This is a genomic window from Bariatricus sp. HCP28S3_A4 (assembly GCF_052066395.1).
Classification (GTDB): domain Bacteria; phylum Bacillota; class Clostridia; order Lachnospirales; family Lachnospiraceae; genus Allocoprococcus.
Map to the genome: position 1 here is coordinate 1 of NZ_JBQHSE010000022.1, position 57,600 is coordinate 57,600.

The window sequence follows — 57,600 nt, forward strand, 5'->3', positions numbered from 1 at the left end:
AAAAGAAATAAACATTCGTGTTTGTAGAATTAAAATTAACACCGAACACTGCGTCTTTTTTAATAACAACAAATGAGAATAACTAACCGAGCCCCCATGTCTCTCGGTTTTTTTGACTATTTTCTTCTCTGGGTTCGTAACACCCCCAGACACATAAACAATAATTTATCTGCCATGCCGGACAGAACAAAAAGCAACCACTTCCGGCTGATTCTCCAGATGTTCCCCGATATGCTTCTCCATCCACACCATGTCATACCAACGGTGAAACTTATATCCACACTTATGAAACCTTCCCACCATCTGATATCCCATTCTTTCATGAAATCTCACACTGTCGTCGGTCAGATAGCGGTCTTCGGATGCCGGGTACGCGATGCAGGCATTCACATTTACGATGTTCATCTTCTTCAGTTCGCTCTCTAGTGCCTGATACAACTTCCGTCCGATTCCAAGCTTCCGTTTATCCCGTTTCACATAAACAGATACTTCGACCGCCCAGTCATATGCTTTCCTTTCATGAAACGGTGAAGCATAGGTATAACCGACAATATCCTCTCCCTGCATCGCCACCAGATAGGGATAGCGGCACAGAGTTTTCCGGATTCTTGCGGTAAATTCTTCTACTTCAGGCACTTTATATTCAAAAGTGACTGCCGTTTCTCTGACGTAAGGTTCGTAGATCTTCAACAATTCCTCTGCATCCTCTTCCCGCGCTGTGCGGATCGTAATACTATTTTCCATAATACTGTTCCTTTTTCTTCCTTACTGGATTCCAAAATATCGGTCCATTCCATTCGCGACACCGGTCACGATCTGGTTCTGATATTCATCCGTTGCCATCCGTTTATCTTCCTCCGAATTCGTCATATACCCCATCTCGAAGATTGTGGTCGGCACTTCAGCCCAGTTGATCCCGCTCATCGTGTCCGTCTCCCAGACCCGTTCGATTCTTGCACCTGTCGCCTCGACGGCACAGTTCAGAATACACTCCGCCAGATTCCTGCTCTGTGAATAAAGTGCGCCGTTATACGGGTTTTCCGGAGTCTGGCAGATCGTCATCATCCCCTGTGCACTACCGGAATCAGAACCGTTTGCATGAATATGAATAAAGGCATCCGCCCCGTCCTCATTTGCCATCTTTGCGCGCTCAGCATTGGAAATGTTTACGTCGTTCGTCTCGCGGATCATCAGCACCCGATACCCACGGTTTAAAAGCTCATCCCTGAGTTTCAGAGAAACCTGCAACGTCAGTTCGTACTCAGGAATTCCTGTTACAATGCCGCTTGTTCCGCCTGCAACCTTTGCCTTGGTCTGGGAGGCTCCCGGCCCGACCGGCTCCTGTTCGCTGTTTCCCTGCCTCTGATGCCCGGCATCGATGGCAATCAAATACCCATTCCTCGGATTGGTTTTGGGAGGTTCTGTATCTGCCTGCCCACCGTCTTTTCCGTGCTCTGGCGCGGCTTCCGTTTCAGTGTCCTTCCCGGATTCTTCCCCTTCTCCTGCCTGCGGATCCTCTGCGCTTTCTTTTTCTTCCTCTTCTATTGCCTCTTCTGTAATTTCCCGCTCTGTTTTGTTGCGTTTAGGTTCGCTCCCTGCGCCTGCCTTCTGACAGCCGGCACCAAGCACAGTAAGTGCCAGCGCCAGAATCAATAATCTCTTTCCTTTCATTCTTATCTGCATCCTTTTACATATGATATACCATCCGTCATTTCACATTTTGATATTCTTTGATTATCTTCATAATCTCCTTCCATCATAAATTGCTTTTCTTCTTCTGTCAATTCCATATCTTCGGTTGACGGAAGGGGCTGAAATAGTATATATTTTTATTAATGGAGTTATTGAAAATGCTGAGGAGACATGAACATGGCAAAATCAGAAACTACGAAATACCGACTGGCCGAATCCATCAAACAATGTATGAAGACCACCTCTGTCGATGACATTACCATCCGCCAGATCGTGGAGAACTGCGGGCTGACGCGTCAGACCTTTTACCGCAATTTTCTTGATAAATATGACCTGATCAACTGGTATTTTGATAAGCTTCTTCTGAAATCCTTTGAACATATGGGAAGCGGAGAGACGATATATGAAGGTCTGAAACGAAAATTTGATTACATACAGGAAGAACACGTATTTTTTGCTGCTGCCTTCCGGTCCGATGCACAGAATTCTCTAAAAGAACATGATTTCGAACTGATTTTAGAATTCTATTCCAATCTGATTCGAAGAAAGACCGGTCATGCTCCGGACAGCGAGATCCGTTTTCTTCTGGAAATGTACTGTCAGAGCTCCATTTACATGACGGTCAAATGGGTGCTGAGCGGCATGAAATCAAGCTCCGAAGAACTGGCACGCATGCTGGTAAAAGCCATGCCCGCCAGACTTGAGAAACTGTTTACAGAGCTGGATGTTTTATCATAACATACTGTTTTCAGAGACTTTCTGAAAAATAAATTCCAGAAAGTCTGCCTACTGATTGGAGGAGTAAAACTCTATCCACGCATCGTACATTTGTTCTGCATTTTCACATTGCCCCAGCTCCTCGGCAGCTGTATTTCCTGAAATATCCCAGACTAAATACATAGCAAGATAATCAATCAGACCACTGTACTGTCCATTATGATGTCCTTCAAGCAGCACAGGGATTGCATCTTCTCCCAGAGACTTTATATTTTCATAGTATTCATTATCCATATAGTCAAAAGGATTACTGCTGGTGGCATCACCCGTACTTACGCAGCCCTGCAAATTTTCCATAATCAATCCTTCTAATTCATTTTCACAGATGTCCTCACCGGCTGTTTCTGTATTTTCTATCGAACTCTTGGCATTTCCGCATCCTGATAAAAACGTAACTGCACTAACCAATATGATTATAAAAAACTTTTTCATTATTTCTCATGCACCTTTCTCCTGACGATGAAAAAGCACACTACCTGCATGGCAATCGTCAGAATCCACGATACAGGATAAGAGATAAACAGCACCGAAAGGGACCTGTAACGTGGGAAAATGCCAAATATCCACACAATTCGGGTTCCTACAGTTCCAACGATAGAAAGCATCATCGGCGCTGCGGAAAATCCCATGCCGCGCATGGCTCCCGGAAACAGATCCATAAATCCGCACAGAAAATACGTAAGTGTTGTATACGAAAGGATCTCCATTCCACAGCGGATCACTTCTTCATTCTCCGTATAAATTCTTAGAATCTGACTGCCAAATATGTAAGATCCTCCTCCAAGTACCAGCGCAACAATCATACTCAGAATCATACAGTCCACCAGAATCTTATCCATTCGCTTCCATTTTCTGACTCCGTAATTCTGGCTTGTGAAACTCATGCATGCCTGCGTCACCGAATTGACCGACACAAAAAGGAATCCCAGAATATTATTTGCCGCCGTATAACCTGCCATTGCGATCGAACCGAACGAATTCACCGAGGACTGCAGAAGCACATTGGAGAAATTGATGACCGTACTCTGTATCCCGGCCGGCACACCTACCTGGAATATCTGTTTCAAATAGCAGCCCTTCAGCATGAGTTTGGAGAAGCGGAACTGATAGCTTCCTTCTGACCGATATAGACAGCGCAACACCAAAATACAGGAAATCATCTGGGAAAACACGGTCGCAATCGCAACCCCCGCAACGGCCAGATGGAACACGATAACCAGAATCATATTCAAAACCGCATTGATCACGCCGGATATGATCAAGAAGATCAGAGGACGTTTTGTATCGCCGACCGCCCGCAAAATGGCTGCCCCGTAATTATATAACATAAAAAAAGGCATCCCCAGAAAATAGATACGCATATAAAGTGTGGACTGCTCGATAACGTCTGCCGGTGTCGCCATCAGCTCAAGTGCAAATTTTGAAAAAAATATTCCCACAAAGACCATCACGATTCCGCTGATTGCGGCAAATGCGATCGAAGTATGAACCGTTTCCGACATCTGCCGGTCTTTTCCCGCGGCAAAAAACCTGGCAGCCAGTACATTTGTCCCAAGTGAAATCCCCATAAACAGATTCACGAACATATTGATCAGCGCTGTGGTCGAGCCGACCGCCGCCAGTGCCTGACTTCCCGCGAATCTCCCCACCACAATGACATCTACCGCATTAAACATCAGCTGCAGAATCCCGGAAAGCATAAGCGGCAATGAAAAAGAAACCAATTTATCCATAATGGTGCCATTACACATATCAATCTCATATTTATTCTTATTCAAATCCTCATCCCCCTTTACCACTAATCACTATAAGTCAATTCTTCGGAAATGTCAATTTTCCCGGAAGCCCTTTCGGCTTCATTTCAGAATTTTTCAAGATAATTATTTGTCAAAAGTTACAGATTCTTCATTCTGTAACTTTCTTTCGGAGCCAAATATTGTTAAAATAATATCAGAAATAAAAAGTAAAGGAGAAATTAAAAATGGCAAACAGAATTATGTTGAATGAAACTTCTTATCATGGTGCAGGTGCTATCGCTGAAATCGCAACAGAAGCAAAGGCACACGGATTCAAAAAAGCATTCGTATGCTCAGATCCGGACCTGATCAAATTCAACGTTACTTCCAAAGTAACAGATATTCTTGACAAAGAAGGACTTGCTTATGAGATCTATTCTGACATCAAGGCAAACCCGACCATCGAGAATGTTCAGCATGGTGTTGCAGCTTTCAAGGCATCCGAGGCAGACTACATCGTTGCAATCGGCGGCGGTTCTTCTATGGATACTGCAAAAGCAATCGGCATCATCATCGCTAACCCGGAATTTGAAGATGTAAGAAGTCTGGAAGGCGTTGCTCCTACCACAAAACCATGTGTACCGATCATCGCAGTTCCTACAACAGCAGGTACCGCTGCAGAAGTAACCATCAACTACGTTATCACAGATGTTGAGAGAAAGCGTAAATTCGTTTGCGTAGACCCACACGATATGCCAATCATCGCAATCGTTGACCCGGATATGATGTCTTCTATGCCGAAGGGACTGACCGCATCAACCGGTATGGACGCTCTGACACATGCAATCGAAGGTTATACCACCAAAGGCGCATGGGAAATGACTGATATGTTCCATCTCAAAGCAATCGAGATCATTTCCAAATCGCTCCGCGGCGCTGTTGCCAACACCAAAGAAGGCCGCGAAGGAATGGCACTCGGCCAGTACATCGCAGGTATGGGATTCTCAAATGTTGGTCTTGGAATCGCTCATTCTATGGCTCACACTCTGGGCGCTGTTTATGACACTCCGCATGGTGTTGCCTGCGCAATGATGCTCCCGATCGTTATGGAATACAACCAGGAATGCACCGGCGAGAAATATCGTGAAATTGCTCGCGCTATGGGCGTAAAAGGTGTAGACGAAATGTCCGAAGCAGAATACAGAAAAGCTGCGATCGATGCAGTACGTCAGCTCTCTGAAGATGTTGGAATCCCAGCTAAACTGGAAGCCATCAAAGAAGAAGATCTTGACTTCCTGGCCAAGTCCGCTCATGCAGATGCATGCGCACCTGGGAATCCGAAGGATGCTTCTGTAGAAGATCTGAAAGGATTGTTCCGGAAGGTTATGTAGGGGTTTTAGTCCGCCGCAGGGAGGGTGTGAAAGGAGTCGCTCCGAGGCTCTACTCCCTGCGACTTGTGAAATCGAAGATGTAAACAGAATCCCGGTGTAGTCGGCAAATGTGCCTCCTGCACCGGGATTCTGACATCTTCGGTTCCCAATTCTCCGGTCGTGCCGCTTAACCTCCGCTCCTTCCTTTCACACCCTCCCTACGGCTCACTCAAACTTCCTATACATCGAATAGGGGCGATGGGGGACGCCTTTGCTGCGCTCGGCTGGGATTGGGAGTTTTATGGGGAGAAGCTTCAGGTGCTTAGGAAGAAGAGGAATCTGACTCAGGAGCAGTTGTTTGTATCGCGGGCGGCGATTTCGAAATGGGAAAATGGACGGGGCTTTGCTGTTCTGGGATTATGCCAGCTGATTCGCAGGAAAAGTCTGTTCAAAGTGGATCAAGACATCCTGGCCGGTCTCCTCCTCTCCGCAACCCTGGTCAGCCTCTATCACGATCTCTTAGAACTATCATCTCAAACCAAACATTAACCCTCCCCCCATACAATTCCCAGTGACAGGCAGCCCTCCTAGGCTGCCTGAATGCGTCCCTTCCACACCCACCAAGTTCTCCCGTCTTGAACCTACCAGGAATCAGGCATACTCTGAATGCAGAGGTTAAGCAGAGGAGGCGGAAAACGCAAATCCTACAGCATGTAAAAAAAACTGAGATGCGAGCCACACTTGGCGAACATCTCAGTTTTTACTACATGCTGTTGATTTGCGGTTGCAGCCTCCGGCGCGTCGGCGCATTCAGAGTATGCCTGATTCCGTCCCTCAAGACAAAGAACAAACCTCCTCTGCCAGCTCCCATATCTCTTCCCGTCCCTGCTTCGTCTCCGCAGAAAACGGAATCACAACCGTCCCCGGCTGAAGCTTAAGTCCTTCCTTGATTGCTTTCACCTGCTTCTGGATCTGACTTCTCTTGATCTTATCCAGCTTTGTCGCAATAATGATCGGGTTGTATCCCTGCGCCACGATCCAATCGTACATCATCTTATCATTCGCTGAAGGATCATGCCGGATATCGATCAGAAGAAAGACTGCTTTCAGCTGTTTTGATCCATGCAGGTATCGCTCGATCAGCTGTCCCCACTGGATTTTTTCCTGTTCCGATACTTTCGCATAGCCATATCCCGGCAGATCCACCAGATAGACCGCTTCATTGATATTATAAAAATTAATGGTCTGCGTCTTTCCCGGTTTTGCCGAAATGCGCGCATACGCTTTCCGGTTCATCAGTGCATTGATGAGGGAGGACTTTCCTACATTTGACTTCCCTGCAAATGCGATCTCAGGCAGCTCATTGTCCGGCAGTTTACTGGTGATTCCGCATACTGTCTCCAGATTTACATTCTTAATAACCACTCTCCATTCACCTCCCTATTCCGCACAGATTTCCGACCCTGCGCAAACATCCTTCTCATAACAGTCTTCTACTCCTTCGCAGGCATCCTTTTCCACACAAATCGCGTGTTCCAGCACTTCCCTCATATGGGCCACCGGTATGATTTCCAGTCCTTTTGTAATCTCTGAGGAAATCTCTTCCACATCTTTCGTATTTTCCTTCGGCACGAGAACCGTATGGATTCCTGCGTTCTTGGCCGCCAGAAGTTTCTCCTTGAGCCCGCCGATCGGTAATACACGACCACGCAGTGTAATTTCACCGGTCATCGCAAGATCTGCGCACACTTTCTTCCCGGTGATGGCGGAGAACATCGCCGTGGCCATGGTAATTCCGGCTGACGGTCCGTCCTTCGGAACAGCGCCCTCTGGTATATGAATGTGAATATCATGTTTTTCAAAGAAATCCGCCGGTACATTCTGAGCCTCGCTGATGGAACGAATATAACTGATTCCGGTCCGGGCAGATTCTTTCATAACATCGCCGAGCTGTCCGGTCAGCATGATCTCGCCTTTCCCCGGCATTACATTGACTTCGATCTGAAGGGTGTCACCGCCCACACTGGTCCAGGCAAGTCCACGAACGATACCGACTTCATCCTCTGCATTTGCCATCTGATAGGTATATTTCTCCTTGCCTAGGTATTTCACCAGATTCCTCTCCGTCACCTGGATTCGTTTCTTATCGTGTTCAAATATCTCTTTTGCTGCCTTTCTGCAAATATTTCCGATCTCACGTTCCAACTGACGCACGCCCGCTTCTTTCGTATAATTTCTTGCCATTTTCCAGACAACACCCTTGCTGATCGTAAGCTGGTCTTTGGTGAGTCCGTGTCTCTCCAACTGCTTCGGAATCAGATGTTCTTCTGCGATATGAAGCTTCTCGTTCTCTGTATAACTGCTGATCTCGATCACTTCCATACGGTCCAGAAGCGGCCTTGGAATCGTCTGCAGTGTGTTCGCGGTCGTCACGAATGTCACTTCGGAAAGATCCAGCGGAACTTCAAGGTAATGATCCCGGAACTTATTGTTCTGCTCACTGTCCAGCACTTCCAGCAGTGCAGAAAACGTATCACCTTTATAGTCTGTGCTGACTTTATCAATTTCATCCAGAAGCAGCAGCGGATTTTTCACACCGGCCGCCTTGATTCCGTTTGCGATTCTTCCCGGCATCGCGCCCACATAAGTCTTCCTGTGCCCGCGGATCTCCGCTTCATCTCGCACACCACCCAGCGAAATGCGGACATACGGCTTTTTCAGCGCTTTTGCAAGAGATCTTGCGATCGATGTTTTTCCGGTTCCCGGAGGGCCGACCAGGCAGAGAATCGGACTGTCTCCTTTTTTCGTAAGTGCACGCACCGCAAGAAATTCCAGCACACGCTCTTTTACTTCTTCCAGTCCGTAATGTTCTTCTTCCAGAAGATTCTTCGCATAGGTTAAATCCGTAAAGTCCTCCGCTCTTTTATCCCATGGCATTTCCAGCATCGTTTCAATATAAGTACGGACAACACCGGCTTCCGCTGGACTTTGCAGTGAGTTCTTAAATCTCCTCACTTCCTTGCGAAGTTTCTCTTTTACCTCTTCCGGTGCCTCCAGTGCCTCCACAGCATTTGCAAATTCCTCCGCATCCGAGAGTGTCGTATCATCGCCCAGTTCTTCACGGATCAGCTTCAGTTCTTCCCGAAGTATATACTCTCTCTGATGCTTGTCAACACGCTCTTTGACTTTATTCTGTATCTCGTCGCGGATATTCATGATCTGAACCTCGTTGACCAGTTTAAATGCCAGAAGCTCGTACTGTTTCATAAAATCGGTTTCTTCCAGAATTTCCTGAAGATCCGTGTAAGCAATCGGCAAATTCGCCGCCACCTGATTTACCATTTTACGGAGATCTGTGATCTGCTGAATCTGGTTCACCATATCCTTAGTGATCTTCGGATTGCGCATCGCATATTCCACATACATTTCCCGAAGTCCCCGAACCATCGCTTCTTTATTCAGTTCACCGGTCAGAAGCGGGGTCTCTTCATCCAGAATCTTGATGTAGCCGCGCATATATGGATCACTGACCTCCAGATGTTCCAGAACCGCCCGCTCTTCTCCGGATACGAGAACCCTGATGATCTGCTTCGGCAGTTTAAGGATCTGCTTCACAGTCGCAACCGTTCCGACGCGATACAGATCCTTCATCTCCGGATTATCCACCTCAATATCTCTTTGAGCGATCAGGAAAATCTTCTGGTCTCCTGCCATGGCTTCCTGCACTGCCTCGATGGAACGTTTCCTGCTGATATCGAAATGTACCACCATTTCCGGCATGATCGTCATTCCACGAAGAGCAACCATGGGCATACTTGCCATTCTATTCATGTATTTCTTCTCTCCCTTTTATATCCATTCAAACTGTTTGTAAAAAGGGTGCTTCAGGTTTCCCCTTCAGCACCCATATGTTCCGTATTTTTTGCATACGTACTGCTATGCACTTTCTGATTTTCTTTCTTCCTGCTGAAGCAGTGGTGTGTTCTTTCCAAGCACCGCTTCTTTCGTAATTCTGCAGTATTTCAGACTTTCATCGGATGGTGCATGATACATGGTATCCATCATCACATTCTCCATGATCGCACGCAGTCCTCTCGCTCCGGTATTACGCTTCAGTGAAGTATCTGCGATTGCCTCCAGCGCATCCTGGTCAAATTCCAGATCCACACCATCCAGTTCCAGCAGTTTCTGATACTGTTTTACAATCGCATTTTTCGGCTCTGTTAGTATCCGGATCAGCGCCTCGCGATCCAGCGACTCAAGCGCAACCGTAACCGGAACACGTCCTACCAGCTCCGGTATCAGACCGAATTTCACAAGATCCTGCGGAAGGATCTGTCCGAGAAGACGATCGATATTATATTCATGCTTTCCTGCGATTTCCGCACCGAAACCAATCGATTTCTTATCCAGTCTCTTTTCAATGATCTTATCAATTCCTTCAAACGCACCACCACAGATGAACAGGATATTGGTCGTATCGATCTGGATCAGTTCCTGATGTGGATGCTTTCTTCCGCCCTGCGGCGGAACATTGGCGATCGTGCCTTCCAGAATCTTAAGGAGCGCCTGCTGAACGCCTTCACCGGAAACATCCCTTGTGATGGAAGGATTCTCCGATTTTCTCGTAATCTTATCAATCTCATCAATATAAATGATTCCATGCTCCGCACGTTCGATATCACCGTCCGCAGCCTGGATAATTTTCAAAAGAATATTTTCTACGTCTTCGCCGACGTATCCAGCTTCAGTAAGAGCCGTTGCGTCAGCTATGGCAAATGGTACATTCAGGATCTTTGCCAGTGACTGTGCAAGAAATGTCTTTCCGCATCCTGTCGGACCTACCATAAGAATGTTACTCTTCTGCAGTTCCACGCCCAGGTCCTTCTCTGCCATAATTCTTTTATAATGATTATAAACAGACACAGACAGAACCTTTTTAGCTTCCTCCTGTCCGATCACATAGTCGTCAAGAAATTCTTTGATTTCTTCCGGCTTCAATAAATTGATATCTTCGTATTTTTCGCCTTCGTCATACTCCAGCTCTTCCTCAATGATCTCGGCACAGACATCCACACACCTGTCACAAATATACACTCCGTTCGGTCCGGCAATCATTTTGCGCACCTGAGCCTGTGTTTTATTACAGAAGGAACATCTTACGACATCATCATATCTGCCTGCCATATTTTCACCTCACACAATTCATACAAATCTCATATCCTGCCCCTAATCGGGCAAACTCTCCCGGTTTTTAAATTTAGAAATGGGAATGCCCGGTTCTGCGAACATTCCCACTTTCACTACCGGCTTGTCACAACCTTATCAATCAGTCCGTAAGCCACAGCTTCTTCTGCAGTTTTCCAGTTATCTCTCTCTGTATCTGCTGCAATCGTCTCATAGCTCTGGCCTGTATTCGCTGCCATCAGCCTGTTCATTCTTTCTCTGATCTGCAAAATATGCTTTGCATTAATCTCAATCTCAGTTGCCTGCCCCTGTGCTCCGCCTGACGGCTGATGAATCATAATCTCGGCGTTCGGAAGAGCAAAACGTTTGCCTTTGGTTCCTCCTGCAAGAAGAAATGCTCCCATACTTGCCGCCATTCCCATGCACATTGTGGACACATCACATTTCACATAATTCATTGTATCATAGATGGCCATTCCGGCTGAAATAGAGCCGCCCGGGCTGTTAATATAGAACTGAATATCTTTGTCCGGGTCCTCCGCTTCCAGGAAAAGCATCTGTGCAACGATCACGCTTGCGGATGCATCATTTACTTCAGTGTCAAGGAAAATAATTCTTTCCTTTAAAAGTCTTGAATAAATGTCGTAAGAACGTTCTCCACGGCTTGTCTGTTCAATGACATAAGGTACTAAACTCATGTACACGCCTCCTGATTCTTCATTACCACTGCCGGTCGCAAGATGCAGCCAGCATTATAATACTCATTTATTTTACTACGGCATTCTCTACAACGAATGTAATCGCATCCTGAACTGCCATATCCAGTTTCATCTGTTCTTTTTCTCTGTCGCCCATGTATTCTTTCAGCTTATCAACTTCCATTCCGTAAGCGTCTGCCATCTTGGCAACTTCCTCATCCAGTCTCTCATCGGAAACTTCGATGTTCTCAGCACTTACGATTGCTTCGAGAACCAGTCTTGTCTTGATTCTCTTCTCAGCCTGCGGACGCATCTCTTCTGTCATCTTATCAACAGTCATTCCTGTGAACTGCATATACTGTTCAAAGGTAAGTCCCTGCTGCTGCAGTCTCTGAGCGAAATTATCAAGCATCTGTCTTGCTTCAGTCTCGATCATTGCTTCCGGAAGGTCCATCTCAGCATTTGCGATAATCGCATTCACTGCCTGGTCTTCCTGAGCTCTCTTGCCTGTGCTTTCTTTTTCTTCTCTCAACTTCTTCTCAACGTCAGCCTTGTATTCTTCCAGTGTATCAAATTCAGAAACTTCAGATGCAAATTCATCATCCAGTTCCGGAAGTTCTTTTGCTTTGATCTCATGAACGGTACATTTGAATACTGCATCTTTGCCCTTCAGATCTTCTGCATGGTAATCTTCCGGGAAGGTTACCTTAACTTCTACTTCCTGTTCCGGTTCAACGCCGATCAGCTGCTCTTCAAATCCCGGAATGAAAGAACCGGAACCGATGGTCAGAGGATAGTTCTCTCCTTTTCCGCCTTCAAATGCAACACCGTCAACAAATCCTTCAAAATCAAGAACTACTTCATCCTTATCCTGAACCGGACGTCCTTCTACTGTAATGGTTCTTGCATTCTTGTTCTGTTCTTCTGCCAGCTTCGCTTCTACTTCTTCAGCTGACACTTCTGTTGAGAAGCTGTCTACTTCGATTCCCTTGTACTGTCCAAGCGTTACTTCCGGCTTAACAGCTACTTCTGCGGTGAAGATAAATGCTTTGCCTTTCTCGATCTGTGTTACATCGATCTTCGGCTGAGAAACAATATCCAGTCCGCTTTCATCATATGCTTTTGCATATGCTTCCGGAATCAGTGCATTGGCTGCATCATCATAGAAGATCTCCGGTCCGTACATTTTCTCAACCAGCTGACGCGGAACTTTGCCTTTACGGAATCCAGGAATGCTGATCTTTCCTTTCTGCTTCTGATAAGCTTTCTGAAGTGCTCCTTCCAGTTCTTCTGCGGAAACTTCAATCGTAAGCTTTGCCATATTGTGTTCTAATCTTTCAACTTGTAAACTCATTACCATTTCCTCCTAATATATATATGTAAAAAGTCGGACAGACTTATCTACATTACACTCATTTTGATAGTATAGCATGTATTCTACAGTTTATCAAGTGCTAAAATCCTTACGATAAAGGTATTTATCTCATCTTCATCCATGGAAAGAGAGTCTCTCCCTTCTTTCGTGACGGTAAATGTATAAGTCTCCTTTTCCAGATAATCCATTTCGATATAAGATTCCTTCAGCAGCTCATATGAATTTATCAGATATTCACTCATCATCGCCTGCTGAATCTCCTCATCGGTTCCCTCATACTTTCCATTTTTTGCAGCCTGTTCGATCCGATCTGTCTCCTGCTGCAGTTTCGGAATAAATGTCGTAAATACATCGACCGGTTCATACTGTACTTCGACCTCAAATATGCTTCCGTTTTTTTTCTTTCCCTCGCCAACCTGATAACGCATCGCACGAAAAATCTCTTTTACAAGATAAGCATACGATTCCGTAAGTGTCTGCTGCGAGTCATCTGTCCCGGTCAAATAGTTCTCCACAAATGCCGTGATACCGTTTTCATACATTTCTTCAAGCTCCTTGTCGGAAGCTTCAATGAACTGTTTTGCGCCTTCCTTCTCTCCCTGAAAAATGAGATCCAGATCAGCCTGCACATAAGCCGACGCATCCTCTGCATTTTGGGAGCATCCTGTCATTCCCGAAGCCAGTACACAGATCAGCATAATCACAGCCAGACATCTGCGTTTGTAGCCTTTCATCTATTTCCTTCCTTCATATACGATCTGCTTCGCAATTTCATCCGCCTTCTCACGCCCACGAAGTACCTCCACAAGTGCAAATGCGAAATCCAAAGAAGCGCCCATTCCACGTCCCGTAATCACATTTCCATCGATCACTGCGCCCTCGGCAACCGTCTCTGCCCCCACAAGCCCATCTTCCATAGATGGATAGCATGTAGCTTTCTTTCCCTTCAGCAATCCCATTCCTCCGAGAATCGTCGGGGCAGCACAGATCGCGGCAAGATACTTTCCTTCCCGGGCAAATTGCACGATCAGTTTTGCCAGTTCCTTATGCGCTCCAAGATTTCTGGTGCCCGTAAGACCACCGGGAAGTACCAACATTTTTGTCTCAGAAAAATCTGCTTTTTCAAATTTCTTGTCTGCCTTCACAAGAATTTTATGAGAACCTGTTATCTTCTTTTTTTCCATAACAGAAACTGTCTCTACACTGATTCCGGCTCTGCGCAGGACATCCACAACAGTCAGACCTTCAATTTCTTCAAATCCATCTGCGAGAAATACACAAACTTCACTCATCTTTTAAACCATCCTTTCCGGAAATAACACTCATAATTCATACTCAACACTTAGATTCTAACAGACGCCTTCAAAAAAAGCAATTCCTGCTCTTGTAAAGTTCCTCATATTTCTTTATACTATTATTAAGCATCATGTGACGGGATCTGATCCGCCGCACGATCAGCAAAGGAGTTTGATCTGTTATGGAAATCGAAAGAAAATATCTGGTCAGAGAACTTCCCGATGATTATGAGCGCTACCCACATCGCTCACTGGAACAGGGATATCTCTGTACAGATCCGGTTGTTCGTGCCCGCAGGGACGGGGATGATTACATCTTGACCTACAAGTCCAAAGGCTTCATGGTCCGCGAGGAATACAACCTCCCACTTACCAGGGAGTCCTACTTACACCTTATTTCGAAGGCTGACGGCCGCCTCATTTCAAAAGAGCGCTATCGTATTCCTTTTGACGAGTCACTTACGATTGAGCTGGATGTCTTTAAAGGTGATCTTGCGCCTCTTATTCTTGCAGAAGTAGAATTTCCGGATGAAGCTTCCGCGAATTCTTTTGTACCACCTGCATGGTTTGGCGAAGATGTGACATTCCGGAAAGAGTATCATAACAGCTTTTTAAGCAGTCAAGATAAAGCGCAAATTATGTAATATAAATGTTACATATCAATTTTCGTTACATTTTGTTGCTTACCACCATTTTCAGTATAAAAACTGATATACTTTTGAGTATGAGCGGGGATTTCAGGGGAACGGAGGTAAATCTGGCAATGCCTAACATTCAACTTTCTAAGAATTTGCGGACGCTTCGCAAAGCACATCATTTGACACAGACACATCTAAGCGAAATACTGAATATTTCGAGACAGGCCTACTCTAATTACGAAAACAATAAACGTACTCCCGATTTGGATTCTTTGATACATCTGTCTCAACTTTATCAGGTGAGTCTGGATCAGCTTGTGAATTTTAATATTGGCAGCAAAATAAAAAAAGGCACAATACCTGTTGTTTCTGCCATGGATATAGCAGCCAAAAATACATTGTATCTGACTGATTCAGAAACAAATCTGGTTATGAAATTTCGTGACCTTCCTTTTAACAGTCAGAAAGTGGTGCTCGGTTTTCTCGATTCGCAAGTGGCACATAAGTAGAAGAGGCTCTGAGCCAAAAAGCTCAGAGCCTCTTATTCTTTTCTTTATACGATTCAATCTTATATTCAGTGATACCCCGGAATAAATTAGTCTTCCAGACCAAATCCGTCATGAACGGCGATCAGCGCTTTATCCGCATCTTTTTCATCAATCAAAACGGTAATCCGGATCTCTGATGTAGAGATCATGTTGATATTGATATTGGAATTACAGAGTGCTTCAAACATGGTCGCTGCCACACCCGGATTGCTGAGCATACCTGCACCGACAATTGAAATCTTTGCTACCTTCTCATTATGTGTAATCTCCTGAATCGTCAAGGCTTCTTTTCTCGCTTCCAGAACTTGCAGCGTCTCCTTCAGATCATCCTGTGAAACCGTAAAGGAAATATCCTTCGTTCCTTCCCGTCCTACAGACTGCAGAATAATATCGACATTGATATTATGTCTAGCCAGTAAATTAAAAATTTTAAATGCAGTTCCAGGTTTGTCTTCAATTCCGATCACTGAAACGCGTGCTGTATTTTTATCCGCCGCAACGCCGGTAATTAACATTTTTTCCACTTTCACTACCTCCTTGACCACGGTTCCCTCTTCTGTATTCAGGCTGGACCGTACTACCAGTTCTACACCGTATTTTTTCGCCATCTCCACCGAACGGTTATGCAGGACCTTAGCTCCTGAAGTAGCAAGCTCCAGCATCTCATCGTATGTAATCTCTTCAATCTTTCTGGCATTTGGAACCACTCTCGGATCCGCTGTATAGACACCGTCAACATCTGTATAAATCTCACATTTATCCGCATGCATCGCTGCCGCCAGGGCAACGGCCGTTGTGTCGGATCCTCCTCTTCCGAGCGTGGTATAGTCATCGTATTTATTCACACCCTGGAATCCGGTCACGATCACGACCTTCCGGTTCTCCAGTTCGTGGCGGATGCGATCCGTGTCGATTCGTTTAAATCTTGCATTACCGTTTCTTGAAGTGGTATGCATCTGCACCTGAAATGCATTCAGTGAAATAGCCGGAACCTGCAGGAACTGCAGCGCCATTGCCATCAATGATACCGATACCTGCTCCCCTGTAGTGAGAAGCATATCCAGCTCTCGTTTTGACGGGTACGGGTTGATCTCGGCTGCCTTCTCCAAAAGTTCATCCGTCGTATCTCCCATTGCAGACAGTACCACAATGACATCATTACCCATCTGATACTCTTCTGCGCAGCGTCTGGCAACATTAAAAATACGCTCTTTATCAGCGACTGAGCTGCCACCAAATTTCTTTACTACCAGCATAATTTCCTCCTACTCTCCCAGCAAGTGATCGATCAGCCGGAAACCTTCTTCCCATACGATTCCACTTACCCTGGCATTCTTCTCATTATATGTATCCAATCCGTTTACTTCTTTCGTGCTGTCATATAGCAAATACGGAACCGGATCTCCTGTGTGTGTCCGAACTCGGATCGGTGTCGGATGATCCGGGAGAATCAACAGACGGAAATCTTCTCCGGCTTTTTCAAGCCCTCTTACGATTACATCAATGACGTTCTGATCCAGATTTTCAATGGACTGGATCTTTTTCTCCATGCTGCCCTGGTGTCCCATTTCATCCGGGGCTTCCACATGAACATAAGCGAAATCATATCCATCTTCTGTAAGTGCCTTCACCGCTGCCTGCGCTTTACCCACATAATTCGTGTTCAGACCGCCGTTCGCACCTTCTACAATGACACGGTCCATACCGGCACCCACGGCAATTCCTTTCAACAGATCCACCGCAGAGATCATCACGCCTTTTTTACCGGTCTTTCCTTCGAAAGAAGTCAGCGCCGGACGTGTTCCTGCTCCCCAGAACCAGGCAGAGTTGGCCGGGTTCAGCCCTCTCTTTCTGCGTTCCACATTCAACGGATGGTTTTCCAGAATGTCATAACTTTTCTTCATCATTTCACGGAGGATCTCTTCTTTCGGAAGATACTCGCCGATCTTTCTGGTCAACACATCATGTGGCGGAGTGAGTTCCACAACTCTGCCCTGCTTCCAGATCAGCAGATGACGATAGCTGGTTCCGACATAGAATTCAAACCCTTCTTTTTTCAGCCCTTCCTTTACAGCCTCCAGAAGGATGGCCGCATCGGCCGTACTGATCTCATCGGAGCTGTGATCCAGAATGGTACGATTCTCGTATTCGGTATCCTCCTCGGAAAGTGTTACAAGATTACAGCGGAACGCCACATCATCCGGCTCCATGTCCACGCCAATGCTGAGTGCTTCCAGCGGCGATCTGCCTGTGTAATATTTCCTCGGGTCATATCCCGCCACTGCAAGATTCGCCGTATCGCTTCCGGGTGCCATTCCAACCGGAACCATTCTCGCAATCCCCTGCTCGGACTTCGGCGCAAGCGCGTCCATTCTCGGCGTTCTCGCAGCTTCCAGCGTCGTTTTCTGCTGCAGTTCTTCCAGCGGTTCACCCGCCATACCATCACCTAATACAATCACGTATTTCATATCTAGCCCACCTCTCCAAAGTTGTCTTATTCTCCTACTCGTATCATATGCAGAATTTCTTCATAAGAATCTGCTTTCCTCTCATAGCATCCTTCTGTCATAACCGGTGTCACAACTCCAAACTCACCTGTCAGGCCTTCCGGCTGTACAAAAGTTACATCACCGAAATCTGCCAGGATTCGATTCTGAAGCTCCTCTTTATTTCCTGCCATTCTTACAAGAAATCTTCTGGATGTATCCCTGCGGTCTTCAAGCTCAAGCTTCTCTCCGGTCCAGAAGTTCATCACATCCTTATCCTGGTTCAAAGCAGCCGCAATCACATCCGCAACTACTGCACTTGCTGTTGGGAGCTTTCCTGCGCCGCTACCGTAGAACATCGCATCTCCAAGCATATTACCTTTTACAAATACAGCATTAAACACATCATTCACACTGTAAAGCGGATGCTCTGCCGGAAGCATCACCGGTGCCACACATGCCGACAAACGGTCTCCTTCTCTCTTGCATTCCGCAATCAGCTTGATCGTCATTTTCATTGCCTTTGCATACAGCATATCTTCCACTGTAATCTTGCTGATTCCTTCTGTGTAAATCTCTTCAAAATCAACCTGTTTCCCGGAAATAATGGAAGACAGGATCGCAATCTTACGGCATGCATCGTACCCTTCTACATCAGCGGTTGGATCTGCCTCTGCATATCCATTTGCCTGAGCTTCTTTAAGAACAGTTTCATAATCGGCTCCCTCGTAGAACATCTTAGTCATCATATAGTTAGTCGTACCATTTAAGATTCCTGCAATTTCTTCAATCTCATCAGCTGTAAGTGAGGATCCGAGCGCTCTTAGGATCGGAATACCGCCTCCTACACTTGCCTCAAAAAGGAAATTAACATGATTCTTACGCGCTGTGGCGAGAAGCTCCGCTCCATGCTTTGCCACTAAAGCTTTGTTTGAAGTAACGACACTCTTTTGGGCCTGAAGAGCCTTGCTTACAAATGTATTGGCAGGTTCCACTCCTCCCATCACTTCCACAACAATCTCAATTTCCGGATCATTCAGGATTACATTGTAATCATGTATGATTTTTTCCTGAATCTTCTGTCCCGGGAAATCCCTGAGATCCAGGACATATTTCACATCAATCTCTCTGCCTGCTCTCCTGGTGATCAGATCCCGGTTCACTTCCAGGACTTCCACAACGCCTGAGCCGACAGTACCATAACCTAATACTGCTATTTTCATATCCACTCTACTCCCTGCCAACAATTTTCAAATAATGCACGCCTTCGTGCTGTTCCAGCTCATCCACCATGTCCGACATATTACCGGTACCGGCCAGCACCTCCACGCTGAGCGTAATTGTCGCCACCCCGTTGATCGGAATACTCTGATGAATCGTCAGGATATTCGCTTTATACTCTGCCACCTTCTGAAGCAGTTCCGCCATTACCCCCGGTGTATCATCAAGCTGGATGACCATCGTGACCGTCTGGCCCTTTTCATTCTCATGAAAGGGAAAAATATCATCTTTGTACTTATAAAATGAGCTCCTGCTGATTCCGATCTCATCGGTGGCCTCCTGAATGGTCATTCCCCGATTCGTGGCGAGAAGTCGTTTGGTCTCCACCACTTTCAGAAGGACTTCCGGAATTGCTTTTTTCTTCACCACAAAGTATTTTGTCTTATCCATGATTGCTCCTTTGCTTCAGATATGCATTGATAAACGGATCAAGTTCTCCGTCAAGGACTGCATTTACATTTCCGTTTTCTTCTCCGGTCCTGTGATCTTTCACAAGTGTGTACGGCTGCATAATATATGACCGTATCTGACTTCCGAAATTAATGTCTCTTACTTCTCCCCGGATGTCAGACATTTTCTCTTCCTGCTCCTGCTTTTTCAACAGATACAGTTTTGCCTTTAACATCTGCATGGCTTTGTCCTTATTGAAAAGCTGTGATCTCTCATTCTGACACTGAACCACGATTCCTGTCGGAAGATGTGTGATTCTCACAGCCGATGATGTCTTATTGATATGCTGTCCACCCGCACCGCTCGAACGGTAGGTATCGATCTTTAAATCATCATCATTGATCTCAATATCTATATCATCTTCAATATCCGGTATCACATCGCAGGATGCAAAAGAAGTCTGTCTTTTGCCCGCAGAATTGAAAGGAGAAATTCTCACCAGACGGTGTACCCCTTTCTCCGATTGAAAATACCCATAAGCATTTTCGCCATTCACCTCAAACGTAATACCCTTTAATCCGGTAATATCACCGTCCTGATAATCCAATACCGTGATGCTGAACCCCTTGTCCTGAGCATATCGGGTATACATTCTGTACATCATATTTGCCCAGTCACAGCTGTCTGTTCCGCCGGCTCCCGCATGCAGTGTCACGATCGCATTGCAGCGGTCATATTCTCCGGACAGCAGCGTCCGGATCCGAAATGCTTCAAATCCTTTTTCAAACGCTTCCAGATCTTTCCGGATCACAGGAATCATCTCGGCATCCTCCTCTTCGTCTGCCATTTCCATCAGCATGACAATGTCATCATAAGATGCCGACATCGCTTCTGCTTCTTTGACAAATTCCTGGAGTGATTTCAATTCTTTCATAACCTTCTGAGACTCTTCTGCATGATCCCAGAACCCCGGTTCTTCTATCTTTCGTTCCAGTTCTTCGACCCTCTGCTTCTTTCCAGGCAGGTCAAAGTGAATCCCTCATTTCCTTCAGCGGTTCCTCATACGCATTTAATACGGTTTTAAATCCGTCTAATTCAACCACAATTTCACCTCTATTCTATATGTTCATGCCACGTCTTCTATTTTCTTCCACAGCACTGTTTATATTTCTTACCGCTTCCACACGGGCACGGATCATTCGGATAAATCTTCTTCTCTGTCCGAACCTTCGGCCCTTTTGCAACAGAATCATCCTTATTCGTTCCGGTCACTTTCGCAACCTGTTCTCTCTCGACTTTCTGTTCTACCTTAACATGGCAGAGCAGACGTACCGTATCTGTTGTGATCGCTCTTGTCATCTCGCCAAACATATCATATCCAAGCATCTTATATTCAACCAGTGGATCTCTCTGTCCATAAGCCTGAAGACCGATTCCCTGACGAAGCTGATCCATATCATCAATATGATCCATCCATTTTGCATCAATGACTCTGAGCAGGAATACCCTCTCCACTTCACGAAGATGTTCTGCTTCCGGGAATTCCGCTTCTTTCGCTTCGTATGCCTTGGCTGCACGTTCTTTCAGAAGATGCTTAAGCTGCTTCATTTCTTTGCCCTTCACGTCTTCTTCTGTAACTGTCTGGATCATCGGGATCACATCCTGAAGTTCTCTGTTCAGTGTGCCGATATCCCAGTCCTCATAATCCTGATCCGGGGAAATATTCGCATCTACTGTATTTTCAACAAAATCGGTGATCATATTGAAAATAGAATCGCGCATATTCTCTCCATCCAGAACGCGTCGTCTTTCTTCGTAAATGATCTCCCTCTGTTCATTCATAACCTGGTCATATTCAAGCAGGTTCTTACGAATACCGAAGTTGTTATTTTCAATCTTCTTCTGTGCTTTTTCAATCGCACTGGAAAGCATCTTATGTTCAATCTGCTCACCCTCTTCTACACCAAGCGTGGTGAAGACGCCCATCAGCTTTTCAGAACCGAACAGACGCATCAGATCATCTTCAAGCGAAATGTAGAATCTGGATTCACCCGGATCTCCCTGACGTCCGGCACGCCCACGCAACTGATTATCAATACGGCGTGACTCGTGACGCTCTGTACCGATGATCTTAAGCCCGCCCGCCTTTCTTGCTTCATCGTCCAACTTGATATCGGTACCACGACCGGCCATATTGGTTGCGATCGTTACTGCTCCGTGTTGTCCGGCCTGCGCAACGATTTCTGCTTCCATTTCATGGAATTTTGCGTTCAATACATTATGCTTTACACCTCGTTTAGAAAGCATCTTGCTGAGGAGTTCGGATGTCTCAATGGTAATCGTACCCACCAGAACCGGCTGGCCTTTGGCATGTGCCTCACAGATCGCATCAATAACTGCATTGAATTTTTCTCTCTTTGTCTTGTATACCACATCCTCCATATCAATTCTCTGAACCGGGAGGTTGGTCGGGATTTCAATGACATCCAGTCCGTAGATGTCACGGAATTCCTTTTCCTCTGTAAGAGCGGTACCGGTCATACCACTTTTCTTCTCATATTTATTAAACAGATTCTGGAATGTGATCGTAGCCAGTGTCTTGCTCTCTCTTCTGACTTTCACATGTTCTTTTGCTTCGATCGCCTGATGAAGTCCGTCTGAGTAACGGCGTCCCGGCATAATACGTCCGGTAAACTCATCTACGATCAACACTTCATTATCTTTTACCACATAATCCTGATCCCGGAACATCATGTAATGTGCACGAAGTGCCAGAATAATGTTGTGCTGGATCTCCAGATTTTCCGGATCCGCAAGGTTCTCAATATGGAAGAACTTCTCAACCTTCTTCACACCTTCTTCGGTCAGGTTGACGTTCCGTTCTTTCTCATTCACAATGAAATCACCGGTCTCTTCAATGTCCTCACCAAGGATGGCATTCATCTTGGAAAATTCACCGCTCGCTTCACCTTTCTGAAGCTGACGGGCAAGTGTATCACACGCCTCGTATAACCGGGTTGACTTTCCGCTTTGACCGGAAATGATCAGAGGTGTTCTTGCCTCATCGATCAGAACCGAGTCCACCTCATCAATAATGGCAAATTTCATGCCACGCTGTACGAGCTGTTCTTTATAGATCACCATATTATCTCTCAGATAATCAAAGCCCAGTTCGTTGTTCGTCACATAAGTAATATCACAGTTATAAGCTGCACGTCTTTCATTATTGTCCATGGAATTCAGCACCACGCCGACAGTAAGTCCCAGGAATTCATGTACTTTTCCCATCCACTCGGCATCACGCTTCGCCAGATAATCGTTGACCGTGACAATATGAACCCCTTCTCCGGTCAGCGCATTCAGGTATGCCGGAAGTGTAGACACGAGGGTCTTACCTTCACCGGTTCTCATCTCGGCAATTCGTCCCTGATGCAGGATAATACCACCAATCAGCTGCACCCGGTAATGACGCATTCCCAATGTTCTCACAGATGCTTCACGTACAACGGCAAATGCCTCCGGCAGGATATCATCCAGCGTCTCCCCTTTTCCCAGTCTCTCCCGGAATTCGCGGGTCTTCGCCTTCAGCTCTGCATCGGACAGCTTCTGCATCTCCGGTTCCAGTGCTTCGATATGATCTACAATCGGATAAATATGCTTTAATTCATTTTCACTGTGTGTACCAAATATCTTTTCAAATATACCCATTCTAATAACTCCTTATGCTAAATTCACTTCTGATTCAAGGACAAAAAAAGCTCTGTTTTTCATTTTATCACTATTTTCCTTATACTTCAATCTATTTATAAACTGTTCACAAACTCTTTTCTCAAAGTTCACACCTTATCATATCCGCATAAGGGATACTTCCACCGAATAGATCCAACGCACTTCCGATCGTGAAATCCAGTTTTCCGCCGCTAAAAGATCGGAATTCCTCCAGATCCTCTCTGCTTCCGATTCCTCCCGCATAAGTCACAGGACATCCGTCCCACTCTGCCAGAAGACGGACCAGCTCTTTCGCCACACCGGAAGCCTTTCCTTCCACATCCACACCGTGAACAAGAAATTCTGCACAAGAATCTGAAAGCTCATCCAGCACTTCCCAGGACAACTTCACATTTGTAAAATTCTGCCAGCGGTTCGTCACAATATAATATCCATCCTCTTTCTTCCGGCAGCTCAAATCCAGAACCACCTGCTCTTTTCCGACTGTATCCACAAGTTTTTTCAGATTATCCCTTCGGATTTCTCCATCACGGAACACATAGGACGTTACGATTACATGGCTCGCACCGGCCTCCAGATATTCCCGGGCATTCTCGGCAGTGATGCCTCCTCCTATCTGAAGGCCGCCCGGATATGCCTCGAGTGCTTTCATCGCCTGCTGTCGGGTCCTCTCATAATATTCCGACGACGGCGGATTCAGAAGAATAATATGTCCTCCCTCTAATCCGTCTCGCCGGTACATTCTTGCATAATGATCCGCCTCATAATGTGAGACAAAATTCGTTTTCGCCTGATCTCCTTCGTCCCTCAGACTACCTCCCACGATCTGTTTCACTTCTCCGTTATGTATATCAATGCATGGCCGAAACTTCATCGTTTCTATGCTCCTTTCCCATCTGTCATATGTACACTTGTACGCTGTACCCGCACATTGTTCTTATGCGAATATACCATTTCCCTTCTGAACTTGCAAGCATCCATCTGTTATTTATCCTGCTTTTTCAAAATTTTCCCACTCCCAAACGGAAAAAAGACTGCACTTTCGCACAATCTTTTCTCCTGACATCTCTTATTATTTTCCTGAATTGTCCGACTGGCTGCGGCTGGTATTATTGGTATTGTTCGTTGTGTTATTCGTTGTATTGTTATTTCCATCGTTTCCCAACACATCATTTACACCATTCGCTACGCCGTCTGTCACATCGTCCACCGCATCCGCCGCATCGTTCACAAGATTATTTCCGTCACGATTATCTGCGTTTCCACTGGTCGCGTCGTTCACATTCGTCCCGTTTCCCGTTCCAGTTCCGTCAGTACTGCCGTTTGTGGTTCCATTTCCATTCGTATCGCCAAATTCATTGTTGGTTCCATCGGTCGCATTGTTGTTTCCACAGGCCGTGACAGATCCCATAGCAAATATGCAGATTCCAATCAGTAGTATTTTCTTAAAAAGCTTCATATTCAATTCTTCCTTTCTGTAAATGTAAAATTCAGGTTACTACTACTATTTACAGAAGCGAAAAAAATATGTATGAAAAATAATTTTAAATTTTTTCGATGATCTTACCGCTGCGGTATGCCTTAAGCAGTTCCTCCAGATCGGCGATCCGCTCACGGATACTATTTCCCACATCCGTATCTCCGACCGTCTTTCTGGAAACAACACGATTGATGATCACACTGTCCGAATGAATATCACGCTCCTTCTCAATAGCTGCCTCGGTTGATTCAAACGGCTCATGTGCCGCAAGGATCAGTCCATAAGAATTGTAGATAAGCGTATATCCTGCAATTCCGGTCTCTTTCTGGTAAGCCTTGGAAAATCCTCCGTCGATAACCATCACCTTACCTCCGCATTTCACCGGATTTTCTCCATTCTTTGTCTTCACAGGTACGTGACCGTTGATGATTCTCGATTTCTTTGTATCCATACCGAATTCCATGAGAACACGATCCATCACTTCTTCATTTTCCAGGAATGTATAATACGGATTTTTATGTTCCTTGTGCAGTTCTACTTCATTCAGAAAATACCGTTCAAATGTAGCCATCTTATCTTTTGCAAACAAAGGTGAATTCTCACCCTGCCAGATATACCACATCAGATCCCGCCCTTTTGCACGTTCCTTCGGATCAATTGCAAAAAATCCTTTTCTCACATAGGAATCCATAAAATCATACAACGCTTTTCCTTTATAGGTCTTGCCATAAATCGTTACTTCTTTCAGATTTCCGTCTTCTGTAAGCGGCACACATCCATGATACAGAAGATTTGAATTGTAGATCTTGTACAGCGATCCTTTGCTAAGAAGAAATCGCATATGCCGCTGGAGTTTCTCACAGTTCTGGAAAGCTGAAACAAGACGTTCCATGATTTCCTCCTCTTCCGGCGACAACGCATACGGGTCAGCCGGATCGATCGTCGGGAAATAATCATCCAGCATGGTGTATTCCTTATCTTCAATTACAATCGTTCCCTTTTCATAATTGATCTTATGCAGGAAATTCCGTTTTTCAAATCCAAATTCCGGATATACTTTAGACATCTGTCCTTCAATCTTGAACTGAATAATTGAAATCGCTTTATGAAGCTTCATATTCAATTCCATTTCCTGAGCGCCGTCGGCACCGCTTCCTTTCAATTTAAAACACTCACACGGATCTTTCGCATATTTTTTCCACGCAAAAGTCGCAAGCGGAAGTAAATTGATTCCATATCCATCTTCCAGGATATCCAGATTACCGTATCTTGCACAGATTCGGATTACATTTGCAATACAGCATTTCTGCCCAGCTGCCGCTCCCATCCAGAGGACGTCATGATTCCCCCACTGGATATCTACCGAATGATGTTCCATCAGCTTGTCCATAATCAGATGCGGTCCCGGACCTCTGTCGTAAATATCACCGACAATATGAAGATGATCCACAACAAGCCTCTGAATCAGTTCACAAAGTGCTACAATAAACTCCTCTGCTCTTCCGATGCGGATAATGGTACTGATAATGGACGCATAATAAGATTCCTTATCTGCCAGTCCCTGCTTTTCTGTAATCAATTCTTCAATTACATAAGAGAAATCCTTCGGAAGCGCCTTTCTCACTTTGGAGCGGGTATACTTGCTTGCCGCTCTCTTACTGATCTCGATCAAACGGTAGAGCGTAATCTTATACCAGTCATCCATATTCGGTTCTGTCTCACGGATCTTTTCCATCTTCTCCCGTGGATAGTAGATCAGTGTTGCCAGTGTCTGCTTATCTCTCGCACTCATCGTGTTTGCAAACACATCATCGATCTTCCGCTTTACAGAACCCGATCCGTTTTTGAGGACATGATTGAACGCCTCATATTCACCATGCACATCCGTTATAAAATGCTCCGTCCCCTTTGGAAGATTCAGAATCGCCTGAAGATTGATGATTTCGGTTGAGGCAGCTGCAATGGTAGGAAATAATTCCGCCAGACGTTCCAGATATTTTTCTTTTAATCCACTCATTTTCATATTCTCCCTGATATTCTTTTTCTAAAACTGAATCACATCACTCATATCATAATGACCTGCCGGCTTCCCTGCAAGGAACTTTGCAGCTTCCACTGCGCCCTTCCCAAAAACAGCTTTGGAGTAAGCCGTATGCTGGAACTCAATGACCTCATCCGCCCCCGCAAAGATGACATCATGCTGTCCCACAATCGTTCCGCCACGCACAGCCACGATTCCGATCTCATTCTTTTCACGTTTTTTGCGTTCCTTGCTTCTGTCATAATTATAGGTATACTTTTCATCCAGTGCTTCATTGATCGAATCTGCAAGTGCAATCGCGGTTCCGCTCGGTGCGTCCACCTTCTGATTATGATGCTTTTCCACCAGTTCGATATCAAACCCTGCCGGTGAGAGGACTTTCGCTGCTTCCTTCAATAATTTCATCAACAAATTGATTCCCAGCGACATGTTCGCTGACCGAAGCACTGCTGTTGACTCCGATGCCTTGTCTACTTTTGCGAGCTGTTCCTCGGAAAGCCCTGTCGTACAGAGTACAACCGGAAGTTTTCTTGCAACACACTCGTCGAGAAGTGCGTTCACAGCCGATGCATTGGAAAAATCGATGACTACATCCGCCTCCACATCGCATTCTGCAAGAGTCTTAAATGTCGGATATGTATTTTCAATTCCTAAATACGCATCCACTCCTGCTACGATTTCAATCTGCTCATCATCCCTGACAAGTCCTGTAATGACCTGTCCCATTTTTCCGTTGCATCCATGCATAATTGCCCTTACCATCAATCCATTCCTCCTTTGGTTCTTTCATAAACATCGTAATTTTTTTCACAATTATCTTTATTTAACAAAAGGGCAGTGCCACCTTCCGGCAGCAAAGCCCTGTCCTATCAATCCCATTTTTACCATTACTGACTTCCAATTAAAGTACAGAAATTCCAAATTTCTTCATCTGTTCAGCTAATTTTGCAGTATTTGCTTCTGTCATCTCCGTGAGTGGCATACGAAGCGGTCCCACTTCCAGCCCCATCAGATTCAATGCCTTTTTTACTGGAATCGGATTGACTTCACAAAACAGCTTCTCGATCAGTGGAAGTGCAGCAAGCTGCATCCGGCAACTTTCTGCCACATTGCCTTTAAAGAAATTCTCACAGATATCATGTGTATAGTCCGGCGCAATATTGGCAAGTACAGAAATCACACCTTTTCCTCCGAGAGAAAGGATCGGAACGATCTGGTCATCATTTCCTGAATACAGATCAATCTTACCGTCCGTCAGATTCATAACTTTCGCAATCTGCGAAATATTTCCCGAAGCTTCTTTGATTCCCACAATGTTATCAACGGTTTTGTAAAGCTCTGCAGCAGTCTCCGGTGCGATATTTACACCGGTACGGCTTGCAACACTGTAAAGAATGATCGGCGCTTTCGCCTCCTTTGCCACCTGAGTGTAATGTGCAACCAGACCTGCCTGTGTACATTTATTATAATACGGAGTTACCAGAAGTAATCCGTCCGCCCCGTCTTCAACCGCTTCTCTCGACATCTGCACCGTTGTATATGTACTGTTGGACCCTGTTCCTGCAATGACCGGAACACGTCCTTTTACACGTTCAATCGTAAAACGGATACAGTCCATATGCTCCTCTTCCGACAAAGTAGAAGACTCTCCTGTAGTCCCACAAATAATAATACTATCTGTTCTATGATTACAGTGAAAATCCAGCAGTTCATCTAATTTATCGTAATTAATACTCTCATCATCATTAAATGGTGTTACGATTGCTACACCAGAACCGGTAAAAATAGACATAATATTCCTCCTGACTTACTTTTCTTGACTATTCACAGTTTATCATTATTTAAAAGCACTGTCAATCAAAGGATTTAGCAAAATATCTCTGCATTCATCTATTCCATACATTCCAGCTTACTTACAGACACCTCATAGGCAACTCTTTTCTCCGTCTCCGTCTCAGACAGTTTCTTCACATATTCCCTGCTCTGGATCCTGCCAAGAACCTGCACATGCTCTCCCACTTCAAATCCGGATGCATACCTTGCATTTCTTCCCCAGCAAATACATGGTATATAATCCGATTTTCCGTATGGTCTATTGACCGCAAGCAGAAGATCTGCAATTTCTCTTCCCAGCGGTGTCTTCCTGTAAATCGGCTCTTTACAGATATATCCATCCAACAGAATACTGTTCGTTTTCGAGCCGTCAGGCTCTTCTTCCATAAAGGAAATCTCCCGCACAAACACGGATAATACCAGACGGTTTTTCTGCTCCTCATGCCGGTTGTAGGACCGGAACTGACCGGATGCCATAATAAATTCTCCTGTATAGTCCTGCGTCACATCGATCAGCCGTTCTGAGACCATCAGAGGAATACGGTCGCAGGAATTGCTGAGCCTTTTCACCAATACCTCCACGATGTAGAATCCTTCACCAAACACCTCGTGACTGAACTCAAATTCGGATGCAACCTGCCCCATAATTGTTACCTGGTTGTTTTCAATAATCTTATCTGACATAGCGTCGTAAATCTCCTTCCTTTTCGTTGGCGTACTTCCGCAGCATTTTTTCCCGGTATAGCTGGCATTTTACCGCACACATTTCACCGGACACATTTATATATCTATGAATCACCCATTTGTTTTAGAACTAAAAATTGAAAATTTTTGATAGTACTTGTAAAATTCCAGAAATGTGATAAACTAAACAAGTTACAACATTATATAGGTAAGAAGAAGGGTAAAAGAACATGAATACAAAGCGTGAAGACATTAGAAATATTGCAATCATCGCCCATGTTGACCACGGTAAAACAACACTGGTGGATGAACTTTTGAAACAGAGCGGCGTATTCCGTGCAAATCAGGAAGTAGCCGAACGTGTCATGGACTCCAACGATATCGAACGTGAGCGCGGCATCACAATTCTTTCCAAAAACACAGCCGTTTTCTATAAAAATACAAAGATCAATATCATTGATACACCCGGCCATGCCGATTTCGGCGGTGAAGTGGAACGAGTTCTCAAAATGGTCAACGGTGTCATTCTTGTTGTTGACGCATTTGAAGGAGCAATGCCTCAGACCAAGTTCGTTCTGAAAAAAGCACTGGCACTGAAGCTTCCGGTCATCGTCTGTATCAATAAGATTGACCGTCCCGAAGCACGGCCGGATGGCGTCATCGATGAAGTACTGGAACTGCTGATTGATCTGGGTGCTTCCGATGATCAGCTTGACTGTCCGTTCATCTATGCATCTGCAAGAGACGGATATGCCACCTACAATGAGGATGATGAACCGAAGGATATGACTCCTCTTTTTGAGATGATCCTGGATTATATTCCTGCACCGGAGGGCGATCCGGATGCCGGCACACAGGTACTGATCAGTACCATCGATTACAACGAGTACGTCGGAAGAATCGGTGTCGGCAAAGTAGACAACGGTACCATCGCCGTGAATCAGGACGTGATCGTTGTCAACCATCACGACCCAGACAAGCAGAAGAAAGTGAAGATCAGCAAACTCTACGAGTTTGACGGACTGAATAAAGTAGAAGTTAAAAAAGCGACTATCGGCTCAATCGTGGCAATTTCCGGTATTGCAGACATTTCCATCGGTGATACGATCTGTTCTGTCGACCAGCCAAGGCCAATCGAATTCCAGAAAATCTCCGAACCTACCATCGCCATGCAGTTCATCGTAAACGACAGTCCATTTGCCGGTCAGGAAGGAAAATTTGTGACTTCCCGCCACATTCGCGAACGTTTATTCCGGGAACTGAATACCGATGTCAGTCTGCGTGTGGAAGAGACCGAGAATACCGACAGCTTCAAAGTTTCCGGAAGAGGTGAACTTCACCTTTCCGTTCTCATCGAAAATATGCGCCGTGAAGGCTATGAATTCGCAGTCAGCAAGGCAGAAGTATTATATAAGACCGATGAAAACGGCAAGAAGCTGGAACCGATGGAGCTTGCTTACATTGATGTTCCGGACGAGTTCACTGGAGTCGTTATCGACAAGCTTAGTCAGAGAAAGGGGGAACTCCGCAATATGGGTATGTCCAACGGCGGTTACACCCGAATGGAATTCTCCATTCCTGCCCGCGGCCTCATCGGATACCGCGGCGATTTTCTGACCGACACCAAAGGAAACGGAATCATGAATACTGCCTTCGACGGCTATGCCCCATATAAAGGTGACATCCAGTACAGAAATCAGGGTTCTCTGATTGCATTTGAAACAGGAGAAGCCGTTGCATATGGTCTTTTCAATGCACAGGATCGCGGTACCCTGTTTATCGGACCGGGCGAAAAGGTATACGCCGGTATGGTTGTCGGTCAGAATGCCAAAACTGACGATATCGAGCTGAACGTCTGCAAGACCAAGCATCTGACAAATACTCGTTCTTCCAGCGCCGACGAAGCACTGAAACTTACACCACCTAAGGTCCTGAGTCTTGAAGAAGCCCTCGATTTCATCGATACCGACGAATTGCTGGAAGTAACTCCGAAATCCTTACGTATCCGCAAAAAGATCCTGGATCCTAAAATGCGTAAACGAGGAATCAGCTAATGAGTTTTTTATGGACACTTTCCGGAATACGTACCCCGCTTCTTGACACGATTTTCCAGCTCATCACGTTTCTCGCGCAGGAGCTGGTCATCATCGCTGTCATCTGTGCACTGTACTGGTGCATCGACAAGAAGCTGGCCGTTCAGATCGGATTCAACTATTTATGCGCAGGACTTCTTGTGCAAAGCCTGAAGATTACGTTCCGGATCCCGCGTCCTTGGGTACTGGATCCGGAATTTAAAGCTGTGGAAAGTGCCATCCCGGCTGCCACAGGGTACTCCTTTCCCAGCGGGCACACACAGAGCGGAACAAGCCTCTTTGCGACACTTGCCATCAACGCCGAAAAATGGTACTGGAAATGTATTTTCGTGCTTACATTTCTTCTGATCGGATTCTCACGGATGTACCTGGGATGCCATACGCCGAAGGACGTGATCACTGCTATGGTGATATCACTCTTCTTTGCCTGGTTTACGCGGAAATACCTGGAACGCTTCACTTCCAATTCGAAATGGACCGGTATCATCACCCTGATCATTATATTGGCAGCCGCACTGGTCTGCATCCAGTCCGCGTACCTTTATAGAAACCAAACGATCGAGTATCGTTACGTGACCGATTGTTTCAAAGCATCCGGCGCCGCACTCGGCTTTGCCGCAGGCTGGTATCTGGAAAATAAAACGCTCCGCTTCTCCCCGAAGGCAAATAACCCTTCCCGGAACGTACTTCTGCTCCGCTATGTGGTCGGGCTTGCACTGACAGTCGTTTTGAAGCTGGTGTTGAAAATCCTTCTTGGGAGCACTCTGATTGGCGAAATGATTCAGTATGGCATTATCATTTTCTGGGTGATTTTCGTATATCCCTGGATATTCAGTCGAAAAATGAAATTTTTATAAAAGAAATAAAAGAACTGTAAAAGAGTAAGAACCGGACTAGTTTCCAGTAAATTCTCCTTTACAGTTCTTTGTTTATTCGATAGAATGAAATTATCAATCAATTTATTTCATAAGGGGGAAATGTATGAAAAAGTATGCTACCGCAATTTTAAGGAAAATGTCTTCATTTCTGGAGATTTTCATCTCGGTCGTGCTTACAGTCAGCATTATACTTGTTGCTGTAAAGCTCGCGATGTCATTGAAAAATATCCCGAATTTTGACATGTATCCGAACTACAGTGATCTTCTGGAAAACTGTCTGAGCCTGATCATTGGTGTCGAAATGATACGAATGCTCTATCAGCAGACACCTTCAACCGTATTTGAAGTTCTGCTTTTTGCCATTGCACGACAAATCATCGTAGAACACTCTAATCCGGTTGCCACCCTGATCGGCGTGATTTCCATCGCGATTCTCTTTGCAACACGTAAATTCCTGTTTGTGGAATTCGATGAATCCGAGCGAGTGATCTTCCGGGCTACCTCAAAGGCAAAGCATGTAAACTCCATCATCCATGTACATATTCCATGTGAGGACAATCAGACACTTCGGGATGTACTCCATAAGCGATTTGAGGAAGAACAGACCGAGATTGGAGTCGGTGCATGTACCTATTTCGATAATTTTGGGCTCCGTGTGGCAAAGATGCATAACGGCGATATATCCCGGGTCGAAGTAATCCGCTCCATTCATTAAGCCAAAATTTATTCTTTTTTCATTGCATGTCCATAGTGAAATAGAGTATAATATTTATAGATTCATAGAACAGTGATTCTATTCTATGGAATGCTCTTATGAGGTGCGTCCGGCACCCTGCATAGGAAATACAAACAAAAGGAGTTGAGCTGTATGAAATTTATCATTAGCGGAAGAAACATCGAAATCACACCAGGTCTCAGACAGGCCGTAGAACAGAAGCTTGGGAAGCTTGAAAGGTATTTTACTCCTGAAACAGAAATCATCGTAACCTTAAGTGTCGAAAAGGAACGTCAGAAAATCGAGGTCACAATCCCTGTCAAGGGCAACATTATCCGCTCTGAACAGGTAAGCAGTGATATGTACGTATCCATCGATTTAGTAGAAGAGATTATCGAGCGCCAGCTTCGAAAGTATAAAACAAAACTCATTGCCAAACATCAGGGTGGACATGACTTCCGCCAGGAATTCATCGATGAAGAGACCAATGCCGAACCGAATCCGGAAGAAATCCAGATCGTCCGCACAAAGCGCTTCGGAATCAAACCGATGTTCCCGGAAGATGCCTGCATCCAGATGGAACTTCTCGGACACAACTTCTACGTGTTCAGCAACGCAGAGACTGATGAAGTCAATGTTGTATATAAGAGAAAGAATGGTACTTACGGACTGATTGAACCTGAATTTCAATAAACATAATCGAATATAGTATAAAGAATGCTGGTCACTTATGTGACCAGCATTTTACTTCAAAGCAGCGTTATTCAATCTCTTTTTTATCCAATCGGAAATATCTCAATCTTCCCGTCAATATCCGCGAAATAACACATATCACCGGATTCCAGCTTCGCCTGTCCGTTTGTTCCTTCCGTAATCTCAGCCAACACTTCCCGTTCCTCCTCCTCCGGAATCAGAACATGAATCTTAACACTGTCCGTATATTCCGTATCTCGCACAAAAAGTTTACGTTGTGCCAGAATGTACTGGATCTTTCCAAGTCCCGTATAATCTGTCCCGATCACATATTCTTTCCCAAGGTATTTTGTAATCACAGTGCTCGCCAACAGACCGGCTTTCGTTGCGGCCTGATAAGCCCTCACCAAACCTCCGGTTCCCAAAAGGGTCCCACCGAAATACCGTGTCACCACGACTGCCGTATCATGAAGCTCTTCTCCCATCAGGACATCCAGCATCGGTTTCCCTGCTGTTCCGCCAGGTTCTCCATCATCACTGCACCGTTGGATCTCGAAATGTTCTCCGATCACATAAGCAAAACAGTTATGCGTTGCATTCCAGTATTTCTTTCTCATCTGCTCGATAAAACCAATCGCCTCTTCCTCACTGTGCACCGGCAAAACCGTAGCAATAAATCTGGACTTTTTTTCCGTAATTTCGCCTTCGCTTCCTTCAAACACTGTCCTATATTTCTTAAGCATCCTTATTCTTTCCCTTCATCTGCGAATTATAATTCCTATGACAAGTATACAAATCCTGATTACCAGATGCAAGACAATTACAAAAATATTACAAATCAACACGATTCGACAAGAATTCGGAAGTTTTTCTTAATTTTCTCATAGGTAATAAGGAAGTTTTTATTTTTCGCTTTATTTAGATTGGTATATTTGCTATAATAAATCAATATGAAGGAGGCAATGTTCATGAATTATGGAAAAAGAAGCGCTTCTAAAAAGCAAAAAAATATTACTTCCAAAGCAAATATGCGAAAGAAAAAAATAGGTGTGCGCCTATTTAAAGGTTTTTTACTCTGTATTGCCGTTGTATGTATCGCAGGCGCAGCAGGTGCCGGGCTTCTGGTAAAACGAATCATTGATAATGCACCGGAGATTACTCCTTCCAGCATCAAACCAGAGGGATATACTTCTGTTGCCTATGCGGATGACAATGCAACGATCATCGAAGATTTCAAGCAGGCCGGTTCCAACCGCGTTTATGTGACAATCGATGAAATTCCGGAAGATCTTCAGCATGCATTTGTTGCTGTCGAAGACTCCCGGTTTTATCAGCACAACGGGATTGACCCCCAGGGAATTCTTCGAGCTGCTGTAGTAGGACTTACAAGCGGACATTTTTCGGAAGGAGCCAGTACAATTACCCAGCAGCTTATTAAGAACAATGTATTTCCAGACTTCATTAATGAAAGTCAGTTGGAAAAGGTTGAACGTAAATTGCAGGAACAGTATCTTGCCCTGCAGCTTGAAAAGCAGCTGAGTAAGGAAGAGATTCTTGAAAGTTATCTCAATACCATTAACCTTGGTCAGAACACATTGGGAGTACAAGCTGCAGCCAAACGTTATTTTGGCAAGGATGTATCCGATCTAACGCTTTCCGAATGCGCAACGATTGCTGCAATTACCAAGAGTCCGGGTGGTTATAACCCAATCACGAACCCAGAGAAAAATGCAGAACGTCGGAAGAAAGTGCTGGACGATATGTTGGAACAAGGGTATATTGATCAAGCTGAACACGATGAGGCACTGGCCGATGATGTTTACTCCCGAATTCAAACGGTGAACACCCAGGTTTTGGAAGAAACGCGTGTTACTTCTTATTTTGTTGATGCACTGATCGACCAGCTGATGGATGATTTGACCTCCGCCGATGGTCTCGGCTATACAGAGACTCAGGCTTACAACGCGATTTACAGCGGCGGTCTCAGCATTTACACAACTCAGAATCTGACGATTCAGGGAATCTGTGACGATGAGCTCAACAACGATGACAATTTCCCATCGAAAACGACCTGGGATCTTGACTACGCATTGACCGTCACCAGGGCAGATGAAGCGCAGACACAGGAAAACTATTCCTTAGGAAATGTAAAGCAATATAATGGTGTGGATTCCAAGTATTTATATAGTTCAAAAGAGGAAGCTTACCAACACATCGAAGCTTTTAAGGCAAGCATCGCCCAGGAGGGAGATACCTATGATGAATACGTGAATCTCGCTCCGCAGCCACAGGCTTCTGTCTGTATCATTGACCAAAGCAACGGTCATATTAAAGCAATGGTCGGAGGGCGTGGCGAGAAAACCACAAACCGTGGACTGAACCGTGCTTACGGCACGACTCGTCAGGCCGGTTCCTGCTTTAAGATTCTTGCTGTTTACGCACCGGCCCTCGACAGTGCAGGTAAGACTCTTGCAGATGTCGAAGTGGACGAGCCATATTACTATCAATCCAATCCAGACAAGCAGGTTCACAACTGGTGGGGCGATTCCTACCGCGGTGCGGTAACGCTTCGGAAAGCAATTGAACAGTCTATGAACGTTATCGCCGTAAAAGTGATCAACGAAATTTCCGTTTCACTTGGCTATGAATATGTAGAGAAATTCGGTATCACCACTCTTTCGAAAGATAAGGATATGGTAGAATCCCTTGCGCTTGGTGGTGTATCACACGGTGTATACAATTATGAACTGACCGCCGCTTATGCCGCAATCGCCAACGGCGGCGTCTATAATAAGCCGATTCTTTACACAAAAGTACTGGATCATGACGGTAATGTGCTGATTGATAATACCAAAAACGAATCGAAAACCATCATCAAAGATACGACTGCTGCCCTCCTGACACTCGCGATGGAAGATGTTGTAACAAAGGGTACTGCAGCACCGTATGCCCAGCTTGAAAATATGCCGGCAGCCGGAAAATCCGGTACAACTTCTGATAATAAGGATCTATGGTTTGCCGGATATACACCTTATTATACCTGTTCCATCTGGATGGGATATGATAACAACCAATCGCTCAGTGACACAAGCTGGTACTACCACGAGCGAATCTGGTCCAATATTATGGATAGAATTAACAGCGCCCTTGGTCTGGCCTATAAAGATTTCACAATGCCATCTTCTCTGGTAAGAAGAACCATCTGTACTGAGACCGGACTACTTGCTTTATCTGATGAATGTCCTTCCATGACAGAATGGTTTGCTCCGGGCACTTATCCGACGGAAACTTGTCCGGGACACGAGCCGGTAGAACCCGAAGAGCCCGAAGAACCGGATGATTCTGAGAATCCGGATGATGGAGGAGGAAGCGGAAACGGCGGAAACAGCGGAAACGGCGGAAATGGAAGTGGAAATGGAGGAAATAGCAGCGGCAATGGCGGTGGAACGCCCACCCCAACAGAGCCTACCACTCCGACAGAGCCTACCACTCCGACAGAGCCTACTACTCCGACGGATCCAACCACTCCAACAGACCCAGGCACATCAGATCAATAGAATAATCCAAAATATCAAAAGGGACGTAACACGAATTATCATTGCGTGTTACGTCCCTTTTTTAACTATCAAACTTGTTTCTTCTGCTTTCCATATGTACTTATTTAAGGATCATCTTAGCCGCCCCACAGATTCCTGCATCATTTCCGAGCTGTGCAAGAGCAAACTGTGTTTCCCTGTTTGCGAAGAATGCTCTTTCCTTAAATGGCCCCTCGATATAGTCGAAAAGGATTTCTCCGGCTCTTGATACTCCTCCCCCAATTACAATGACTGCAGGATCACATGCTGCCGCAAGATTGGCAAGTGCATATCCCAGATATTTTCCAAACTCTTTTGCGACTTCAATTGCTGCCTTGTCATCTTTTTTTACAGCATCAAACACTTCTTTTGCACTGAGTTCCGTAACATCACGCAGCAAACTCGGCTCCTCGTCTTGCGCAAGACGTTTCCGGGCAAGTCTAACAATCCCCGTCGCTGATGCGTATTGTTCCAGACATCCTCTGTTACCACATCCGCAGGGTTCCGTCTCTTCATAATTCACACAAATGTGTCCTATTTCACCGCCTGCTCCATGCTTTCCTATCACACACTCACCGTTGATAATGACTCCTCCACCTACGCCGGTTCCGAGCGTAACCATGACCATGTTGCGATGTCCCTGGCCTCCACCGAGCCACATTTCTCCCAACGCAGCTACATTGGCATCATTTCCCGTAGCAACATGGATTCCGGTCAGTTCCTCCAACTCACGCTTCACTTCCTTGTATCCCCATCCGAGATTTGCGGTATTCGACACAATCCCGTCTTCTGTGACCGGTGCCGGAATTCCAAGCCCGATTCCGAGAATCTGCTGTTTCTCAAGTCCAAACTCCATCATTTTCTTATTAATTGCTTTTGTAACATCCGGAAGAATTGCTTCCCCTGCGTTCTCCGTTCTGGTCTTGATTTCCCATTTATCAACCATCTTTCCATCAAACTGGAACAATCCCATTTTGATTGTCGTTCCTCCAATGTCAACTCCAAAACAATAATTCATTTTCTTTTCTCCTTCTTTTATCTAATTACTTTTTTTGCAGATTTTCCTGAACACGCCGGTATAATTCTTGAGCAGCGTTATACCCCATCTGTTTCTGCCTATGGTTGACAGCTGCCGACTCGACGATAATTGCCAGATTTCTTCCCGGACGAATCGGAATACTATGGCAAACAATGCGGTTGCCCAGGAATTCCGTATATTCTTCTGTAAGTCCAAGACGGTCGTACTCTTTATCCTTATTCCAGTCTTCCAACGTAATCGCCAGATCGATATTCTGTGTTTCTTTCACACTCTGTACACCGAACAAAGTTTTCACATCAATGATTCCGATTCCCCTCAGCTCAATAAAATGTCTTGTAATATTCGGTGCCATTCCGACCAGAGTATCATCACTGACTTTATGGATTTCAACCACATCGTCCGTTACAAGACGATGTCCTCTCTTGATCAGTTCCAGCGCAGCCTCACTCTTTCCAATTCCGCTTTCACCCATAATCAGGACACCGACACCATACACCTCAACCAGAACGCCGTGTATAGAAATGCAAGGTGCAAGTTCTACGTTCAACCAGCGAATGATCTCCGCTGTAAATGCCGAAGTCGGCTTGTCCGTAATAAACACCGGAGTCCCTGTTTCCACTGCTTTCTCAAGAAATACTTTGTCCGGCATCAATTCCCGACAGAAAATGAAGCAAGGAACGCCATAAGACATCAACGTAACATAGATCTTTTCTCTCTGCTCCTCTGACAGTGTCTCCAGATACGTATACTCCACATATCCGATTATCTGCACTCTCTGAGACTCAAAATGATCAAAAAAACCTGCCAGCTGAAGTGCCGGTCTGTTGATATCCGGAATCTTTACTTCACGTTTTGTCAGATCCACTTCCGGTGTCAGATTCTTCAACTTCATTTTTTCCACGATTCTCTGTAACTCAACTCCCATTGTCTGTTCTCCTTTTCCTTTATCTTTTTTCCAGGGATTCATCCTGATCTTTTGTGTCACTCCTAAAGAAATTATACACGCTTCGTGCCGATTTTTCATCCATAGATGGAATTTTTTTCAAATCTTCTATTTCAGCTTTTTTTATTTCATCCAATCCCACAAAATTCTTCATAAGCGCTTTTCTCCTTGCCGGTCCGATACCGGGGATATCATCCAGAATCGAATGAACCTGGCCTTGTCCACGCAGCTTTCTGTGGAATTCAATTGCAAAACGGTGTGCTTCATCCTGGATTCTGGTAATCAGCCGAAAAGCCTCTGAATTTCGATCAATTGGCAGTTCCTCATTATTATAATATAATCCCCTGGTCCGGTGATGGTCATCCTTTACCATACCGCAGACCGGAATCGCAAGATGCAGTTCATCCAGAACTTCCAGCGCCACATTCACCTGACCTTTTCCTCCGTCCATCAGGATCAGATCCGGAAATACCTGGAAACTTCCAAGTTCCTTCCCACTCTTCTGTTCATCCAGTCCATGAAGGAATCTTCTGGTCAACACTTCTCTCATACTGGCATAATCATCTGCTCCCTGAACTCCTTTGATCTTAAATTTTCTGTAATCATTACGTTTCGGTTTTCCACGCTCATATACTACCATGGATCCCACTGAATCAAATCCATTCGTATTGGAAATATCAAAAGCCTCCATCCTCAAAATATTTTGAAGTCCCAGAATACTCTCAATCTCCTTGACCGCCCCGATCGTTCTTCCCTCTTCTCTCTTCAGCCTTTCCTTATCCTTTGCAAGAACCAGCTGCGCATTCTTTGCGGCAAGTTCCACAAGTTTCTCTTTTTCTCCTTTTTTTGGGACCCGCAAATGCACTTTATGCCCTCTCTTCTGCCCCAACCATTGTTCCAGAATGTCCTGGTCTTCCGGTTCTTCCGGAAGCATCAGCTCTCCCGGTATATAAGGTGTAGCAGCATAAAACTGTTTGATAAAACTGGATAGGATCTCACTTACTCCATCTCCTTTTGCAATTCTGAGATAGAAATGATCACGTCCGATCAGCCTGCCGCTGCGAATAAAAAATACCTGGATCACCGCATCCTCCTGCTCTCTCGCAAGCGCAATAATATCCCGATCTTCTCCTCCTGTATCTGTAATCTTCTGTTTTTGGGCAATCTGTCTGACACTTCCGATCAGTTCCCGGTATTCGATTGCTTTCTCAAATTCCAGATTATCCGATGCCTCCATCATCTTCTGTTCCAGATCTCCCAGTATCTTCTCATAGTTTCCATTCAGGAACTTCAGCACCTCATCTACCGACTTTTTGTATTCTTCCTGAGAAATATACCCCTGACATGGAGCATCGCATTGCTTGATATGGTGGTAAAGGCACGGCCGCTCCTTTCCGATATCCTTGGGAAGGCTTCTGTTGCAGCTTCTCAAATGATACAGCTTCCGTACCAGTTCAATCGTATCCTTCACTGCAGTCACACTCGTATAAGGGCCAAAATATTTAGCCTTATCTTTCTTCATCTGACGGGCCATCATAATTCTCGGGTATGCCTCATTTACCGTAACTTTGATAAAAGGATAGCTTTTGTCATCCATCAGCATGGTATTGTATTTCGGGCGGTATTCCTTGATCAAATTACATTCCAGCACTAACGCTTCCAACTCAGAATCTGTGACAATATACTCGAAACGAGTAATGTGTGTCACCATCTGTTCAATCTTCACACCCTTATTACGGCTACTCTGAAAATACTGCCGGACACGATTCTTCAGGCTGATCGCCTTTCCTACATAAATGATCTCATCCTTTTCATCATGCATCAGATAAACGCCCGGACGTCCGGGCAGTTTCTTTAATTCTTCTTCAATAATAAATGTCTGATTTTCCATAGTCCTATTATACTTGTCCGCAGGGAATAATACAAGTGACAAAACGGCGGTCCGCTAAAATCAAGCTGACCGCCGCAAAATATACTTCTATTTATCTGTTCTTAGGAAGAATGAATCCATCCTCATCTTTTTCAGTTTCATTTCCTGAATTGTTTTCTTGATCCAGAAGTCTCTGTTCCTTCTCTTTTGCAGGAAGTTCTCCTGCTTTTTTTGTCTCATCTTCTTCAGGCTCCGGAATTCCTTCGCATTTTCTGAAGATCTTCATGAATTCTTTTCCGGTAATCGTCTCTTCACGAATCAGGAATTCAGCAATCTGATCCATTGTATCACGATGCTCGGATAACAAACGTTTGGCTTCTGCATAAGCCCCTTTCAGCATTTTCATGACTTCCTGATCAATCTCAGAAGCTGTTGCTTCTCCGCAGTTCATGACCGGACGTCCGTCCAGATAACGATTCTGAACTGATTCCAGACCGATCAAGCCGAATTTCTCTGACATACCATACTGTGTAACCATAGCACGTGCAATTCTGGTTGCCTGCTCAATATCGTTGGACGCTCCAGTCGTTACCGTATCGAACACGATTTCTTCCGCGGCACGGCCCGCGAGCATTCCCACCAGCATCGCTTCCAGTTCTGCCTTGGTATTCAGGAACTTCTCTTCTTCCGGTGTATGCATTACATACCCGAGCGCTCCCATCGTTCTTGGAACGATTGTAATCTTCTGCACCGGTTCAGCGTCCTTCTGCAGAGCACTTACCAGGGCATGTCCCACCTCATGGTAAGACACGATCCGGCGCTCTTTCTGACTCATGATCCGGTCTTTCTTCTCCTTACCTACAAGAACCACTTCCACTGCCTCAAAAAGGTCTGCCTGTGATACAACCTGACGCCCGTTCTTCACTGCATTGATGGCAGCCTCATTGATCATATTTGCAAGATCTGATCCCACCGCTCCTGAAGTTGCAAGCGCAATTTCTTCCAGATTCACGGTCTCATCCATCTTGACATCTTTCGAATGTACCTTGAGGACATCAATTCGTCCTTTCAGATCCGGCTTGTCAACGATGATCCGACGATCAAAACGTCCCGGACGAAGCAACGCCGGATCCAGGATCTCCGGACGGTTCGTAGCTGCAAGAAGCAACAACCCTTTATTTGTATCGAATCCATCCATTTCCGCAAGAAGCTGATTCAACGTCTGCTCACGCTCATCGTTTCCGCCGAGCTGGCTGTCCCTGCTCTTACCGATTGCATCGATCTCATCGATGAAGATGATACACGGAGCCATCTGCTGAGCCTGTTTGAAAAGGTCTCGCACTCTGGAAGCACCTACACCGACATACATCTCAACAAACGCAGAACCGGACAAAGAAAAGAACGGCACATTCGCCTCACCAGCAACCGCTTTCGCAAGAAGAGTCTTACCTGTTCCCGGAGGTCCCACAAGCAGTGCACCTTTCGGAAGTTTCGCACCGATACCGGTATATTTCCCTGGATTATGAAGGAAATCTACTACTTCCTGCAGAGATTCCTTTGCCTCATCCTGTCCGGCAACATCCTTAAATGTAACACCGGTAGACTTTTCCACATACATCTTGGCATTGCTCTTACCGATCCCCATCACTCCGCCGCCTTTCGACATTCCTCTCATCAGATAGATGGCCATCCCGATCAGAAATACGAACGGAAGCACTGTTGCAAGGAGGTTCATAACAATGTATGGTGTAGAATCCGGTATCTCGTGGCTGAGCTTCACGCCGGCATCCAGCAGTTTCTGTGTAAGGTTCGGATCATCTACAACTCCAGTATAATACTCTTTTTCAGAAGCAAAGATACTCTTTTTATCTTCCTCCTGATTCTCTTTTACAGCACCCTCAACCACTCCGCTCTCATCAGTTGCCTTATCCTTCTCCGCTGCGATCTCACTCTCGCTCTTCGGTTTGATCACGATCCGGTCTGATTCAATCACAACTTCCTTCACTTCTCCGTCCTCAACCATCTCCATAAAACGGTCATAAGAGATTTCCTGCGCATTATCGTCATCACGCATCTGGAAAAAGGAAAACATAAGAACTGCAACAAGAAGAAGTATGAAAATCAGCATATTCATTCCCTGACGATTGTTCTTATTATTAGGGTTTCCGTTTCTATTGTTAGGATTATTCCTGTTATTTTGATTATTCATAAGTATCCTCCTAGTTTTCATCTCTTCTATTATAAGTAGCTCAAAAACATAAATCAATAAAAAGATTATGAAAAGATTGTAAAAATGACATATACTATAGTATACTGTTAAGTGGAATGTCAATAATACACGCAGAGAGGGATGGTAACCAATGAAAATCGGATTTGACAATGAAAAATATCTTAGCATGCAGTCTTCACATATTCGTGAACGTATCAATAAATTTGACAACAAGCTTTACCTCGAATTCGGTGGAAAGCTTTTTGATGACTACCATGCAGCCAGAGTTCTTCCCGGTTTTATGCCGGACAGCAAGCTCCGCCTTCTTAAAGAACTTTCAGATACTGCCGAGATCGTCATCGTCATAAGCGCTGCCGACATAGAAGCAAACAAAGTACGCGGTGATCTGGGGATCACGTATGACACAGACGTTCTGCGTCTGAAGGACTCCTTTGAAGAAAACGGCCTCTATGTAGGAAGTGTTGTAATCACGCAATATTCCGGTCAGAACAGTGCACATCTGTTCAAAGGACGTCTGGAAAAGATGGGAATTAAAGTTTATATTCATTATATGATAGAAGGGTATCCTTCCAATATACCACTGATCGTCAGTGACGAAGGATACGGTAAGAATGATTATATTGAAACCACTCGCCCCTTGGTTGTTATCACAGCACCAGGACCGGGAAGCGGCAAGATGGCGACATGCCTCTCCCAGCTCTATCACGAACACAAACGCGGAATCCACGCTGGATATGCGAAATTTGAGACATTTCCGATCTGGAACATACCGCTCAAACATCCAGTCAATCTTGCCTATGAGGCTGCGACGGCCGATCTGAACGATGTCAACATGATTGATCCGTTCCATCTGGAAGCATATGGAGAAACCACAGTCAACTACAATCGTGACGTAGAGATTTTTCCGGTACTTTGTGCAATATTTGAGCGCATCTACGGAAGTAGTCCTTACAAATCTCCAACTGATATGGGTGTCAATATGGCCGGGAACTGTATCTGCGACGATGAAGTCTGCCGCGAGGCATCCAAGCAGGAGATCATCCGCCGTTATTATCATACTATGGACCGCTTTCTTGCCGGAAGCTGTCCACGTGAAGAAGCCTATAAAATTGAACTTCTTATGAATCAGGCTGGCGTTACCGTACACGACCGCAAGGTAGTAGATGCCGCACTGGATCTAGCCGCCGAGACCGACGGACCTGCCGCAGCACTGGAGCTTCCGGACGGAAAAATCGTAACCGGTAAGACTTCCAAACTTCTCGGTGCTTCAGCCGCCCTGATTCTGAATGCATTAAAAGAGCTTGCAGGCATTGATCACAGTGTACATGTGATCTCTCCGGCAGCAATCGAGCCGATTCAGAAAGTCAAGACAGAATATCTTGGAAGCCGCAATCCGCGTCTTCACATCGACGAAGTCCTGATCGCACTTTCCATCAGCGCTTCTACTGACCCTGTTGCAGAACTTGCCCTGAATCAGATTCCGAAGCTGAAAGGCTGTCAGGCGCACACCTCTGTCATGCTGGCAAATGTGGATGTCCGCCTGTTTCAGAAGCTTTCTATTCAGACAACTTCTGAGCCGAAATATGAGAAAAAACCAATTTACCAATAAGCACAAATTCACCATTCAAACTTTGTGATTTTTTTACACCCAGTCTGCAAAAAAAGATTGTATTTTCCTGTGGATTGGGTGTATACTTTTAAAGTATTTTATTTCACAATTATATTATTTACCGGTTTCATTTCGAACCGGGTTTGACGAGGAAGCCAAAGATTGATATCTTATGGTTTTTTTCGCTTTTTTTAGAGAAAAAATATAGTAATGGTATGAGCAGTATAGTATAAGGAGGTTATTATGGCAGTAAAATATGTATTTGTCACCGGAGGTGTTGTATCCGGTCTCGGCAAAGGAATCACAGCAGCATCCCTCGGTCGTCTTTTAAAAGCACGCGGCTACACGGTCACCATGCAGAAATTCGATCCATATATCAACATTGACCCGGGAACCATGAATCCGGTACAGCACGGAGAAGTATTCGTAACCGATGACGGTGCGGAAACCGATCTCGATCTCGGACATTATGAACGTTTTATTGATGAAAGTCTTACCAGAAATTCCAATGTTACAACCGGTAAAATTTACTGGTCTGTTCTGCAGAAGGAACGCCGGGGAGACTTCGGAGGAGGAACCGTCCAGGTCATTCCCCATATCACAAACGAAATCAAAAGCCGTTTTTACAGAAACCCAACCGCTACCGACACAGAGATTGCAATCATTGAAGTAGGCGGAACCGTAGGCGATATCGAAAGTCAGCCTTTCCTGGAATCGCTTCGTCAGTTCCAGCATGATATGGGGCATGAAAATGTCATCCTGATCCATGTAACCCTGATTCCGTATCTTCGCGCTTCTCAGGAAATGAAAACCAAACCGACTCAGGCAAGTGTAAAAGAGCTCCAGGGAATGGGCATTCAGCCGGATATTCTCGTCTGCCGTTCCGAACATCCGCTGGACGACGGCATCAAGGACAAAATCGCCCTGTTCTGTAATGTACCTGCAAGCCATGTTCTCCAGAATCTGGACGTAGAGTATCTTTACGAAGCACCGCTTGCCATGGAGGAGGAACACCTCGCATCAGTTGTGTGCGAATCCCTTCATCTTCCATGTCCGGAGCCGGACCTCAAGGACTGGAGAGAGATGGTAGACTGTCTGAAGCATCCTACTCAGGAAGTGACTGTAGCACTGGTCGGAAAATACATCCAGCTCCACGATGCCTATATCAGTGTAGTAGAAGCCTTAAAGCACGGCGGTATTTACAGTCATACTACCGTAAATATTAAATGGGTGGATTCAGAAACGGTAACTCCGGAGAATGTGGATACGATCCTATCCGATGTAAGCGGTATCCTCGTGCCGGGAGGTTTCGGAGACCGCGGTATAGACGGAAAGATCGAAGCAATCAGATACGCCCGCACACACAAAGTTCCATTTCTCGGTCTCTGTCTTGGCATGCAGCTTTCCATTGTGGAATTTGCAAGAAATGTGGTCGGATATCACGATGCACACAGTGTGGAACTGAAACCGGACACCACGCATCCTGTCATCCATATTATGCCGGATCAGATTGGCGTGGAAAATATTGGAGGGACCTTAAGACTGGGATCTTATCCTTGTGTTCTTGATGAGACAAGCAAGGCCTACTCGCTCTACGGCAAGAAAGAGATTTCCGAACGGCACCGCCACCGTTACGAAGTCAACAATGACTACCGTGATGTGCTGGAAAAGAACGGCATGAAGCTCTCCGGCTTATCTCCGGACGGAAGGATCGTGGAAATGATCGAGATTCCAGACCACCCATGGTTCATCGGGACTCAGGCTCATCCGGAACTAAAGTCTCGTCCAAACAAACCGCATCCGTTGTTTAAAGGTTTTGTAGAAGCCGCACTGGACTACCAGTCTTCTAAGAACTAATCCTTTATGTATTTGATTTAGTGCCTGAAGTTTGCCACTTCGGGCACTTTTTTTCTTTACCACATCTTTTCCCTCTGATATACTTATATTGGGAGTTATGAACCAGAAGGATATATTCACTTCGGGAACTACAAAAGTTTATCTAAAGGAGGAACAAGTAAACATGGGAACTTTCAAACCAATGCTGCTTACAACCCTGAAAGGCTATGACCGTTCACAGTTCATCAAGGATGTAACAGCTGGCATTATTGTGGCTATTATTGCGCTTCCGCTTTCTATCGCACTTGCACTTGCTTCCGGTGTGGGGCCGGAAGCCGGAATCTTCACCGCAATCGTAGCCGGATTCGTTATCTCTGCACTCGGGGGTAGTGCAGTACAAATCGCCGGGCCGACCGCAGCATTTGCAACCATCGTAGCCGGTATTGTCGCCAAAAGCGGCACCGACGGCCTCGCTGCGGCAACCATCCTTGCCGGAATCATTCTGGTCATTATGGGTATCTGCCATTTTGGCAGCTTAATCAAATTCATTCCATTTACAATCACTACCGGATTTACCGCAGGAATTGCCGTAACGATTGTCATTGGACAGCTCAAAGACTTCTGTGGTCTCACCTATCCGGAAGGCGTGAAGCCGATCGAGACTATGGAGAAACTGGAAGCATTTATCCAAAATATCTCTACCCTGAACATCCATGCCGTAATCGTCGGCCTCGTCAGTCTTGCCGTCCTGATCATCGCTCCATATTTTGCTAAGAAAATCCCGGGATCATTGATTGCCGTGATCGTCGGAATCCTGATGGTGAGATTCCTGCCTCTGAAGGTCAATACCATCGGGGATCTGTATACCATCAGTAACCGTCTGCCGTCATTCCATCTACCGTCCATGAGCTTTGAAATGATACGCACCGCACTTCCGGATGCATTTACCATCGCAGTGCTGGCAGCCATCGAATCGCTTCTCTCCTGTGTGGTTGCCGATGGAATGATCAACAGCAAACACCGTTCCAATACGGAACTGATTGCCCAGGGCGCCGGCAATATGGCTTCTGCATTCTTCGGAGGAATCCCTGCAACAGGAGCCATTGCACGTACTGCTGCCAACATCAAGAACGGTGGCCGTACTCCGATTGCCGGTATGGTACATTCTATCACTCTGGTTTTGGTTCTTGTCGTCCTGATGCCATTCGCCGGAATGATTCCTATGCCGACAATCGCTGCGATTCTTTTCATTGTTGCATACAATATGTGCCAGTGGAGACCGTTTGTTCGTCTGGTAAAGACTGCCCCAAAGAGCGACATCGCAGTTCTTGTCATTACCTTTATCCTCACCATCGTCTTCGACCTTGTAGTTGCAATCGAGATCGGAATGCTTCTTGCATGTCTGTTATTTATCAAGCGCATGAGCGATGAGACAAGTATAAGAGGATGGACCTATGCAGATGACGACAGTGAAGAAGTAAATAGTCAGCTTCGCGTACTTCCGCGTGAGATCAGCGTTTACGAAATCAATGGTCCGCTCTTCTTTGGCGCAGCTGACTCCATCGAACAAATCATCTGCCATAGCAAAACCAAATGTCTGATACTCCGTATGCGCGGTGTTCCGGCATTAGACAGCACAGCCATGAACTCTCTGATCGATTTATGGAAAAAATGTAAAGAAGACAACATTACGATAATCTTCTCTCATGTAAATGAACAGCCTATGAATGCACTGAATAAAGCCGGCTTTGTGGAAATGGCCGGAAAAGAGAATTTCTGCAGCAATATTGAAGAATCTCTGGAACGCGCAGAAAAACTGATCCAAATATAAAATCTTTCCATTGAAAAAGCGGGTGATGTCATATGGACATCGCCCGCTTTTTCTCTATGCACAGCTTGAAGCAGATTCAAACTGAGAATTATATAGCTCGGCATAAAAGCCGCCTTTCGCAAGCAATTCTTCATGCCTTCCCTGTTCGATAATATCTCCGTCCTTCATCACCAGAATTAGGTCCGCATCCCGTATCGTTGAGAGACGATGTGCGATTACAAAGCTGGTTCTTCCCTTCATCAGGTTATCCATTGCTTTCTGAATCTGGACTTCCGTTCTGGTGTCAACAGAGCTTGTTGCCTCGTCCAGAATCAGAATCTTCGGATCCGCCAGAATCGCTCTTGCGATCGTAAGAAGCTGTTTCTGCCCCTGGGACACATTGCTCGCCTCTTCATTTAGTTCCATCTGGTACCCGTTCGGCAGAGTCTGTACAAACCGGTGTACATGTGCCGCTTTCGCGGCCGCTACCACTTCCTCATGTGTCGCATCCAGCTTGCCGTAGCGGATATTATCCTCAATCGTTCCGTTGAACAGCCAGGTGTCCTGAAGCACCATTCCGAACATTTCCCTGAGCTCACTCCTGTTGAAATCCCTGACATTATGTCCGTCAACCAGAATCGCTCCCTTATTCACATCATAAAAACGCATCAGCAGTTTGATCATCGTGGTCTTGCCGGCTCCTGTAGGACCGACAATGGCAATCTTCTGTCCCTGATGTACCTCAGCCGAGAAATCATGGATGATCACATGATCCGGATTATAACCAAATTGTACATGATCGAACGTGACATTTCCTTCCAGTCCCTCCACAGAAACCGGATGTTCCACAACCTGGTCCTCTTCTTCTTCTCCAAGGAATTCAAATACTCGCTCGGAAGCTGCCGCCGTAGACTGCAGCATATTCGCGACCTGCGCTACCTGCTGGATCGGTTGGGTAAAAGAACGCACATACTGAATGAAGGACTGGATATCACCCACTTCAATTGTTTTGCGGATTGCCAGATATCCTCCAAGTATCGAAACACCGACGTATCCCAGATTGCCGACAAACTGCATGATCGGCATCATCATACCGGAAAGGAACTGTGATTTCCACGCCGACTGATAAAGGATCTCATTCGTCTCATCAAAGGTTCGGATCACATCCTTTTCTTTGTTGAATGCCTTTACAATATTGTGTCCGCCATAAACCTCTTCCACCTGTCCATTAATATGTCCCAGATATTCCTGCTGGCTCTTAAAGAACTTCTGAGAATGCTTTACGATCGTAGATACAAATATCATAGAGATTGGAAGAATCAAAAGTGCCACGACCGTCATCAGTGGACTGATGCTCAGCATCATCACCAGAACACCAATGAGCGTTGTCACAGAAGTGATCAACTGCGTTGCACTCTGGTTCAGACTCTGGCTGAGCGTATCTACATCATTCGTCACTCTGGAGAGTACCTCTCCGTGTGTCGTCTTGTCAAAATATTTCATTGGCAGGCGGTTGATTTTCTCGGAAATTTCCTTTCTCATGCGGTATGTCATTTTCTGTGATATTCCTGTCATAATAAATCCCTGCAGGAAAGACAGCAGCGCACTTACCGCGTAGAGGCAGAGAAGCGCAATCAGTATCTTTCCTATTTTCCCAAAATCAATCCCGTCGCCTCCGGATATCTTGCTGATCAGTCCGTTAAAGATCTCCGTCGTCGCTTTTCCAAGAACCTTAGGACCCAATATACTGAAAACGGTACTTCCGATCGCAAATACCGCGACAAAGAAAATGCCGATTTTATATACACTCATGTAATTGATCAGTTTTTTCATAGTCCCGCCGAAATCTTTCGCTTTTTCCGTTGATTTCATCGGTCCGTGTCCTCCGTGTCTAGGCATGCGCCATCTCCTCCTTTCCGGTCGTTCCCATATCTCCCGCAAGTTCCTTCTCGGACAACTGCGAAGAAGCAATCTGATAATATGCATCACAGTTTTTCAAAAGCTCTTTATGTGTACCGATTCCCGCTATTCTTCCCTCATCCAGAACGATGATCTGTTCTGCATGGAGAATCGTGCTGATTCTCTGCGCCACAATAATAACGGTACTGTCCTGCGTCTTTTCCTTCAAGGCAGCCCGCAGCGTTACGTCGGTTTTATAATCCAGCGCGGAGAAGCTGTCATCGAAAATAAAGACATCCGGCTTCTTCGCGATCGCACGCGCAATGGACAATCTCTGTTTCTGTCCTCCGGAGACATTGGTTCCGCCCTGAGCGATCGGACTGTCATATTTTTTACGCTTCTCTTCGATAAATTCTGTCGCCTGGGCAATCGAAGCCGCCTCTTCCATCTCCGCCTTCGTTCCATCCGGATTTCCGTAAAGAATATTGGATTCGATCGTACCTGAGAACAGTACCCCTTTCTGCGGAACATATCCCAATTTGTCCCGAAGCTCATGCTGAGTGATTTCCCGGATATCGGTTCCGTCGATCAGGATCCTTCCGCCTGTCACATCATAGAATCTCGGAATCAGGTTGACGAGCGTAGACTTTCCGCTTCCAGTACTTCCGATGATCGCTGTCGTCTGTCCAGGTTTTGCCGTGAAATGAATATCATGAAGCACATCCTCCTCGGCCCCCGGATAGCGGAAGTTTACATGATCAAACACCACTTCTCCTTTACTTCCTGCAGGGAGTGTTTCCGGATTCTCTGGATCCTCGATTGCTGTTTTACTCGCAAGAATTTCATCTACACGATCTGCAGCGACCGCCGCTCTCGGGAGCATGATGGACACCATACAGATCATTAAGAACGACATGATGATCTGCATCGTATACTGGATAAATGCCATCATATCACCGACCTGCATATTTCCGTTATCGATTCCATGCGCCCCGTTCCAGACGATCAGAATCGTAATTCCATTCATGACCAGCATCATGACCGGCATCATAAATGTCATCGCACGATTTACAAACAGATTTGTCTTCATCAGATCTTTGTTTGCATTATCAAAACGCTTCTCTTCATATTTCTCCGTACTGAACGCCCGGATAACAGAAAGTCCGGTAAGGATCTCCCTCGTTACCAGATTCAGACGGTCCACCATGTTCTGCAAAATCTTGAATTTCGGCATTGCCACGATAAATAATACCAACACAAGCAGAAGTATGAGCACAACCGCAAGTCCGATGATCCATGACATATCGACATTGGTCCGGAATACCTTGATGATTCCGCCTGCCGCCATGATCGGTGCATACATTACCATCCTCAGTAACATAACGACCAGCATCTGAATCTGCTGGATATCATTGGTACTCCTTGTAATCAGGGATGCCGTTGAGAAATGGTCGAATTCCGCGTTTGAAAATCCGACTACTTTCTTGAATACCCTGCTTCTTAAGTCACGTCCGGTTCTAGCCGCAACACGGGATGCCAGAAGTCCCACCATCACACTGGCAAGCATTCCAAGAAATGCTAGGCCGATCATCTTCGCACCTGTTCTCAGAATATAGCTGTTCTGAATTTGTTCCGTATCCATTCCCAGCTTTTCATACACAGTCTTTATATAAGCCGTAGCTGCCTGCTCCACGATCGCATCCGGCATATCATCCATTTTTTCTGCAATCTGTGCTACCATCTCTTCTCTCTGATCCTCAGAGAGCATTCCCAGAATTTCGAACATATCCGCTTCATCAATCTTCTGCATCTGCGCTTCAATCTGCGCCTGCATTTCTTCCTGCTGTTTCTTAGCAAGCTCCGGATTTGCCTCAAGAGCAGCCTTCTCCTCTTCTGTCATCTGAGAGGCGGCTTTCTTTGCCTTTGCCTCCGCCTGTGACTGAATGGCTGCTTTCATGTTGTCCTTCATCGATACTTCCATCTGTTTGGTTGTATCGCTATCAGACTCAAATCCGGATACCAGCAGCATCGGCTGTCCCAGGATTTCCGACAATTCCTGCACTTCTTCCTTGTCTTCGGCAGCTGATTCCTTCAGAACATAAACACTGCCTTCACAGTCATATCCGGTATCCGCCGTCTTCAGCTCATACGCCTCCAGCACCCGTTCGCTATCCTCCCTGCTCATAAACAAAAGCAGCCTCTCCATCTCCTCTTCGGTAACAGCTTCCGGTATCTTCTCGTCAATTCCTCCCTGCTGAATTCCCACATTTACAATGTCAGAAGTATAAGAAGGAAGTGACAGATCGCAGGTTGCCTGAACAATCAGGAAACCGATGATAACAACAATGGTCGCCGTATACGGTTTCAAATGTTTCAATAATTTTCTCATATCAACAACGATCCTTTCTTCTCGTTTTCACATATCCCTTTTCTGTCTGGTCCATATGGGGACATGTTTCCATTAATTCTTTCAGATTAATCTCCTTTACAGAAAAAAGATTTTCCCACATCTGCAGCATCAAACGCCGGAGCAGCAGCTTTTCTTCTACACTCATATCCTTGAACAGTACCGCATCTGCCTGATCCGCAATTGTCATTAACTTCTCTGTGCATTCCATCCCCTTCTCCGTGATCTGAATATTTACGATACGCTGATCCTTCTTGTCCGGTCTGCGCTCCACATACTCCAGCTTCTCCAGCTTCTGGATCGCGACCGTCACAGACGGCGGCTTCACCCCGATATGATCCGCGATCTCACGCTGCGAGAGCGGCCCTGCTTTTCTAAGAAAAAGCAAAATCCCGGCGTGTCCCGGCTTAATCTTCAAAGGTTCTATCAAGTGAATAATATACTGCACATTCATATGAAACACCTGATGCATCAAAAACAGTAATGGTATGTTTTTGTCACAGCACATGCCGGTACTGTCGCCTTCTCTCCGTTCATCCTGATACATCATCTCACCTCCAATGCTTAGATGTCTAACGGTTATTCTATGATTTATGTACAGAAATGTCAATTGTATGAGAAAAGATTTTATACTTTTATTATAATTTCTGCGCATTATTTAATTAGATATTTAACTTTATCTTTATCCCCCAAAACAAAAAAAAGGTCCACCGGACCTTTTTTTACGTATACATCTTACATTTTCATATTTACAGATCCGCCAGAAGTGATCTCACATTCTCCTCCGTCGTAGCCCAGCTGGTACAAAGCCGGATTACGCTGTGCGTCTCATCATATCTCTGCTGATATGTCACACCGTATTTTTCACGGATCTTCTCAAGCTTCTCATCCTCGATCATAATAAACTGCTGGTTCGTCACGCTGTCCATAAAGAAAGAATACCCTTTTTCCTTCAACCCTTCCTTTAAAATCATCGCCATATCGATCGCATGCTTTGCAATCTCAAAATACAACCCGTCCCGGAACAGCTCCAGAAATTGAATTCCCAGAAGACGCCCCTTTGCCAACATACCACCCTTCTGTTTAATACAGTAGCGGAAATCCGGTTTCAACTGGGGATTCATGATCACAACTGCTTCCCCAAAGAGCGCGCCGACTTTCGTACCGCCAATATAAAACACATCGCAAATTTTTGCAATATCCGCAATTGTCACATCCGTCCCCGGAGCCATCAGACCATACCCTAGCCTTGCCCCGTCGAGAAACAGATACAGACCGCATTCCCGGCAGACACGCCCGATTTCTTCCAACTCACCTTTCGTATACAGGGTTCCAAGCTCTGTCGGATGGGAAATGTATACCATCTTCGGCTGCGCGATATGTTCGTGTGACTCATCGCTCCAGTGCAGATCATGCGCATTCCTAATCTGCTCAGCCGTGATCTTGCCATCCTTCCCCGGAAGTGCAAGCACCTTGTGTCCGCATGCCTCCACCGCACCGGTCTCGTGTACATTGATATGGCCGGTATCCGCACACAAAACGCCCTGATATGGTTTCAGAGCCGACGAAATAACGGTAAAATTCGCCTGCGTTCCTCCCACCAGGAAATGTACATCCGCTTCCGGCGCATCGCACACCTTTCGAATCGCTTCTCTTGCCGCCTCACAGTAAGCATCCTCCCCATAACCGGTAGTCTGCTCCAGATTCGTCTCCATCAATCTTTCCAGAATTCTGGGATGTGCTCCCTCTGTATAATCACTGTTAAATAATATCATGACTGTTCCTCCGTAAATTTTCCGGTAACCGCAAAGGCATGGTTCATCGGCCCGCTTCCGCTTCCCAGATCCAGCATGGCCGAAAGCGCACCGGAAATATATTCCTTTGCCCGTTCCACCGATGTATCCAGATCAAATCCCTTCGCCAGATTTGCCGCGATCGCACTGGATAAGGTGCATCCCGTTCCGTGGGTATTCGGATTATCGATCCTTCTGCCGCAGAACCATTTTATGCTTCCCTCCCGATAAAGCAGATCATTGGCATCATTCAGCTGATGGCCGCCCTTTAACAGAACTGCGCAGCCATATCTGCGGCTGATCACTTCTGCTGCAGTTACCATGTCTTCCTCCGTCTTCACCTGCATATCGGCAAGCACCTCAGCTTCGGGAATATTCGGCGTCAATACCGTCGCCATCGGAAGCAGTCTCTCTTTCAATGCGCCGATCGCCTCCTCACTGATCAGCCTTGCCCCACTGGTGGCAACCATCACAGGATCCACAACGATATTTTCCGCATGATACACTTCCAGCTTGTCCGCAATCGTTTCAATCAATGCCTTCCCGGAAACCATTCCGATCTTCACTGCATCCGGCCGGATGTCCGTAAAAACCGCATCCAGCTGTTTTCCCAGAAAATCAGGCGTCACTTCAATAATTCCCGTGACACCGGTCGTATTCTGTGCCGTCAAGGCCGTGATTGCACTCATGGCGTAGACCCCGTTGACCGTCATCGTCTTAATATCCGCCTGAATACCGGCGCCTCCACTCGAATCACTGCCTGCTATTGTTAATGCTGTTTTCATCTCACACTTTCCTTTCTGCTATCCCTGCTTATCGAAGAATTTCATATAAGAATCCGATTCCTCCAGAACCACATCCCCCAGAGACTTGATTTCTTCCCAGTCTTTTTTGCTGCTTTCATCATAGATCACAGTCACCTTAAACCCGCTCTGTTTCGCCGTTCTGACCGCATGAACAGCATCCTCGAACACCCAGGTCTCCTCCGGAGTACTCCCCAATGTTTCCGCTGCTTTCAGGAAAATATCCGGCCGCGTTTTCCCGGCGCCGACCTCTCCGCAGGAAAAAATCCTCAAAAAATAATCCCGAACCCCGAGACGTTCAAGTGCTGCTCCGGCAAGTTCCGCACTTCCCGAAGTGGCAACCACCATTTTCACATTCCTCTTCTTCAGTTCATCCAGAAGCACCCGGACATCCTTCTTAAATCCCGCTTTCTCCCGATAAAACTTCTCAACAAGCTCTACAATCCCCGTAAGAATCTCTTCTGCCGTCTCAGGCATCTGATACTTCTCCTTCACATAAGCAGAACCTTCTTCCATGCTCATATGCATGATCGTATCAATAAGCCCATCCTCCGGAACAATTCCTTTCTTTCTCAGAAGCTGCTCAGTCGCCTCTTCCCAGATAGACATCGAATCCAGGAGTGTCCCGTCTACATCAAAAATCGCATATTGAATCACGCTTTCACCATCTCTTCCGTCCGCAGCTTCAGTTCTCTTGTCGCCGCTTCAATATCCTTTTTTGCAAAAATTGCACTGACAACTGCAACACCACATATTCCATTTCCCGCCAGTTCTGCCACATTTTCCTCTGTAATTCCCCCGATCGCCACAACCGGAATGTTTACTGCCTGGCAAATCTGCTTCAGAACCTTATGATCCATCTTCGAAGCATCTTCCTTGGTACTGGTGCCGAATACAGCACCGGAGCCCAGATAATCCGCCCCATGCTTTTCTGCCAGAAGTGCCTGCTCCACCGTCTTCGCCGTGACCCCGATTATCTTGTCCGGTCCCATTTTCGCGCGCACATCCTGCGCTTCCATATCACTTTGCCCCACATGAACACCATCCGCATCCACGGCAAGAGCGATCTCCACATTATCATTGATCAGAAGCGGCACATGATACTTTGCGCACACTACTTTCATCCTTCGGGCCTCTTCCAGAAACTCTTCTTCACTCAGATGCTTCTCCCGAAGCTGGATGCAGGTTGCCCCGCCTTTCAGGCACTTCTCCACCTGCTCCTCCAGAGTCTCTCCTTCCTCAAGCCAGCTCCGGTCCGTCACCGCGTATAATAACAAATCTTTCTTATCCATTTTCTCTTTCCTGCCTCAGATCCAGTATTCTCTGATTCCTGCTTCCCCGAAATACCAGCGTAAGATCCTTCTCCGCTTCCACAAATGGTCCATCCACCAATACATCTACATAGGAAAGCATTTCCTCTGTTACATCGGTAAATACTTTTCCACCGGGAATCAGATCGACATCATACAAATATCCCGTATAACACCAGATATTCTTACCCGGATACGTTTCCCGGATACGCCTCAGCACATTTACCAGCACCTGCTGATTCTCCGGTTCAAAAGGTTCTCCCCCAAGAAGCGTAAATCCCTGAATATAATCCGGTCTCAGCGCTTCCAACAATTCCGCCAGCGTCTCTTCAGTAAATGGACTTCCATACGCGAAATCCCAGGTTTCCGCGTTAAAACAGCCTTTACAATGATGTCGGCATCCCGAAACAAACAAACTGACTCTGACGCCCGGCCCATTTGCAATATCGCATTCTTTTATATTCCCATAATTCATGACATATCACCTACAATTCTTTTTTCAAATTTCACAGTAATCAGTCTATGGATTATTATAAGCGAATCAGCCTGTATTTTCAAGCCATTCCTCCCCAGCGAAAGGGACCATTCTAATACATATTTTTCTCTTCACATAATTCAGCCGTCCGGTAAATGACGGAACGTGCTTTCCCCTTCTGTTTTGCTTCATAAAGAGCCCTGATTGAGTCAAAGATATAACAAGGCATTCCATCACAGTCAGTAATGAAATGCCTTATTTGAAATTAATAACTCAAACTTCCCACACCGATAAGGTGTTCTGTACCTTGAAAATTCAATATTTCAGCCAATAAAAAGGGCATAAATAACGCTCTTTTGATATAATGGAATTGTCCAGAAAC

The 57,600-nt window shown here is 45.6% G+C and carries 49 protein-coding genes; 13 read left to right on the top strand and 36 right to left on the bottom strand.

What is annotated here, in order from left to right; genetic code table 11:
• Positions 1 to 165: 165 nt before the first annotated feature.
• Positions 166 to 744 carry an N-acetyltransferase family protein gene (locus ACTNBF_RS11305; RefSeq protein ID WP_427807341.1) on the bottom strand — a complete coding sequence of 193 codons (579 nt, stop codon included), beginning with the start codon at positions 742 to 744 and terminating at the stop codon, positions 166 to 168.
• 21 nt (positions 745 to 765) lie between these two features.
• Positions 766 to 1,671, bottom strand: coding sequence for an N-acetylmuramoyl-L-alanine amidase family protein (locus ACTNBF_RS11310; RefSeq protein WP_441089296.1), 906 nt, complete (start codon positions 1,669 to 1,671; stop codon positions 766 to 768).
• 198 nt (positions 1,672 to 1,869) lie between these two features.
• Here ACTNBF_RS11310 and ACTNBF_RS11315 point away from each other — a divergent pair, with 198 nt between their 5' ends.
• Positions 1,870 to 2,430: a TetR/AcrR family transcriptional regulator C-terminal domain-containing protein gene (locus ACTNBF_RS11315; protein WP_441089297.1), complete on the top strand. Its 561-nt coding sequence runs from the start codon at positions 1,870 to 1,872 to the stop codon at positions 2,428 to 2,430.
• Positions 2,431 to 2,478: 48 nt separating this feature from the next.
• On the opposite strand, the gene ACTNBF_RS11320 is transcribed toward ACTNBF_RS11315, so the two are convergent.
• The gene (locus ACTNBF_RS11320) at positions 2,479 to 2,901 is read right to left on the bottom strand and encodes a hypothetical protein (protein WP_441018073.1); all 423 of its coding nucleotides are present in this window, start codon (positions 2,899 to 2,901) and stop codon (positions 2,479 to 2,481) included.
• Positions 2,901 to 4,220 carry an MATE family efflux transporter gene (locus tag ACTNBF_RS11325; protein WP_441089308.1) on the bottom strand — a complete coding sequence of 440 codons (1,320 nt, stop codon included), beginning with the start codon at positions 4,218 to 4,220 and terminating at the stop codon, positions 2,901 to 2,903. Before ACTNBF_RS11325 ends, ACTNBF_RS11320 begins: the two co-directional genes overlap by 1 nt.
• Positions 4,221 to 4,450: 230 nt before the next feature.
• Here ACTNBF_RS11325 and fucO point away from each other — a divergent pair, with 230 nt between their 5' ends.
• Together fucO and ACTNBF_RS11335 are read left to right on the top strand one after the other, a co-directional pair.
• A complete protein-coding gene (gene fucO / locus ACTNBF_RS11330; protein WP_427807347.1) occupies positions 4,451 to 5,596 on the top strand; it encodes a lactaldehyde reductase in 1,146 nt (381 codons plus the stop codon).
• 237 nt (positions 5,597 to 5,833) lie between these two features.
• Positions 5,834 to 6,124, top strand: a complete 291-nt coding sequence (locus ACTNBF_RS11335; protein WP_427807348.1) for a helix-turn-helix transcriptional regulator — start codon at positions 5,834 to 5,836, stop codon at positions 6,122 to 6,124.
• A 285-nt stretch (positions 6,125 to 6,409) separates the two neighbouring features.
• On the opposite strand, the gene yihA is transcribed toward ACTNBF_RS11335, so the two are convergent.
• The 7 genes from yihA to ACTNBF_RS11370 form a co-directional block, all read right to left on the bottom strand.
• On the bottom strand, positions 6,410 to 7,000 hold the full coding sequence (yihA, locus tag ACTNBF_RS11340) for a ribosome biogenesis GTP-binding protein YihA/YsxC (protein WP_427820207.1): 591 nt from the start codon (positions 6,998 to 7,000) through the stop codon (positions 6,410 to 6,412).
• 15 nt (positions 7,001 to 7,015) lie between these two features.
• Positions 7,016 to 9,406, bottom strand: coding sequence for an endopeptidase La (lon, locus tag ACTNBF_RS11345; protein WP_441018079.1), 2,391 nt, complete (start codon positions 9,404 to 9,406; stop codon positions 7,016 to 7,018).
• A 105-nt stretch (positions 9,407 to 9,511) separates the two neighbouring features.
• Positions 9,512 to 10,762, bottom strand: a complete 1,251-nt coding sequence (gene clpX, locus ACTNBF_RS11350; RefSeq protein WP_427807354.1) for an ATP-dependent Clp protease ATP-binding subunit ClpX — start codon at positions 10,760 to 10,762, stop codon at positions 9,512 to 9,514.
• A 116-nt stretch (positions 10,763 to 10,878) separates the two neighbouring features.
• Positions 10,879 to 11,460 (bottom strand): ATP-dependent Clp endopeptidase proteolytic subunit ClpP, encoded by a 582-nt coding sequence (gene clpP, locus ACTNBF_RS11355; RefSeq protein WP_427807356.1) that lies wholly within the window; start codon positions 11,458 to 11,460, stop codon positions 10,879 to 10,881.
• Between the two features lie 67 nt (positions 11,461 to 11,527).
• The gene (gene tig / locus ACTNBF_RS11360; RefSeq protein WP_441089298.1) at positions 11,528 to 12,814 is read right to left on the bottom strand and encodes a trigger factor; all 1,287 of its coding nucleotides are present in this window, start codon (positions 12,812 to 12,814) and stop codon (positions 11,528 to 11,530) included.
• An 83-nt stretch (positions 12,815 to 12,897) separates the two neighbouring features.
• A complete protein-coding gene (locus tag ACTNBF_RS11365; protein ID WP_427807359.1) occupies positions 12,898 to 13,569 on the bottom strand; it encodes a hypothetical protein in 672 nt (223 codons plus the stop codon).
• Entirely contained in the window at positions 13,570 to 14,127 is a 558-nt protein-coding gene (locus ACTNBF_RS11370) for a DJ-1 family glyoxalase III (RefSeq protein ID WP_427807361.1), read from the bottom strand.
• Between the two features lie 185 nt (positions 14,128 to 14,312).
• Here ACTNBF_RS11370 and ACTNBF_RS11375 point away from each other — a divergent pair, with 185 nt between their 5' ends.
• Positions 14,313 to 14,774, top strand: a complete 462-nt coding sequence (locus ACTNBF_RS11375) for a CYTH domain-containing protein (protein ID WP_427820210.1) — start codon at positions 14,313 to 14,315, stop codon at positions 14,772 to 14,774.
• Positions 14,775 to 14,893: 119 nt separating this feature from the next.
• On the top strand, positions 14,894 to 15,277 hold the full coding sequence (locus ACTNBF_RS11380; RefSeq protein ID WP_427807365.1) for a helix-turn-helix domain-containing protein: 384 nt from the start codon (positions 14,894 to 14,896) through the stop codon (positions 15,275 to 15,277).
• Positions 15,278 to 15,363: 86 nt separating this feature from the next.
• Here ACTNBF_RS11380 and ACTNBF_RS11385 read toward each other — a convergent pair whose 3' ends face one another.
• The 12 genes from ACTNBF_RS11385 to ACTNBF_RS11440 all read right to left on the bottom strand — a co-directional run bounded on the left by ACTNBF_RS11385 (position 15,364) and on the right by ACTNBF_RS11440 (position 29,240).
• The gene (locus ACTNBF_RS11385; RefSeq protein ID WP_441089299.1) at positions 15,364 to 16,572 is read right to left on the bottom strand and encodes an aspartate kinase; all 1,209 of its coding nucleotides are present in this window, start codon (positions 16,570 to 16,572) and stop codon (positions 15,364 to 15,366) included.
• 9 nt (positions 16,573 to 16,581) lie between these two features.
• Positions 16,582 to 17,784 (bottom strand): cofactor-independent phosphoglycerate mutase, encoded by a 1,203-nt coding sequence (locus ACTNBF_RS11390; RefSeq protein ID WP_427807369.1) that lies wholly within the window; start codon positions 17,782 to 17,784, stop codon positions 16,582 to 16,584.
• 26 nt (positions 17,785 to 17,810) lie between these two features.
• Positions 17,811 to 19,025: a homoserine dehydrogenase gene (locus ACTNBF_RS11395; RefSeq protein WP_441089300.1), complete on the bottom strand. Its 1,215-nt coding sequence runs from the start codon at positions 19,023 to 19,025 to the stop codon at positions 17,811 to 17,813.
• A gap of 7 nt (positions 19,026 to 19,032) precedes the next feature.
• Positions 19,033 to 19,476 (bottom strand): ACT domain-containing protein, encoded by a 444-nt coding sequence (locus tag ACTNBF_RS11400; RefSeq protein ID WP_427807455.1) that lies wholly within the window; start codon positions 19,474 to 19,476, stop codon positions 19,033 to 19,035.
• Positions 19,466 to 20,576 (bottom strand): peptide chain release factor 2 gene (gene prfB / locus ACTNBF_RS11405; RefSeq protein ID WP_427807372.1). Its coding sequence is split into 2 segments (ribosomal slippage): positions 19,466 to 20,500 and positions 20,502 to 20,576, totalling 1,110 coding nucleotides; the frame shifts between segments, so codons are not numbered across the junction. The genes ACTNBF_RS11400 and prfB overlap by 11 nt, the downstream gene beginning before the upstream one ends.
• A 37-nt stretch (positions 20,577 to 20,613) precedes the next feature.
• The gene (gene secA / locus ACTNBF_RS11410; RefSeq protein ID WP_427820212.1) at positions 20,614 to 23,181 is read right to left on the bottom strand and encodes a preprotein translocase subunit SecA; all 2,568 of its coding nucleotides are present in this window, start codon (positions 23,179 to 23,181) and stop codon (positions 20,614 to 20,616) included.
• Between the two features lie 121 nt (positions 23,182 to 23,302).
• On the bottom strand, positions 23,303 to 24,076 hold the full coding sequence (gene hisA, locus ACTNBF_RS11415; protein ID WP_441089301.1) for a phosphoribosylformimino-5-aminoimidazole carboxamide ribotide isomerase: 774 nt from the start codon (positions 24,074 to 24,076) through the stop codon (positions 23,303 to 23,305).
• A 198-nt stretch (positions 24,077 to 24,274) separates the two neighbouring features.
• The gene (locus ACTNBF_RS11420) at positions 24,275 to 24,661 is read right to left on the bottom strand and encodes a hypothetical protein (RefSeq protein ID WP_427807377.1); all 387 of its coding nucleotides are present in this window, start codon (positions 24,659 to 24,661) and stop codon (positions 24,275 to 24,277) included.
• An 85-nt stretch (positions 24,662 to 24,746) separates the two neighbouring features.
• Complete coding sequence (locus tag ACTNBF_RS11425; protein WP_427807379.1) at positions 24,747 to 26,699, bottom strand: fructose-1,6-bisphosphatase; 1,953 nt, start codon at positions 26,697 to 26,699, stop codon at positions 24,747 to 24,749.
• A gap of 27 nt (positions 26,700 to 26,726) precedes the next feature.
• A complete protein-coding gene (gene dapB / locus ACTNBF_RS11430) occupies positions 26,727 to 27,485 on the bottom strand; it encodes a 4-hydroxy-tetrahydrodipicolinate reductase (protein ID WP_427807381.1) in 759 nt (252 codons plus the stop codon).
• 139 nt (positions 27,486 to 27,624) lie between these two features.
• On the bottom strand, positions 27,625 to 28,515 hold the full coding sequence (dapA, locus tag ACTNBF_RS11435; protein WP_427807383.1) for a 4-hydroxy-tetrahydrodipicolinate synthase: 891 nt from the start codon (positions 28,513 to 28,515) through the stop codon (positions 27,625 to 27,627).
• 98 nt (positions 28,516 to 28,613) lie between these two features.
• A complete protein-coding gene (locus ACTNBF_RS11440; RefSeq protein ID WP_427807385.1) occupies positions 28,614 to 29,240 on the bottom strand; it encodes a single-stranded DNA-binding protein in 627 nt (208 codons plus the stop codon).
• 230 nt (positions 29,241 to 29,470) lie between these two features.
• Here ACTNBF_RS11440 and typA point away from each other — a divergent pair, with 230 nt between their 5' ends.
• From typA to hpf, 4 genes are all read left to right on the top strand, one after another.
• The gene (typA, locus tag ACTNBF_RS11445) at positions 29,471 to 31,294 is read left to right on the top strand and encodes a translational GTPase TypA (RefSeq protein ID WP_441089302.1); all 1,824 of its coding nucleotides are present in this window, start codon (positions 29,471 to 29,473) and stop codon (positions 31,292 to 31,294) included.
• Complete coding sequence (locus ACTNBF_RS11450) at positions 31,294 to 32,190, top strand: phosphatase PAP2 family protein (protein ID WP_427807388.1); 897 nt, start codon at positions 31,294 to 31,296, stop codon at positions 32,188 to 32,190. The genes typA and ACTNBF_RS11450 overlap by 1 nt, the downstream gene beginning before the upstream one ends.
• A 124-nt stretch (positions 32,191 to 32,314) precedes the next feature.
• Positions 32,315 to 32,926 carry a transporter gene (locus ACTNBF_RS11455; protein WP_427820216.1) on the top strand — a complete coding sequence of 204 codons (612 nt, stop codon included), beginning with the start codon at positions 32,315 to 32,317 and terminating at the stop codon, positions 32,924 to 32,926.
• Between the two features lie 153 nt (positions 32,927 to 33,079).
• Entirely contained in the window at positions 33,080 to 33,619 is a 540-nt protein-coding gene (gene hpf / locus ACTNBF_RS11460) for a ribosome hibernation-promoting factor, HPF/YfiA family (RefSeq protein ID WP_427807392.1), read from the top strand.
• A gap of 83 nt (positions 33,620 to 33,702) precedes the next feature.
• Here the strand turns inward: hpf and ACTNBF_RS11465 are convergent, their stop codons facing one another.
• Positions 33,703 to 34,362: a YigZ family protein gene (locus ACTNBF_RS11465; protein WP_441089303.1), complete on the bottom strand. Its 660-nt coding sequence runs from the start codon at positions 34,360 to 34,362 to the stop codon at positions 33,703 to 33,705.
• A 225-nt stretch (positions 34,363 to 34,587) separates the two neighbouring features.
• On the opposite strand from ACTNBF_RS11465, the gene ACTNBF_RS11470 reads away from it, so the two are divergent.
• Entirely contained in the window at positions 34,588 to 37,176 is a 2,589-nt protein-coding gene (locus tag ACTNBF_RS11470) for a transglycosylase domain-containing protein (protein ID WP_441089304.1), read from the top strand.
• Between the two features lie 100 nt (positions 37,177 to 37,276).
• On the opposite strand, the gene ACTNBF_RS11475 is transcribed toward ACTNBF_RS11470, so the two are convergent.
• The 4 genes from ACTNBF_RS11475 to ftsH all read right to left on the bottom strand — a co-directional run bounded on the left by ACTNBF_RS11475 (position 37,277) and on the right by ftsH (position 43,255).
• Positions 37,277 to 38,212: an ROK family glucokinase gene (locus ACTNBF_RS11475; RefSeq protein WP_427820218.1), complete on the bottom strand. Its 936-nt coding sequence runs from the start codon at positions 38,210 to 38,212 to the stop codon at positions 37,277 to 37,279.
• Between the two features lie 25 nt (positions 38,213 to 38,237).
• The gene (hprK, locus tag ACTNBF_RS11480; RefSeq protein ID WP_427807400.1) at positions 38,238 to 39,158 is read right to left on the bottom strand and encodes an HPr(Ser) kinase/phosphatase; all 921 of its coding nucleotides are present in this window, start codon (positions 39,156 to 39,158) and stop codon (positions 38,238 to 38,240) included.
• Positions 39,159 to 39,177: 19 nt separating this feature from the next.
• Positions 39,178 to 41,067: an excinuclease ABC subunit UvrC gene (gene uvrC, locus ACTNBF_RS11485; RefSeq protein WP_427820219.1), complete on the bottom strand. Its 1,890-nt coding sequence runs from the start codon at positions 41,065 to 41,067 to the stop codon at positions 39,178 to 39,180.
• A 91-nt stretch (positions 41,068 to 41,158) separates the two neighbouring features.
• Positions 41,159 to 43,255, bottom strand: coding sequence for an ATP-dependent zinc metalloprotease FtsH (ftsH, locus tag ACTNBF_RS11490; protein WP_441049578.1), 2,097 nt, complete (start codon positions 43,253 to 43,255; stop codon positions 41,159 to 41,161).
• A 151-nt stretch (positions 43,256 to 43,406) separates the two neighbouring features.
• Between ftsH and ACTNBF_RS11495 the strand changes: the two genes are divergently transcribed.
• From ACTNBF_RS11495 to ACTNBF_RS11505, 3 genes are all read left to right on the top strand, one after another.
• Entirely contained in the window at positions 43,407 to 44,885 is a 1,479-nt protein-coding gene (locus ACTNBF_RS11495; RefSeq protein WP_427807406.1) for a DUF1846 domain-containing protein, read from the top strand.
• A gap of 243 nt (positions 44,886 to 45,128) precedes the next feature.
• Positions 45,129 to 46,742 carry a CTP synthase gene (locus tag ACTNBF_RS11500; protein WP_427820221.1) on the top strand — a complete coding sequence of 538 codons (1,614 nt, stop codon included), beginning with the start codon at positions 45,129 to 45,131 and terminating at the stop codon, positions 46,740 to 46,742.
• Between the two features lie 163 nt (positions 46,743 to 46,905).
• On the top strand, positions 46,906 to 48,552 hold the full coding sequence (locus ACTNBF_RS11505) for a SulP family inorganic anion transporter (RefSeq protein ID WP_427820222.1): 1,647 nt from the start codon (positions 46,906 to 46,908) through the stop codon (positions 48,550 to 48,552).
• A 54-nt stretch (positions 48,553 to 48,606) separates the two neighbouring features.
• Here the strand turns inward: ACTNBF_RS11505 and ACTNBF_RS11510 are convergent, their stop codons facing one another.
• The 8 genes from ACTNBF_RS11510 to nrdG all read right to left on the bottom strand — a co-directional run bounded on the left by ACTNBF_RS11510 (position 48,607) and on the right by nrdG (position 57,218).
• Positions 48,607 to 50,430: an ABC transporter ATP-binding protein gene (locus ACTNBF_RS11510; protein ID WP_427807412.1), complete on the bottom strand. Its 1,824-nt coding sequence runs from the start codon at positions 50,428 to 50,430 to the stop codon at positions 48,607 to 48,609.
• On the bottom strand, positions 50,423 to 52,819 hold the full coding sequence (locus tag ACTNBF_RS11515) for an ABC transporter ATP-binding protein (RefSeq protein ID WP_441089305.1): 2,397 nt from the start codon (positions 52,817 to 52,819) through the stop codon (positions 50,423 to 50,425). The genes ACTNBF_RS11510 and ACTNBF_RS11515 overlap by 8 nt, the downstream gene beginning before the upstream one ends.
• 1 nt (position 52,820) lies before the next feature.
• Entirely contained in the window at positions 52,821 to 53,387 is a 567-nt protein-coding gene (locus tag ACTNBF_RS11520) for a MarR family winged helix-turn-helix transcriptional regulator (protein WP_427807416.1), read from the bottom strand.
• A 199-nt stretch (positions 53,388 to 53,586) separates the two neighbouring features.
• Positions 53,587 to 54,612 (bottom strand): threonine aldolase family protein, encoded by a 1,026-nt coding sequence (locus ACTNBF_RS11525; RefSeq protein WP_427820226.1) that lies wholly within the window; start codon positions 54,610 to 54,612, stop codon positions 53,587 to 53,589.
• Positions 54,609 to 55,415, bottom strand: coding sequence for a bifunctional hydroxymethylpyrimidine kinase/phosphomethylpyrimidine kinase (gene thiD, locus ACTNBF_RS11530; RefSeq protein WP_427820227.1), 807 nt, complete (start codon positions 55,413 to 55,415; stop codon positions 54,609 to 54,611). Before thiD ends, ACTNBF_RS11525 begins: the two co-directional genes overlap by 4 nt.
• 18 nt (positions 55,416 to 55,433) lie before the next feature.
• Entirely contained in the window at positions 55,434 to 56,090 is a 657-nt protein-coding gene (locus ACTNBF_RS11535; protein WP_441089306.1) for an HAD family hydrolase, read from the bottom strand.
• The gene (gene thiE, locus ACTNBF_RS11540) at positions 56,087 to 56,725 is read right to left on the bottom strand and encodes a thiamine phosphate synthase (protein WP_441089307.1); all 639 of its coding nucleotides are present in this window, start codon (positions 56,723 to 56,725) and stop codon (positions 56,087 to 56,089) included. The genes ACTNBF_RS11535 and thiE overlap by 4 nt, the downstream gene beginning before the upstream one ends.
• Complete coding sequence (gene nrdG, locus ACTNBF_RS11545) at positions 56,718 to 57,218, bottom strand: anaerobic ribonucleoside-triphosphate reductase activating protein (protein ID WP_427820230.1); 501 nt, start codon at positions 57,216 to 57,218, stop codon at positions 56,718 to 56,720. The genes thiE and nrdG overlap by 8 nt, the downstream gene beginning before the upstream one ends.
• Between the last annotated feature and the right edge of the window lie 382 nt (positions 57,219 to 57,600).

Bases quoted from the DNA above. Each gene is read 5' to 3' on its own strand.
- hisA (WP_441089301.1), bottom strand. From the start codon at position 24,076: ATGAAGTTTCGGCCATGCATTGATATACATAACGGAGAAGTGAAACAG.
- ACTNBF_RS11325 (WP_441089308.1), bottom strand. From the start codon at position 4,220: ATGTGTAATGGCACCATTATGGATAAATTGGTTTCTTTTTCATTGCCG.
- ACTNBF_RS11470 (WP_441089304.1), top strand. From the start codon at position 34,588: ATGAATTATGGAAAAAGAAGCGCTTCTAAAAAGCAAAAAAATATTACT.
- lon (WP_441018079.1), bottom strand. From the start codon at position 9,406: ATGAATAGAATGGCAAGTATGCCCATGGTTGCTCTTCGTGGAATGACG.
- ACTNBF_RS11305 (WP_427807341.1), bottom strand. From the start codon at position 744: ATGGAAAATAGTATTACGATCCGCACAGCGCGGGAAGAGGATGCAGAG.
- typA (WP_441089302.1), top strand. From the start codon at position 29,471: ATGAATACAAAGCGTGAAGACATTAGAAATATTGCAATCATCGCCCAT.
- tig (WP_441089298.1), bottom strand. From the start codon at position 12,814: ATGAGTTTACAAGTTGAAAGATTAGAACACAATATGGCAAAGCTTACG.
- hpf (WP_427807392.1), top strand. From the start codon at position 33,080: ATGAAATTTATCATTAGCGGAAGAAACATCGAAATCACACCAGGTCTC.
- ACTNBF_RS11370 (WP_427807361.1), bottom strand. From the start codon at position 14,127: ATGAGTGAAGTTTGTGTATTTCTCGCAGATGGATTTGAAGAAATTGAA.
- nrdG (WP_427820230.1), bottom strand. From the start codon at position 57,218: ATGAATTATGGGAATATAAAAGAATGCGATATTGCAAATGGGCCGGGC.
- ACTNBF_RS11495 (WP_427807406.1), top strand. From the start codon at position 43,407: ATGAAAATCGGATTTGACAATGAAAAATATCTTAGCATGCAGTCTTCA.
- ACTNBF_RS11440 (WP_427807385.1), bottom strand. From the start codon at position 29,240: ATGTCAGATAAGATTATTGAAAACAACCAGGTAACAATTATGGGGCAG.
- ACTNBF_RS11390 (WP_427807369.1), bottom strand. From the start codon at position 17,784: ATGAAATACGTGATTGTATTAGGTGATGGTATGGCGGGTGAACCGCTG.
- fucO (WP_427807347.1), top strand. From the start codon at position 4,451: ATGGCAAACAGAATTATGTTGAATGAAACTTCTTATCATGGTGCAGGT.
- uvrC (WP_427820219.1), bottom strand. From the start codon at position 41,067: ATGGAAAATCAGACATTTATTATTGAAGAAGAATTAAAGAAACTGCCC.
- ftsH (WP_441049578.1), bottom strand. From the start codon at position 43,255: ATGAATAATCAAAATAACAGGAATAATCCTAACAATAGAAACGGAAAC.
- ACTNBF_RS11505 (WP_427820222.1), top strand. From the start codon at position 46,906: ATGGGAACTTTCAAACCAATGCTGCTTACAACCCTGAAAGGCTATGAC.
- ACTNBF_RS11450 (WP_427807388.1), top strand. From the start codon at position 31,294: ATGAGTTTTTTATGGACACTTTCCGGAATACGTACCCCGCTTCTTGAC.
- dapA (WP_427807383.1), bottom strand. From the start codon at position 28,515: ATGTCTATTTTTACCGGTTCTGGTGTAGCAATCGTAACACCATTTAAT.
- ACTNBF_RS11475 (WP_427820218.1), bottom strand. From the start codon at position 38,212: ATGAATTATTGTTTTGGAGTTGACATTGGAGGAACGACAATCAAAATG.
- ACTNBF_RS11375 (WP_427820210.1), top strand. From the start codon at position 14,313: ATGGAAATCGAAAGAAAATATCTGGTCAGAGAACTTCCCGATGATTAT.
- ACTNBF_RS11420 (WP_427807377.1), bottom strand. From the start codon at position 24,661: ATGAAGCTTTTTAAGAAAATACTACTGATTGGAATCTGCATATTTGCT.
- secA (WP_427820212.1), bottom strand. From the start codon at position 23,181: ATGGGTATATTTGAAAAGATATTTGGTACACACAGTGAAAATGAATTA.
- clpP (WP_427807356.1), bottom strand. From the start codon at position 11,460: ATGAGTTTAGTACCTTATGTCATTGAACAGACAAGCCGTGGAGAACGT.
- thiD (WP_427820227.1), bottom strand. From the start codon at position 55,415: ATGAAAACAGCATTAACAATAGCAGGCAGTGATTCGAGTGGAGGCGCC.
- ACTNBF_RS11500 (WP_427820221.1), top strand. From the start codon at position 45,129: ATGGCAGTAAAATATGTATTTGTCACCGGAGGTGTTGTATCCGGTCTC.
- ACTNBF_RS11455 (WP_427820216.1), top strand. From the start codon at position 32,315: ATGAAAAAGTATGCTACCGCAATTTTAAGGAAAATGTCTTCATTTCTG.
- ACTNBF_RS11395 (WP_441089300.1), bottom strand. From the start codon at position 19,025: ATGAAAATAGCAGTATTAGGTTATGGTACTGTCGGCTCAGGCGTTGTG.
- ACTNBF_RS11320 (WP_441018073.1), bottom strand. From the start codon at position 2,901: ATGAAAAAGTTTTTTATAATCATATTGGTTAGTGCAGTTACGTTTTTA.
- ACTNBF_RS11310 (WP_441089296.1), bottom strand. From the start codon at position 1,671: ATGAAAGGAAAGAGATTATTGATTCTGGCGCTGGCACTTACTGTGCTT.
- ACTNBF_RS11525 (WP_427820226.1), bottom strand. From the start codon at position 54,612: ATGATATTATTTAACAGTGATTATACAGAGGGAGCACATCCCAGAATT.
- ACTNBF_RS11380 (WP_427807365.1), top strand. From the start codon at position 14,894: ATGCCTAACATTCAACTTTCTAAGAATTTGCGGACGCTTCGCAAAGCA.
- ACTNBF_RS11335 (WP_427807348.1), top strand. From the start codon at position 5,834: ATGGGGGACGCCTTTGCTGCGCTCGGCTGGGATTGGGAGTTTTATGGG.
- clpX (WP_427807354.1), bottom strand. From the start codon at position 10,762: ATGGCAGGCAGATATGATGATGTCGTAAGATGTTCCTTCTGTAATAAA.
- ACTNBF_RS11515 (WP_441089305.1), bottom strand. From the start codon at position 52,819: ATGAGAAAATTATTGAAACATTTGAAACCGTATACGGCGACCATTGTT.
- ACTNBF_RS11315 (WP_441089297.1), top strand. From the start codon at position 1,870: ATGGCAAAATCAGAAACTACGAAATACCGACTGGCCGAATCCATCAAA.
- dapB (WP_427807381.1), bottom strand. From the start codon at position 27,485: ATGGTAAGGGCAATTATGCATGGATGCAACGGAAAAATGGGACAGGTC.
- thiE (WP_441089307.1), bottom strand. From the start codon at position 56,725: ATGGATAAGAAAGATTTGTTATTATACGCGGTGACGGACCGGAGCTGG.
- hprK (WP_427807400.1), bottom strand. From the start codon at position 39,158: ATGGGAGTTGAGTTACAGAGAATCGTGGAAAAAATGAAGTTGAAGAAT.
- ACTNBF_RS11520 (WP_427807416.1), bottom strand. From the start codon at position 53,387: ATGATGTATCAGGATGAACGGAGAGAAGGCGACAGTACCGGCATGTGC.
- ACTNBF_RS11425 (WP_427807379.1), bottom strand. From the start codon at position 26,699: ATGAGTGGATTAAAAGAAAAATATCTGGAACGTCTGGCGGAATTATTT.
- ACTNBF_RS11510 (WP_427807412.1), bottom strand. From the start codon at position 50,430: ATGCCTAGACACGGAGGACACGGACCGATGAAATCAACGGAAAAAGCG.
- ACTNBF_RS11365 (WP_427807359.1), bottom strand. From the start codon at position 13,569: ATGAAAGGCTACAAACGCAGATGTCTGGCTGTGATTATGCTGATCTGT.
- ACTNBF_RS11385 (WP_441089299.1), bottom strand. From the start codon at position 16,572: ATGCTGGTAGTAAAGAAATTTGGTGGCAGCTCAGTCGCTGATAAAGAG.
- ACTNBF_RS11465 (WP_441089303.1), bottom strand. From the start codon at position 34,362: ATGCTTAAGAAATATAGGACAGTGTTTGAAGGAAGCGAAGGCGAAATT.